The 43,218-nt window shown below is 44.8% G+C and carries 28 protein-coding genes; 18 read left to right on the top strand and 10 right to left on the bottom strand.

Annotated features, from left to right (window positions below; genetic code table 11):
- From DDR33_RS04270 to lysA, 5 genes are all read left to right on the top strand, one after another.
- Positions 1–534 (top strand): hypothetical protein (locus tag DDR33_RS04270; protein WP_238387658.1); only part of this gene is annotated, 534 nt, incomplete at its 5' end.
- Between the two features lie 29 nt (positions 535–563).
- Positions 564–1,160 (top strand): bifunctional nicotinamidase/pyrazinamidase, encoded by a 597-nt coding sequence (gene pncA, locus DDR33_RS04265; RefSeq protein WP_109414512.1) that lies wholly within the window; start codon positions 564–566, stop codon positions 1,158–1,160.
- 58 nt (positions 1,161–1,218) lie between these two features.
- Positions 1,219–1,485: a hypothetical protein gene (locus DDR33_RS04260; RefSeq protein WP_109414511.1), complete on the top strand. Its 267-nt coding sequence runs from the start codon at positions 1,219–1,221 to the stop codon at positions 1,483–1,485.
- A gap of 276 nt (positions 1,486–1,761) precedes the next feature.
- On the top strand, positions 1,762–3,072 hold the full coding sequence (locus DDR33_RS04255; protein ID WP_109414510.1) for an aspartate kinase: 1,311 nt from the start codon (positions 1,762–1,764) through the stop codon (positions 3,070–3,072).
- 37 nt (positions 3,073–3,109) lie between these two features.
- Positions 3,110–4,264, top strand: a complete 1,155-nt coding sequence (lysA, locus tag DDR33_RS04250; protein ID WP_109414509.1) for a diaminopimelate decarboxylase — start codon at positions 3,110–3,112, stop codon at positions 4,262–4,264.
- On the opposite strand, the gene DDR33_RS04245 is transcribed toward lysA, so the two are convergent.
- Genes DDR33_RS04245 through DDR33_RS04225 form a run of 5 tightly spaced genes read right to left on the bottom strand, consistent with a single transcriptional unit; the run spans position 4,252 to position 11,196 of the window.
- A complete protein-coding gene (locus DDR33_RS04245) occupies positions 4,252–4,860 on the bottom strand; it encodes a chemotaxis protein CheB (protein WP_109414508.1) in 609 nt (202 codons plus the stop codon). The genes lysA and DDR33_RS04245 overlap by 13 nt on opposite strands.
- A complete protein-coding gene (locus tag DDR33_RS04240) occupies positions 4,842–5,663 on the bottom strand; it encodes a CheR family methyltransferase (protein WP_109414507.1) in 822 nt (273 codons plus the stop codon). The genes DDR33_RS04245 and DDR33_RS04240 overlap by 19 nt, the downstream gene beginning before the upstream one ends.
- Positions 5,664–6,044: a response regulator gene (locus DDR33_RS04235; RefSeq protein ID WP_109414569.1), complete on the bottom strand. Its 381-nt coding sequence runs from the start codon at positions 6,042–6,044 to the stop codon at positions 5,664–5,666.
- A gap of 7 nt (positions 6,045–6,051) precedes the next feature.
- Positions 6,052–9,672, bottom strand: a complete 3,621-nt coding sequence (locus tag DDR33_RS04230) for a response regulator (RefSeq protein WP_109414506.1) — start codon at positions 9,670–9,672, stop codon at positions 6,052–6,054.
- 45 nt (positions 9,673–9,717) lie between these two features.
- Positions 9,718–11,196: an ATP-binding response regulator gene (locus tag DDR33_RS04225; RefSeq protein ID WP_109414505.1), complete on the bottom strand. Its 1,479-nt coding sequence runs from the start codon at positions 11,194–11,196 to the stop codon at positions 9,718–9,720.
- A gap of 788 nt (positions 11,197–11,984) precedes the next feature.
- On the opposite strand from DDR33_RS04225, the gene DDR33_RS04220 reads away from it, so the two are divergent.
- Positions 11,985–12,641 (top strand): hypothetical protein, encoded by a 657-nt coding sequence (locus DDR33_RS04220; protein WP_146198697.1) that lies wholly within the window; start codon positions 11,985–11,987, stop codon positions 12,639–12,641.
- 72 nt (positions 12,642–12,713) lie between these two features.
- On the opposite strand, the gene DDR33_RS04215 is transcribed toward DDR33_RS04220, so the two are convergent.
- Positions 12,714–16,319: a BamA/TamA family outer membrane protein gene (locus DDR33_RS04215; RefSeq protein WP_109414503.1), complete on the bottom strand. Its 3,606-nt coding sequence runs from the start codon at positions 16,317–16,319 to the stop codon at positions 12,714–12,716.
- A 150-nt stretch (positions 16,320–16,469) separates the two neighbouring features.
- Here DDR33_RS04215 and ppk1 point away from each other — a divergent pair, with 150 nt between their 5' ends.
- Entirely contained in the window at positions 16,470–18,515 is a 2,046-nt protein-coding gene (gene ppk1, locus DDR33_RS04210) for a polyphosphate kinase 1 (protein ID WP_109414502.1), read from the top strand.
- An 86-nt stretch (positions 18,516–18,601) separates the two neighbouring features.
- Positions 18,602–18,979, top strand: a complete 378-nt coding sequence (locus tag DDR33_RS04205; protein WP_109414501.1) for a helix-turn-helix domain-containing protein — start codon at positions 18,602–18,604, stop codon at positions 18,977–18,979.
- A 41-nt stretch (positions 18,980–19,020) separates the two neighbouring features.
- Here the strand turns inward: DDR33_RS04205 and DDR33_RS04200 are convergent, their stop codons facing one another.
- From DDR33_RS04200 to DDR33_RS04190, 3 genes are all read right to left on the bottom strand, one after another.
- Positions 19,021–20,598, bottom strand: a complete 1,578-nt coding sequence (locus tag DDR33_RS04200; protein ID WP_109414500.1) for a Na+/H+ antiporter — start codon at positions 20,596–20,598, stop codon at positions 19,021–19,023.
- 38 nt (positions 20,599–20,636) lie between these two features.
- Positions 20,637–21,212, bottom strand: a complete 576-nt coding sequence (locus DDR33_RS04195) for a DUF3267 domain-containing protein (protein WP_109414499.1) — start codon at positions 21,210–21,212, stop codon at positions 20,637–20,639.
- A gap of 186 nt (positions 21,213–21,398) precedes the next feature.
- Positions 21,399–22,556 (bottom strand): MFS transporter, encoded by a 1,158-nt coding sequence (locus DDR33_RS04190; RefSeq protein WP_109414498.1) that lies wholly within the window; start codon positions 22,554–22,556, stop codon positions 21,399–21,401.
- Between the two features lie 457 nt (positions 22,557–23,013).
- On the opposite strand from DDR33_RS04190, the gene DDR33_RS04185 reads away from it, so the two are divergent.
- A complete protein-coding gene (locus DDR33_RS04185) occupies positions 23,014–23,232 on the top strand; it encodes a hypothetical protein (protein ID WP_109414497.1) in 219 nt (72 codons plus the stop codon).
- Positions 23,233–23,286: 54 nt separating this feature from the next.
- Here DDR33_RS04185 and cmk read toward each other — a convergent pair whose 3' ends face one another.
- Complete coding sequence (gene cmk, locus DDR33_RS04180) at positions 23,287–23,970, bottom strand: (d)CMP kinase (protein WP_109414496.1); 684 nt, start codon at positions 23,968–23,970, stop codon at positions 23,287–23,289.
- Positions 23,971–24,091: 121 nt separating this feature from the next.
- Between cmk and arfB the strand changes: the two genes are divergently transcribed.
- From arfB to DDR33_RS04135, 9 genes are all read left to right on the top strand, one after another.
- On the top strand, positions 24,092–24,505 hold the full coding sequence (gene arfB, locus DDR33_RS04175) for an alternative ribosome rescue aminoacyl-tRNA hydrolase ArfB (RefSeq protein WP_109414495.1): 414 nt from the start codon (positions 24,092–24,094) through the stop codon (positions 24,503–24,505).
- Between the two features lie 67 nt (positions 24,506–24,572).
- Positions 24,573–28,754, top strand: coding sequence for a hybrid sensor histidine kinase/response regulator transcription factor (locus DDR33_RS04170; protein ID WP_109414494.1), 4,182 nt, complete (start codon positions 24,573–24,575; stop codon positions 28,752–28,754).
- A gap of 267 nt (positions 28,755–29,021) precedes the next feature.
- Positions 29,022–32,174: a SusC/RagA family TonB-linked outer membrane protein gene (locus tag DDR33_RS04165; RefSeq protein WP_158280630.1), complete on the top strand. Its 3,153-nt coding sequence runs from the start codon at positions 29,022–29,024 to the stop codon at positions 32,172–32,174.
- A 4-nt stretch (positions 32,175–32,178) separates the two neighbouring features.
- Positions 32,179–33,906 carry a RagB/SusD family nutrient uptake outer membrane protein gene (locus DDR33_RS04160; protein ID WP_109414492.1) on the top strand — a complete coding sequence of 576 codons (1,728 nt, stop codon included), beginning with the start codon at positions 32,179–32,181 and terminating at the stop codon, positions 33,904–33,906.
- A 26-nt stretch (positions 33,907–33,932) separates the two neighbouring features.
- Entirely contained in the window at positions 33,933–36,989 is a 3,057-nt protein-coding gene (locus DDR33_RS04155; RefSeq protein ID WP_158280629.1) for a SusC/RagA family TonB-linked outer membrane protein, read from the top strand.
- Between the two features lie 10 nt (positions 36,990–36,999).
- Complete coding sequence (locus tag DDR33_RS04150; protein WP_109414568.1) at positions 37,000–38,700, top strand: RagB/SusD family nutrient uptake outer membrane protein; 1,701 nt, start codon at positions 37,000–37,002, stop codon at positions 38,698–38,700.
- Positions 38,701–38,793: 93 nt separating this feature from the next.
- Positions 38,794–40,641: a glycoside hydrolase family 2 protein gene (locus DDR33_RS04145; RefSeq protein WP_109414490.1), complete on the top strand. Its 1,848-nt coding sequence runs from the start codon at positions 38,794–38,796 to the stop codon at positions 40,639–40,641.
- The gene (locus tag DDR33_RS04140) at positions 40,589–42,049 is read left to right on the top strand and encodes a hypothetical protein (protein ID WP_202913646.1); all 1,461 of its coding nucleotides are present in this window, start codon (positions 40,589–40,591) and stop codon (positions 42,047–42,049) included. The genes DDR33_RS04145 and DDR33_RS04140 overlap by 53 nt, the downstream gene beginning before the upstream one ends.
- Positions 42,046–43,125, top strand: a complete 1,080-nt coding sequence (locus tag DDR33_RS04135; protein ID WP_109414489.1) for an endo-1,4-beta-xylanase — start codon at positions 42,046–42,048, stop codon at positions 43,123–43,125. The genes DDR33_RS04140 and DDR33_RS04135 overlap by 4 nt, the downstream gene beginning before the upstream one ends.
- Positions 43,126–43,218: the final 93 nt, after the last annotated feature.

Below are 43,218 nucleotides of genomic sequence, written 5' to 3'. Positions count from 1 at the left end.
AAGTGGTGCTTGTTATTGTACTTTTGTAAAATGAGTGAAAAAGGAAAAAAGATATTTCTGGCATTAAGTATTGCGGTGCCTTTTTTGATATACTGTGTCTATTACTATGGCATGATGGTGAAGAATGCACCTTATAAGTTTGCTGAGTTTGAATCGCTGACACTTAAATACGGAACCGGAGACAGCCTTATTAATCAGTATGACTCCAAAACCATGAATTACCAGTATCTCAATGACCGGGATTCACTGGTGAAGAAGCAGGTGAAATTAACCAAGGATGATCTTTTATATCTCCACAGGAAAGCTGTAGAATATGGATTCTGGGATTTTCCGTCTGACATGCGTGCCTCTGAAAAAGGAACTCCGGGTTCACCGCGTTATTACCTGGAATATAAATACCAGCGAAAGACGAAGAGCGTGGTGTTTGACGTGAATTATAACGGCAATCCTAAGCTAAAAGATGCAGTCAGGGGATTGATTGAGACGGTAAATAAGTCCATCAATACCGCAGAGGGCCGAATAGCTGCGAACTAAGATGAAGCATTGTAAAGCAGGATCAGAATATGAAGGCACTTCTTCTTATTGATATTCAAAACGATTTTCTCGAAGGCGGAGCCCTGGCTGTTCCGGGCGGAGATGCTATAATAGATATTGTAAATAGTTTCCAGGAGCAATTCGAGCTGGTAGTCGCCACGCAGGACTGGCATCCGGAGGGGCATCGCAGTTTTGCTTCTGCACACGCGGGAAAAGAGCTTTTTGAAAAGACCATGCTGAACGGGCTCGAACAGGTGTTGTGGCCTGATCATTGTGTTCAGGGAACGCCGGGAGCCGAATTTTCATCCCGCCTTCATCAGAACCGTATTGAAGCAATCTTCCGAAAGGGCACAGATCCTGAAATTGACAGCTATAGTGGTTTCTATGATAATGGCAAACGGAAATCAACTGCGCTGGCTGAGTATTTAAAGGGAAAAGGAGTTGCTGAATTATATGTGGCCGGACTAGCAGCGGATTTTTGTGTCTATTATTCGGTGAAGGATGCGCTGAATGAAGGATTTAATACCTGTCTGATCGAAAATGCCACGAGGCCTATTGATAACAATGCCTTTTCTTTTGTGAAAGAGGATATTATCTCACGGGGAGGAAAGATCGTAAGCATTTGATCTGGTAAAACGTACAAAGGGCTCAACAATAGCAAGCCTTTCTTGTTGTTCCATTGCTATGGAAGACGAATATCTTTTTGAGAAAGAACAGAAAATTCCGGAAGACCCTTTTTATATAGAGGCTGACGTATTTGACACAGGCGATTACAGCCGGTTGCTTGTTGTTCCCTGCGGCACAAAGTATATTTTAGTTTTAAATGACGAGCATTTGTGCACACTTGAACTTACCTGTGATGAGCCTGTATGCTGGGAGCAGGAAGAGGGGAATCTGGATGATGAAATCGTTGAAAGGCTCGGAAAAGCTATAAATGGCTATTCTGTCTAAAGATGTCTCCACCTGTTCACTCAAAAGAATAGAAAAGGCAAAAAAATGTAAAATCCCCTCAATAATATCCTCCTTTTAATTATTTTTAGCGCCTAAATCCGGAAACTGGAGTTTCTGGTATAACAAGCCGTAAAATAAAGATGAACCAATTTATGCATGCTGGGAAATTCAACACGGAAGCAGGAAATCTCAGACCTGTGAATTCGTTGAATTGCCGGATCCGGTTCAGTTAAAGCATGAGAGGTTCGAATCTAACTTAAGAACAAATAATTGTAAATGAAGATTTTAAAATTTGGCGGAACATCAGTAGGCAATCCGGAGCGGATGAAAAAGCTGCTTGACATTATCCGTCCTGAAGAAAAGCAAATTGTAGTATTGTCTGCGGTAGCGGGTACCACAAACAACCTGGTTGAAATTTCTCAAGCTTATCTGGACGGCGATAAGCGTAAGGCAAAACAACTTACGGACGCTCTTTATGAAAAGTACAAGACATTTGTTCATGAATTATTTACCACGGAAGAAGGACGCAATAACGGAAAAGAGCTGATTGATTATCATTTTACTCTGATCGGATCTTTTTCTACTGACCTTTTTACGCCGGTTGAAGAAAAAATAATCCTGGCACAGGGAGAACTATTATCCACCACCTTATATCATTTTTACCTCACTGAGATTGGTGTGAGATCGGTGCTGCTGCCAGCACTTGATTTCATGAAGATCGATGAAGACAATGAACCTGTGATAGAATATATCGGATCGCGCTTACAGCCACTTCTGGACAGCCGTGCAGATCAAACACTCTTTATCACACAAGGATATATCTGCCGGAACTCCTTCGGCGAAATAGATAACCTGCGCAGGGGAGGAAGTGATTATACGGCATCCCTTATCGGAGCGGCAATCAGGGCTGACGAGGTACAAATCTGGACGGATATCGATGGGATGCACAATAACGATCCGCGGATCGTTAAGGGAACAAAACCTATTGCACAGCTGTCTTTTGACGAAGCAGCAGAGCTTGCGTATTTCGGTGCGAAGATCCTGCATCCGCAAAGCGTATTTCCGGCTCAGAAGTATAAAATTCCTGTGCGTCTTCTTAATACCATGGATCCTGATGCTGCCGGCACCCTGATCACCAATGAAAGCGAGAAGGGGAAAATTAAGTCTATTGCGGCGAAGGACGGAATTGTTGCTATCAAGATCCATTCGAGCAGAATGCTTTTGGCTTACGGGTTCCTCAGGAAAGTTTTTGAGATATTTGAAAGGTATAAAACACCTATCGATATGATCACCACATCTGAAGTTGCGGTATCTGTTACGATTGATGATCTGAAATATCTGGATGATATCCTGAAAGACCTCAATGATTTCGGTTCTGTTGAGGTGGAAACCAATCAGACGATTGTTTGTGTAGTGGGAGACTTTTCTTTTGAATCACATGGCTTCGCAGCGCGTGTTTTTGATTCTCTGAAGCATATCTCCATTAAGATGATCTCTTATGGCGCCAGCAACTGCAATATTTCACTCCTTGTAGATAATGCTGATAAAACTGAAGCACTAAGGAGTCTGCACGACCGTTTATTTTAATTAAATCCGGACCTTCCGGAGAAGGATAATTCAAAGAATGTTTTCTAAAGATATATCAGGCCGTTTTGAGTCTGAACAGACTCCGTTTTATCATTATGATCTGCCATTATTGAAGCAGACATTAAGTGAGTGCGCAGAGGCGGCTGCATCTTACGGCTTTCATGTGCACTATGCCATGAAAGCTAATTTTAATTCCCGCATCCTCCAGTTAGTAAAGGATGCAGGCTTTGGCGCTGATTGTGTAAGTGGCAACGAGGTGAATAAGGCTATTGAGATCGGGTTTTCTCCTGAAAAGGTTGTGTTTGCAGGGGTGGGTAAGTCTGACCGCGAAATAACTGAGGCCCTGAATCACAATATTTTTTGCTTTAACGTCGAATCTGTCCAGGAACTGGAAGTGATCAATGATCTGGCATTGAAAGCAGGGAAGAAGGCGCGGGTAGCCCTTAGAATCAATCCTAATGTGGATGCTCATACCCATCACAATATTACAACCGGCCTGGCCGAGAATAAATTTGGCATTAATCAGTGGGAGCTCCCCGCGTGTGCCGAGGTTCTCACTCATGCAAAGGCGCTGTGGCTTGAGGGGATCCATTTTCATATCGGATCGCAGATCACCGATCTTAATGTATTTAAGAGTTTATGCGTTAAGGTGAATGAGATCAAGGTCTGGTTTGAAGAAAGAGGATTCAATATCCGGGTGCTGAACGTGGGAGGTGGGCTTGGTATTGATTACTATCAACCTGATGTCCATTCAATTGCGGATTTCAAAGGATATTTCGGAATATTTAACCAGTTCCTTGAACGAAAGCACGGACAGGAAGTTCATTTTGAACTCGGAAGAGCTCTGGTTGCTGCCTGCGGCTCGCTGATAAGCCGGGTGCTGTATGTAAAAAAGGGCATTAAGAAGAATTTCCTGGTTCTCGATGCAGGAATGACAGAGTTAATGCGTCCTGCGCTGTATCAGGCTTACCATAAGATAGAGAATATTTCGAAGGCGGAGAACGAAGGTCTGGTCAGGTATGATGTGGTAGGGCCGATCTGCGAATCTACAGACTGCTTTGGGAAAGAGGTGGAATTGCCTGAGTCGGAGCGGGGAGATCTGGTTGCCATACGAACTGCCGGTGCTTATGGAGAAGTGATGGCGTCACGGTATAATCTCAGGGATGAAATAAGGTTCCTTTATTCCGAGTGAAATTTTGTTTTACTATCAGATAGCTTATTGACAAAGTAAGCTATCTCATCAATATTGAGGATATAGTCGACAACACTTAAGGCCAGGGCCTGGTTGGGCATATAAGGCATTTCTGCCGAACCGGGGTTCTGAGCAGCTGTTATGCCTCCGGCTGAATGGATCGTTTTCAGTCCCAGCGCTCCGTCTGCGTTAGCACCTGAGAGGAGTATTCCGGCCAGATTACCTTCCAGCGCATCTGCTGCGGTTTGAAAGGTTACGTCAATAGAAGGCCTTGAATAGTTTACTTTTTCTGAGTAGTCCAGGGAAAGAGTCAGATTCTTTTCTACGAGCAAATGATAATCTGCGGGAGCCAGGTAGATGACGCCCGGCCTCAAATATTCTTTTTCTTCAGCTTCTTTTACAGTAAGAGAGGTTCTTGTCGCGAAAAGATCGCTGAGGCTCGAATCAAAAGTGCTCTTCCTGTGGAGAACGATGATCACAGGAAAGCGAAGGTCGTGACTGAGCGGTGGAAGCATGCGAAGGATCACGTCAAGACTGCCGGCAGAACCCCCGATTACCACAAGATCAACTGGTGAGGCTAAGCTATTTTTCGCCATATCTTTTCTTTGTCTGTCTGCTTGAACCGCGCTGCTATATTAGAAAACCGGAGTGTTTCTTTTGAACCCAAAGCCAGGAAGCCAAGATTTTCAAGGCTCTCCTCAAATAAATCAAATACCCGTGTTTGAAGGTCCTTGTCAAAATAGATTAGTACATTCCGGCATAAAATAAGCTGAAATACGTTGAAAGAGCGGTCTGAAACCAGATTGTGAGTAGAAAAGATCATTTTTTTCCGGAATCTGTCGTCAAATATCACTTTGTCGTAATTCGCCGTGTAATACTGGGAGAATTCCTTTTTTCCGCCTGAAGAAATATAATTTTCTGAATATTGCTTCATGTGAGCTAAAGAGAAGATCCCTTTCCTTGCTTTGTCAAGAACCTCGGGGTTTATGTCTGTTGCATAGAGTAAAGATTTGTGAAGAAGATTTGCTTCTTCGAGAAGAACAGCCATCGAATAGACTTCTTCGCCTGAGGAACACCCTGCATGCCAGATCCTGATGAACGGATACGTTCCTAGTGTCGGCAGTACGTTTTCCCGCAAAGACTTGTAGAATGGCGGATCACGAAACATCTCGGTTACTGTTACCGTGATCTGCTCCACAAACCGTTTCAGATAATCCGGGTCTGCCTTGATCCTGTATCTGAACTCTGCAAAGCTTAAAAATCGGTCTAATATATATAAGCGGTTTACTCTCCTTTTGATTGATGCTTTTGAATACTCTGTAAAATCATACCCGTACAGTTCCAGTAAGTCATTCAGTAATGTTTCTACATCAGTGTCCTTTAATGCATTTTGCTCCATTTAGTTATCGTAAATTCTTAAAAATCTTTTCAACAGGTCTTCAAGCGCATCTACGTCTATCGGTTTCGATATATAGGCATTAGCGCCGGCGTTCAGGCATTTTTCGCGATCGCCTACCATTGCCTGCGCTGTTACAGCGATGATGGGTACATCGGCGAGAGATTTTTCATTTCTGATCCAGCTCATAGCTTCGTAGCCATCCATATCAGGCATCATCATATCCATAAGAATTATGCCAATATCCTCCCTCGTCTGCAAAATCTTCAAACCTTCTGCGGCGCCATTTGCAGTCAGACACCTGTACCCCTTTGATTTAAGGACAGCCACCAGTGCAAAAATATTGCGTGGCTCATCATCGATAATTAAAATATAGCGTTGCATAACAGATTTACATTGATTTATCATAAAGCCATACCCGTAGAAGAGAAATTAACTGATCTATATCGACAGGTTTCGAGATATAGTCAGAGGCACCGGCTTTTATGCATTTTTCCCTATCGCCAACCATCGCTTTTGCCGTAACCGCCAGTATCGGAATATTCCTGAACTTGGGGTTTCTCCGGATCAGAGCAGTACTTTCATAGCCATCCATTTCGGGCATCATCATGTCCATCAGCACAACATCGGTTTGCGGGTTCTCTTCAAGAACGCGAAGAGCTTCCTTTCCGTCGGTGGCGGATATGACTTTCATTTTCAGCTGTTCCAGGGCTTTACTAAGGGAGAAGATGTTCCTGACGTCGTCATCGGCAATCAGTACGGTCTTGTCTTTCAGTACTTCATTTAACACGACCAGGTTCTTCTTTTTCGAATCAGTTTTTTCAGGTACCTGTTTTTCTGCAACAAGATGAAGGAACAATGCCACTTCATCAAGAATTCTTTGATAAGAGTGTGCAGTTTTCATGACAATACTGTCTGCATATTGCTTTATCCTGCTTTCCTCTGCTTTGGATAAATTCTTACCCGTAAAAATGATGATTGGAAGGTTTTCAAGGCCCGGCGTCTTCTTCACGGTTTCAAGGGTCTCGTAGGCCGACATATCGGGAATGCCCATATCCAGGATAACACAATTGATGCTGTCTTTCATCAGTGCCTCGACACCTTCCGTTACCGACCCCTTAATTTCTGGTGTAACGTTTGACGATTCCAGGAAGTAAGCCAGCGCTTTTGCATGCTTCGGGTTCTCTTCAATGATCAGGACCTTTTTAGGATGCCTGTTCAGAGCGTCCTCGATCCGGGTGAAGATCCTTTTCATTTCATCAATAGCGAGAGGTTTATTAATGAAGTCTATCGCTCCTTTAACAAGACTTTCTTTTTTTGCTTCCATAGACGACATCATGTGTACTGGAATATGCCTGGTCTGCGGATCGCCTTTCAGCTCTTCCATCACTTCCCATCCGTCTTTTACAGGCAGCTGGATATCGAGCAGGATGGCCTGGGGCTTGTAAGCTCTTGCCATATCAATTCCTTCATCGCCCCTCACTGCGATAATCCCCTTATAGTTATTGCGGTGGGTGTATTCCAGTAGTGCTCTGGCAAACCCCGTGTCGTCTTCAACGATCAGTATTATTTTGTCATTTTCCGTAATATTGTCCCTGTCGTCGGGCACAGTACTTGGGATAAAGGGTACTACAAACTTCTTTTTTTCTGCAGCTCCGCTTTCGGACTCCTGATGTGGTTTTTGAGGAAATGCTTCAGCTATCAGTTCGGGTAAAGATAACTGTGGTGCCTCGTTTTCAATCACTTCGGGTGATACCGGCACTATTACGGTGAATTCACTTCCCCTGTCCGGTTCGCTGGTCAGCCTGATCTCTCCGCCTAATAATTTCGCCAGCTCCCTGCTGATCGATAAGCCCAGGCCAGTGCCTCCGTATTTTCTCCTTGTCGACCCGTCTGCCTGTTGAAATGCCTCGAAAATATGGTCCTGCTTTTCTGCCGGGATCCCAATTCCGGTATCTTTTACAGAAATATTGACGTAATTCTTCTTAGCTGGAGAAACCGATAAAGTAACAGAGCCCCTGGAAGTGAACTTCAGCGCGTTAGAAAGCAAATTCTTCAGGATCTGCTCCAGTCTCATCTTATCGATCCTGATTTTTTCAGGAAGATCTTCTTTGATTTCCGTAATGAATTCAAGGTTCTTTTCCCGTGCTATCGGAGAGAACAAGGATTTCATGTCGGAGAGTATGTCTGATAACGCAACATCCGCAAACTCGAGATCCATCTTTCCTGCTTCTATTTTTGATAAGTCGAGGATCTCATCAATGAGGGCAAGCAATCCGTTTCCGGAGGTGTTGATGACTTTGGCGTACTCAATTTGTTCGTCATTCAGGTTGGTGTCGTTATTTTCAGACAGCAGCCTTGAAAGAAGGAGGATTGAATTAAGCGGAGTACGCAGCTCGTGCGACATATTAGCCAGGAATTCCGATTTGTATTTTGTACTTACTTCAAGCTCCTCAGCCTTTTTCTGTATATCAAGGTTCCTTTCAACGATCAGCTGGTTTTTCTCTTCAAGCGCTTTGCTTCGCTCTTCGAGTTCCTGGTTTGCCTGCAGCAGTTCCTCCTGCTGTACTTTAAGTTCTTCTTCAGATGCCTGTAACTTTTGAGTCTGAGCTTCCAGCTCGGTATTCAGGTTCTCAAGTTCACTATGCTGGGCCTGCAGCTCTTCAGACTGTGCCTGGGTCTCTTCGAGCAGCTCCTGCAGTTTTTGACGGCTTTGAGCCGTGTTAATGGCTATTCCGATGTTATGTGCAGCTGTGTTAAGGTATTCAAGTTCCAGGACGCTGTATTCCATAATGGAGCCCAGTTCAATCACCCCCATGATCTTATTTTCAAACATCACCGGGAATACAATGATTGTCGCGGGGGTGATATCGGCACTTGCGGTACTTATTCTTAACGTATCTTCGGGAATGTCTGTGATGATTATTTGTTTTTTGTCCTTCAGGCATTGTCCGACGACACCCTGGTCCTTTTTAATATTTATTTTTTTTGCGCTGTTATCTAAAGAATAGGCCCCTGTCAGCTGAAGAGTATCTTCGTTCTCCAGCAAATAAAAGGCACCTACCTGGCTGCCGGTATACTCTGCAATAAAGCGAATGATATTTTGTGCGAGCGGCTCTACATCTACCACACTGATCATTTTATCGTTCAGGGAAGCGATGCCTGTCTGGAGCCATTCCTTGTCGGATACAATCCTGAAGGAATACTCAAGTGACTCAGCCATTTTATTCAACGAAGCTGCAAGGCTTCCCAGGTTGTCCTTTTCGTTCTCGTTCACGATTCGTGTTTTATAATCTCCTTTAGATATTTTTTCTGCAACGTCTTCAATAATTTCAATCCTGGTAGTGAGTTCATGCTCTTTTTTCTGAAGGGCATTATATAACTCTGCCCTTTGATCGAAATCTTTGGAAGCTCTTAAGTAAGAAACAATGGTGATGATGACCGAAAGAATTGCAGCGAGAATAATAAGAACCGGAGTATAGGCGGCGAAGCGGTTCAACGTCTCGGAGCGTGAGGTTAGTAACTCTGTTTCCATATCCTGCATCCGCTTAACCAGGCGCCTGGCGGCGTCCATACTGGTTTTGCCATCGAGCATGTCGTTCGCTGTGATTGCCCGGTTTTCCCTTTTCATCACCAATATATCGTCGAGCCGCTTAAGCCGTTCCGTGATAATCGATTCCAGTTCATCGCAGTTCTTTTGCTGAACGGGATTATCACTGGTCATTTTCCGTATTATCCTGACGGAAGATTCAGCCCTCTCGAATGCACCGTTGTATGGTTCAAGGAACTGATCAATACCTGTTAACAGGTATCCGCGCTGGCCTGTCTCTGCATCCTTCAAAATGGAAATCGTATTCTCCAGCTCAAGTATAAGCTGGCTGGTGTGGTTTACCATTTTTGAACTATTCAGGAGGTTCGCGATGCAAACATAAGAGGCTATTGAACTGACAATCAATAAAAAGAGAGAAAGTCCATAGCCAATCCGCAGATTTCGTGTAATAGTTGCTTTCATATGAAATATAAAATCTTTTGCGTATCCGGTAGTCTGTCTTAAATGTTATTCATTTGGTATAACTGGTATGCTGAAGTAAAAAACGGATCCTTCACCCGGGGTGCTTTCAACCCCATATGTCCCATTGTGACGTTTTATGATTTCAGAACAAATATATAATCCAATACCTAATCCCTGAAATCTGTGTGAAGTTTCTTCTACCCGGTAGAACTTTTTAAAGACGTTTGCTTTTTTATCACCGGAAATCCCGACGCCAAAGTCGCGTACGTGAACGAACAGATGATGATCCTGAGTGATATGACTTTCAATGTGTACCTCGGTGCTGTCAGGAGAATATTTTATAGCGTTGGTCAGGTAATTAAGAAGTACCTGTTCGAGCCTTATCTCGTCGCCATACACCTGCACATTGGCGCTGCCTTTTCTGATGATGGAGATATCTTTGTTAGTCTGTCTTATAATATCGATACTGTTTTCCAGCAAAGGTTCGAATTCGAACAGCTTTTTGTTGAATTTTAATTTGCCACTTTCAATCTTTGATACGTCGAGCAGATCGGCTATAAGGCTATGTAATTTCTCAATCTGCAATTGTGTCCTCTCCAGATACTTGCCCGTTTCTCCGGTGCGTGCAGCGTTATCCTCAAACGAACGTTCAAGTAACTGCATGTATGCTTTGATACTGGTTAATGGTGTTTTTAATTCGTGACTGGCAATACTTAAAAACTCATCTTTCCTTTTTTCTGCTTGTTTCTGCTCTTCAATATCCGTGAAAGTCCCTACCCATTTTACAATTTCGTTTGACTCCTTTACAGGACTTACTCTCAAAAGGTGACATCTGTACCTGTCTTCATTCAGCTTCTTTATCCGGACTTCCAGCTGAAGCGATCCTCCGCTTCTTAATGTTTTCTTCCATTCTTTTTCTACAGATGGATCATCAGGATGGGAGGCTGGAAATTCATTTTCAGAAGAAGAGTAGTCAAACCAATGCTGATTTACGAATTCTATTATTCCGTCACTCTTGGCTGTAAAGGCAATTTGCGGGATACTTTCGAGAATTGTACGAAGCTCCTGAACCCTTTCACGAAGTTCGGCCTGAGCTTGTTTACGGAATTCTATTTCAGCCCTGAGTGCGAGTTGTGCTTCATTAAGTTCCCTGGTTTGCTCATACAAACGGTGTAAGGTTTTTACTTTTAGGATGAAAATATCGGGATCAACAGGCTTGGTGACGTAATCTATCCCGCCTGAAGCATATCCCTTCGTGATAAACCTTTTTTCCGTATTTACTGCGGAAAGGAAAATGATCGGGATATCTTTTGATTTGCTGTAGCCGCTAATGGTCTCAGCGACTTCGAACCCGTCCATTCCCGGCATCTGTACATCAAGGATGATGAGTGAATATGTATTTTTTAGTATTTTTTTTAAGGCATCTTCGCCTGACAGAGCTGAATCTACCTTGAAATTATGGATCTCCAGTGTTTTTTTTAAGGAAAAGATGTTTTCCGGTTTGTCGTCAACTATTAAAATCATTATACGCAGTAAGTCCGTTCGGTCAAATATAGTGTATCGGAGCTCTATTCAAAGAGACGGAATGACATTATAAAAGCCTTTTAGCTCATCATTAAAAATAAGTAACACAACTTAACAAGCAGGAAGGTGGGAATGTTTGTAAAAAAGAAAGCTTTGCGTAGATATACCTGGCAAGGATGCGCTTAAGACAAGTTTTTTCTCACATTTGATTGAATATGAGAAAAATAATGGTCAAAAATGGAGAAAGAGAATATTGTATTAGCAGGGTTTTTATTTAAATTTGTTATTCGTAAAACTACTTATCTAAATTAATGTTTTGGGGCTTCAGTTTACTGAAGCCTTTTTTGTATACTTTTTATTACATAAGTCTGAATAACTATCCACCCGGATAAATGAAATTTTAATCAGTTATCCGTAATCCGGTTGTTTAGGGCTTTTAAAAGCGCGGCATACCTTTTGTACCTCTTCCGGTAACCCAATCTTTAATACTATGAAAATATTTGCAATCAGAAGGACTCATTTTTTTAGGTTATATGTATCTATTAAAAAAGAGATAAAGTCGACATACACTCCTCCTCAAATGAGAATAATAAAAGGAGGGCAGCATCCTCTCCAGGTAGCATGAAAATAGGGGCTGTAATAAATTTTGAAAAATAGTAAACTTTTTGAATCGTGACTTTGTTTCAGAACAGAGAAAGGTAAATATTTGATTGTTAGTTTTTTATTAAGTCTGATAAGCAGCGAAAGGGGAAGAAAAAAATCGTGTGTGTGACTTAAAAAAGTAAAAAATGGCAAGGTTTAAATTATTTGTCCTGATGATGGTGATAGCCGCCGGCATGACTGCGGTACAAGCGCAAAGCAAAAAGGAAATCATCGAAATGCTCACTCAAAAGGTCGACAGTCTGCAAAAGAAGCTGAATGCAAAGAATGAGAGCGTCCATGCACTTGAAATAAAGCTGGCGAAATTTGAGGGCGCCTCGGAAGCACACAACGAAATAATAAAACGCCTTGAAAACAGACAGGATAGTTTAAAAGATTCTCTTTCTGCGAAGACAACTCTTATTGGAGCACTCACATCTGAGAGGACTAAGCTGGTAGCAGATTTGCAGTCTTACCAGGTGAGAGATCAGGCATGGGTGGCCCTGCATGATTCATTACAATCCGAAATTCAATTATTAAGATCGAATACTGCTTCTTTGTCCGCTCCTCCAAAAGCGATGGCTAAAACCCCTGTTCATCAATCAGTAACGAGAACGACTCCTCCTGTTGCAGTTCCTGCTAATACGCCGCCTGCAGCTGCACAAAACGCTGCCCGTAAAGTACCTGCATCTGCAGTAGAAAGTGCCAAACTTCTTGAGAAGCCCGCACCGGCGGCTTCAGAAGATGCAGGGACGGATGTAAATCAGGCTCCCACTGAATCAACGGTTGAAAAGGTTGAAAATTAGTTTTCTGTTATTAGAAATACACAGAGTTGTATGAATTCATGCGACGGTGGAAGAATCGTACAACTCTGTGACTTAAAACCTGTAATTCATAGCTACAGAAGGGTACCATCCTTCTTTCGAATATGTTGCCAGGAATCTGAAAAGAGCCATTTGTGCAGGTGCAAAATACAGGCCTGCGCCTGCTCCATGGTGCCAGACAGACGAATTTTCTCCTTTTTCCCAAACTCTGCCCGTATCGTAAAGCCCCATGATACCCAGCTGCCCGGGCAGTATATAACTCATAACGTCAGTAATCTTAGCCCGGATTTCGATATTATTATAAAAAAGGTGCTGGCCTGCGAACCTGAATTGCCTGAATCCAAGCAGATTGTCCTGTCCGCCGAGGAAGAGCGACTGATAGAAAGTTGTTTTCCCCGCAGTTATACCACCTCCGGCACGTTCGGCCAGGACTATAGTAGATTTTCTGTTCAGCGATTTATAAAAAGATACCTGGGGCAAAACCTGGATGAACGACTCCGAATAATTATTCAACCCCTTATAAGCCTGGATCCTGACATTAATTAAACTGCCCCAGGATGGAAGTACAGGGTTGTTTCTTTTATCTGCTGTTAACTGAACTGCAAGGCCGCCATGCAATTTTCTTTTACCGATAGTAAGGCTATCGTACGAATTAATCATAGATGTATTATTGATGAACCTACCCTCATTATCAGAACGGTCACATGAATAATATTGCAGTGAAGGGCCCACGCTGAGGCTTGTACCTTTCTCATTTTTCCATCTGAGAGCAGGCTCTACGGTGTAGGTGTCAAACCGTGTCCGGTAATATTTCTTAAAATCTCCGCTCTTATCGAACTCAGTTTCATTACCTCTTCCGAAAAAGTTCATCGTGTTATCCGGCGCGTTAACAGTGGCATTTAATGTGAAATCGGCTTTTCCAACAGCATGGATCCAGATTCCATTATAGATAATCCTGAACGCTTTCGTTGAAAAAGAATGCGTCAGAAGAACGCTTTGGCTGTTCGCAAAGGGGACGGTTCTGAACCCTTCCTGCTGAGTATGCCTGAAGCCTATGCCCATCAGGAATCCGTCATCCAGATTAATGCCGACGGAAGCCAGGGGCATCGTAACATTGTATAGATTTACCGGAACGAAAGCGGTATTGAGGCTGTCACCTGACAAGTGTTTACGAATCTTACTGCCTTCAAAATCAGCTGTGGAAAGATCATCTTTTCCATAGATATCCACAGTTTTGGCAGCTTCTATGATGTTGTATTTTTTAGTACCCTTGTTTCCGATGATCCTGAATTTAACCGGGGAATGCCCGGCGTTTATAATTGTACTGTCGTTACCGTCTCCGGTGTAAATTCTTATTTCTTTTGTGATGACAGGGTCGTAGCTTTTTGACATGATTGTGCCCGCAAGCTCTCCGTCTTTATTAACTTTATTCACGCTTAGCTGAATCCAGTTACCTGGGTCTTCAGTGATCGTGACTTTTTCATTTTTGTCGCTCAGGCGAATGTCCTGTATCTTATTAATGAACCTGTAATATTCAGCCATAGCTCCCGGGATATTCGCCCGTCTTTCCTTCAGCTTTCCCAGTAACTCGTCATGCCTCAAATGGTAAGAAGAGGCTGGCAATTGTTTAAGTGCAGTTTCGAGTACCGAATCGGTGACGGCCGCAACAAAATCTTCAGTGATCTTCATCCATCTTTCATAGCTGAGCTGAGAAGCAGGGAGAGCGTTTACAAATCTTGTTTTGAACAGGGAGTACCTGACATCATCGATTTTCCCATTAAAGCCCTGGAGGGTGGGAGCTATCCAGCGACGTTTGGCCAGGCGCGGAAAAATGCCATCTGAGACCCTGAATACCTGATCTCTGTCGCGGGGTACGCCCTGGTAATATTCTTCATTTCCTTCTTTCAGATCCACCCATCGCCACTGATCTTCATGCCTGTCCCAGTCGCCCGTCAGCAAGTCGATCAGACGCGCTTTTAAGAATGTTTCGCTGTCATAGGAGTTGTCATTGTCCTTCTTCAGCTTTTCGAGCATTTTGAAAGAATTATCTGAATCTCCTGCTGGCTCCCTTTCTTCCAGCAAACACACTTTGTTCACAAAATCCTGCTCGTAGATGCCCAGACTTTTGTCGGGGGCGATAACTCCTATTATTGGATTGGAGTGAGGAACACCCACAGCATCAGCAATCGGAGGGATCACCAGCGCAGAATAAGGATGCTGTGCGCTGACGGCATCATCGAGCCAGTCCCTGGCGAATGTTTCCCGTAACTGCGGAGGAAGCAGGAGGTCGGGGCTTTTTTCAACACTTCGTATCACCCATTCCTTTCCTGTTTTGTCGCGAAGGCGTAATGATACCGACTGCATTCCGCCCCCTCTTTTCACAGGAGTAAGTCCTCCTTTTATTTCCGAGATCCTGATAAGCGGCAGACGGGTATCAGCCGCCCATTCTTTTCTGTAATTTTCGCCAAACAGTTTCCTGTGGATCTTGCTTACCCGGTCGTAACTCTCATGGGCGGCAACTGTTATGCTATCTCCTGTAAACTGCTTGTATAAAACACTTTCTTCGGCACTGGCAGGCACATAGGGTTTTCTATATTCAAACGCAGGTATCACCGTTTCGTCTTTAAGAATATAGTAAGTCAGTTTTATACTCCGGTCTGTTAGTATATCGGCTGTCACATATCCCTGAGTAGCTTCGGCAAACAGCGAGTGCTTTCCTTTTGCGGCAAAACTTCTCTTTGCCCCTGAACCGCTCACTACCTGAAGTTTATTATTGCGGATCAGCTGCAATCCGTGCTCATGCCCTGCGACATGAATAATATTCGGGAAATCGCCGGAAACTCTGTTTACATTTTTAATCATATCCTGGTACAGGGGATGCCTCAGATCTTCGGGGTTGGTAAACGTATTTCTTAAGAGAGGGTAGAAAGAACCAACCAGGGGAAGAGGAAGATACAGATTCTTGTTGACTGCCGTGAGGGGGAACAAATGATCCTTTAATGAAAAATGCCCTCCGTGGGTTCCGTAGCTTTGAAAAGGATGATGGGATGCCAGCAGGATCACTTTATTTCTATTTTGATATAAAAGTTCCTTCATCCGTGCGATCACTTCTTCTTTTGTTCTGCAATCGCAGTCTGCATCCCGGTTCTCTTTTGGATACGTATAAAGCCACCATTCGGAATCAAACGCGATCATAGTCAGGTTTTCAGAAAAGTTAATGGCCACCGGATCAGGACAGCCGTCCGGGGGGAGCATCCTGAGAAGAGAGTCGTTCTGCTCATTGAGGAACGCCCATTGTCTTTTTACTTTTTCCAGCCCCAGGGGGCCGCTACGGTCCCAGTCATGGTTCCCGGGAATAAAAAATACAGGTATCCCGGCATTTCTGAGCGGAAGATATTGAGATTTTAATATTGCTTTGGTTGTCTCTTCGTCTTTACTACCGGGAAGGCCTATTCCGCTGGGGTAAATATTGTCGCCGAGATAGACTGCAGCGGATCTTCCGGCCAGGGCCCGTTTTGCGGCATCAGTTATAATGTTTTTCTGCTGTGGATCCATTTCTCCGGCATCGCCGATAAGGATAACTCTATATAAGACAGAATCTTGTGCCAGTGCTTTCAGTGAAACTATTAAAAGAAAAACAGCAATTGATAATTTCTTCATTTTGGAGGAATTTCATTGTTCCGATGAGAATCTAAAGTAACAAAATAACTGTCACTGATAATTGCAGATATTTAGTTTTTCTAATGTGTGACGACTTTTTTGGTCATAATGCACTATAATTGCTTATTATCCCGTAATTACTTTACCTGCATGGAGAAAATAGCAAGAGAAGAAGGAGAGGGGGACTCTCTTTTTTTTAACAGAGATATAAGCTGGCTTTCTTTTAATGAGAGAATCCTGGAAGAAGCTGCAGACGATGAAGTTCCCTTACTGGAACGATTGAAGTTCCTTGCAATATATTCGTCAAACCTGGATGAGTTTTACCGGGTGAGAATGCCCGTTCTGCAGGCATTACAGAAGATCAGTAAGGACGGCAGTCCCGGGCTTTCTAATTCTGCAGCCCGGATAATTGCAAAGCAACAGGATAAATTCGGCAGGATATTAACGGGCTCAGTTGTTCCTGGTTTAAAAGATAAACGCATACATTTTCTATACAACGAATCTTTTCCCGATTTTTTAAATAAACCGGCAGTTGAATATTTTCTCACCAGGGTACTTGCATTTTTACACCCGGTGGAACTAAAAAAAGACATGACGGACTTCTTCCCGGAGAATAATAAACTTTATTTATTGGTCCTTATTGAAAAGGAGGGAACAGAGAAGCAATACATCCTGAATATTCCGTCTGATCATCTGCCCCGCTTTTACAGCATTAAGGGAGAGGACGGAGTTTTAATAGCTTTCCTGGATGATATTGTGAGACGAAATCTTCACTGGTTGTTTAAGAACAGCATTGTTAGGGGGTGTTTTAGTTTTAAAATAACACGGGATGCAGAGCTGGATATCGCAGATGAATATGAAGGAGACCAACTTGAATTAATCAGCAGGCTGATACAAAAGAGAGACAAAGGACTTGCTACCCGTTTTCTCTATCAACCGGGAATCCCTGAGGCCTTGCTTGAATTGATCAGGAAAGCTTTCAATCTGAAGGAGATTGCCATGATGGCCGGAGGCGTATATCATAATCTGAAGGACCTGATGGGTTTTCCGGCCTCTGACCCCCTGCTCTCTGACGAAAAATGGCCGGCCATAAACTATAATCCCTTTGGTTATGAAAGAACTGTTTTTGATTTCATAGCTGACAGAGATGTTGTCTTTCATCCGCCTTACCATTCATATACAGGGATTCTGAGGTTTTTTAATGAGGCATCCACCAACCGTCAGGTAAAAGAAATATACATCACCCTGTACCGGATTGCAAGTGATTCACTGCTGGCCAGTGCCCTGATCAATGCTGCAAGGAACGGAAAGAAAGTGAAAGTTGTACTTGAACTCAAAGCTCGTTTTGATGAAGCAAATAATATCAAATGGGGCAAGAAGATGAAAGAAGCAGGAGTAGAGCTGATATACAGTCCCGCCTCGCTTAAAGTGCATGCTAAAATTGCCCTGGTAAAAAGAGAAGTGAATGGACGTACTCAATACTCCGGATTACTGGCAACCGGTAATTTTAATGAAAATACAGCAGCGATCTACACCGACCATGTGTTGATGACATCTCATCCTGGCATCCTCAGGGAGATAGAGCTGCTGTTCATCTTTCTTTCGAGGAAAGAGGCACCTCCGGCGACTGCGCTTATCAATTTTCATTACCTGCTCGTTGCACAATTTAACCTGCGAAACCGTTTTACTGAACTGATCGACCGGGAAATTGCTTTTGCCAGGGCCGGCAAGGATGCCTCTATTATCATCAAGATGAACAACCTGGAAGAGAAGTCGCTGATCGGCAAATTGTACGAAGCTTCACAGGCTGGAGTAATGGTTCAGCTTATTATCAGGAGTATCTGCCGTCTTATTCCGGGTGTCGGGGGGATGAGTGAGAATATTACAGTAAGACGTATTGTGGGCCGGTATCTGGAGCATGGAAGAGTGTTCATTTTTAATAACGGGGGTGAAACCGAAGTTTATATGGGATCAGCCGATTGGATGAACCGGAATATTTACAGGAGGATAGAAGTATGTTTTCCTGTTCTGGATAGCAAGATTAAGCAGGAAATGATTGAAATTGTCAGGTTACAGCTCCTGGATAATGTTAAGGCTGTTGAGATCAGTGAAGGTCTGGAAAATGTGAGGGTGAAGCGAAGCGTGCCTGAAATCCGGTCGCAGCAAGCTATTTATACGCTTCTTAATCACGAGTAAACTATCGTTTATCAAAGATCGGTTGAGAGCATTGATGCTAACAAAATCAGTGAACGAAACCCCAATACCAGCGCATTTATCAGGTCATGAAAGTACCCCGGAAATATATCAGCAGACAGGCTGAAATCAGTACTGCTTACATTGAAGCAGTAAATCAACATATGGATGAGTTTATGTCGGGCAAAGTGGAAGAGATTCTGCACATTAAAGATATTGCGGGCATCCTGTGTCTTCATCCCGTCCACCTGAGCAATACCGTTAAGATATATACCGGGCACCATCCCTGTTATTTCTTTGAGAAAAGGATAATCGCGGAAGCGAAAAAGCTTTTAAATGATCCCACGATGTCAATTGCCGCTGTTGCAATGAAACTAAGTTATGATTCTTCCAATTTTACGAAGTTCTTTAAGGCCTATGAGGGAATGACACCATCGGAATACAGAAAAAACTGTTTTCCGCGGTGAAGGTTGGCTGAGCAGAGAAGAGGTCTCACCTGCATGTTTCCTCAGGCTAGTCCCAGCTTTTCCTCTTCCAGATCCAGTAGCTGCAATTGCTTCCGGACGATCTCTTCACTGAGTTTCTCTTCTTCCCTGTTCTTGTTAAGAAGCCATTGCCTTTGCATACTGATAACATCCCTGTAAACAGTTTTGCATTCATTATTAATAAATATACCTTCTTCAGCCAGGGATCTGTTATCAGACCATTTGGCGGCCATTTGACGGAGAACGGGGTAGGTGTTGATCTCCCTGGCGTACCTGCTGTTTACGTAGTTCAGTGAATGCTCTGCCATTTGCCTGCGAAGCAGTCCTTCCTCTTCTTCTTCGGACAATTCATGATCCAGATCCTCCAGGTCGAGCTTTTTTAACAACCAGGGTAAAGTTAATCCCTGCAGAAGGAGTGTTAGAAGGATCACGGTAAATGTAATGAACAGGATCAGGTTCCGCTGCGGAAACAGGGTTCCGTTATCCTGGTAAACTGGTATAGAGAGTGCAGCGGCCAGTGAGACCACTCCCCGCATCCCTGTCCATCCAAGGGCAACAGGTGTTTTGTAACCCGGGTGACGCGCATCTGCCACTGTTATGAAATTCCGGGCGATCAGTGTAACCACAACTGCACCGTAAGCGGAAATCAGCCGGCCGATTACCAGTACTCCTGTTACTAATATCCCATAACCTATTGCAGTGGTCACGCTTACCCCCTCAAGACCGGAGGTGATTTCGGGAAGGTCGAGCCCGATAAGCAGGAATACCAGACCGTTAAGAACAAACACCAGGCTTTCCCATACATTAACACCCCTGAGGCGTGAGCTGGTGCTAAGAAATGAATGCCGTTTGTTAGAGAGCCAGAGTCCTCCGCAGACCACGGCCAGCACCCCTGAGCTGTGCAGTTCTTCAGCGGCTATGTACATGACATAGGGAGTGACAATAGTCAACACGATATCTGCATTAGCGTCTGTAGGGAGAAATTTATGAGCCTTCATGAAAATAAAACCAATCAAGAGTCCTATCCCGGTACCTCCGATAACCATCCAGACGAAAGTCAGCGCCGCTTCATGCAATGCAAACTGGCCTGTGGTGACAGCTATCGCTGCAAACTGGAAGATAATAAGCGAAGAGGCGTCATTAAGCAGACTTTCGCCTTCGAGGATTGATTTCAGCCTTTTTGGTACTTTTACAAATTTCAATATGGTACCTGCACTGACAGCATCCGGTGGTGAAACTATACCACCAAGGAGGAAACCCAGAGCAAGGGAAAAGCCCGGTATAAAGTGGTTGGCTACCCAGGCAACCGACATGGCAGAAAAGAAAACGACCACAAAGGCAAAGCTCCCTATAATCCTTCGCCAGCGCCAGAGCTCTTTCCACGATATCACCCATGCTGCTTCATAGAGCAAAGGCGGGAGAAAAACAACGAATATAAGCTCAGGATCGAGGTGGACTCTTGGGATTCCGGGAACAAAACTAAGCAACAGGCCTGCCAGTACAAGCAAAACCGGATACGCCACTTTTATTTTGTTCGCCAGCATGATGAGCAGTAATATTGCTATGATCAGGCTGAGATAGAAAGAGAAGGATTCGAGCATTATAGTATTGCGTTAATAAGCAGGTATAAACTTACGTGTTATACCTGACTTTTGTAAATGCAGCATCCTATTTTCTCTGGATGATCCTGCACGCCCGCTTCTGAAGGTTGTTTTACCAAAAGGGATATGATTAACATATCTCCGCCGGCAGCGAACGTGAAGAATAATCCAAAAGAAAACCAGGCGATATTGCCGGCTGCTATTGCAACGATCAGGGGAATGATGCCAATCACCACGCCGGGCATTATCGCTCCTGTTATATATTCTCTCACCTTGAGCGGTTCCTGGCAATGGCAATATGGTACCAAAGATTTCAGGCTGAAGCCGAAGCGTATTGATCCCAGCCCTTTGCCGGTAAACAAAGACCATGTAAGGCCGTGTATCAGTTCATGGATAGCGGTACCGGCTATCATAACGACCAGCACGACAACAACTCCCTCAATACCGGAGGGCATCTCCGCTTTATACCTGCCTGCAATATCCGTACCCCATACAGAACACCAGGCAAGAATAGAAACAAGTGCAAATGGAAGGAACAATAGAAATGAATACAAATGAGCTTTTCCTGAGCTGATGGTTAATTCATGCGGATGTTGTGATACTAGCTGTGTCATAATTGCTTTTTTTGATCAGTTAGTATCTGTTTTGCCGGTTCGTTACAGAAATTTTCAAAAAATTATGATTGAAACAAAAATCGAAGTTCTTCAAGTCCTTCAGATAATGGCCGTAAAGGTTACTAACCCTGTATTTACCATTCACGGGATTCACCAGGTAATCAAAGGCTGCGTTTACAGGGGGGCCTAAACTGATCTCTTTAACTTCTGTGTCCTGATTAATTGCCAGGTAAAACCCACCCCAGCCATAGCCATAACAACTCCTACAAGAAGAGGGGAAGCAAGGCCGAGACCTGCGGCTATAGGAAGCCCACCCAGAAACGCACCCAATGCATTTCCAATATTAAACGCCGCCTGTGAAACTGAAGCGCCAAGCATTTCAGCTCCCTGAGCGGTCTTGATCATCAGGATCTGTATGGGGGTGCCTAATGTAAAAGTGATTGCGCCTGTAACAAATACCATTAAAAGCGTCAGCGACTGGCTTGAGGCTACCATGTAATCAACGATGAGGCATGCGACGATGGCAAATAAGCTGATAATACATGCTCTGGCCGGAGGATAGGAGTCTGCAAGCTTTCCCCCGATGAAGTTGCCCGTAAACATTCCAAACCCAGCCAGAATAAGAATATAAGGTACCTTATCTGCAGGGAAACCGGTAACACTGATCATCATAGGGGCGATGTAGCTGATCCAGGCAAATAAGCCGCCCGTTCCGATCGAGGTGATGGCAACCAATAGCCATGCTTCTTTCTTTCTGAAGAAGCCAAGTTCTTTGCGTACACTTCCGCTGCGGCTGCTTTCCAGTGCCGGCATCCAGAAAAGGATGGAAAGTATCGTGATAAACCCGATGACTCCAATCATTGCAAATGTATATCTCCACGTAAAATGATGACCGATGTAGGTGCCCAGGGGAACCATCAGCAGGTTGGCAATAGTGAGCCCGGCGAACATAACGGCAATAGCCTGAGCTTCTTTACCTCTGTCAGCTAAACGGGTAGCCATTACCGAACCTACGCCGAAAAAAGCTCCGTGAGGCAGACCGGAAAGTAACCTGGTTAGCAGAAGGGCCGTACTTCCTGTGGCGAAAGCCGATGCCAGGTTGAATACTGTAAACATTGCCATCAGCGTAATAAGGATCTTTTTGGGTGGAAAGCTGCCGCCGAGAGCGACCAGCAGCGGTGCGCCGATCACGACGCCCAAGGCATAGGCCGATATAAAATGGCCTGCTTCAGGGATCGTAATATTAAAGTCGCGGGCCACATCGGGCAGAAGTCCCATCATGACAAATTCAGTGGTGCCGATACTCAGTCCGCCCAGCGATAAGCTAACAAGGGATTTTTTCATCTTCACAAATTCGCGGCAAACTTATGCAGCTCCTTTTTATTTACTGCATGTTATCGGTTATTTGACGTTTCATTTACTTTCCAGGCCTGTAGCGTTCCTTTGATGACCTCCTTTATGTCAAAAAACGAATAATTATGAAGCTAAACGGATTTCTTATGATGCTGGCCTTATCGGGTGCAATGGTATTCAGTTCATCGGGATGATTGCTTTGTAGGATCTCTATCATAAAACGTTATTGCATTAAGCTTGCTTTGTAATTTCTTTTAAGTTATGATTACAAATAAGGTACTTTTGGGTAAACGTGTTTAAAAAACATTAAGACAAAGAGTCCTCTGCAAGCTCTGGATTGTATATGATTTTCCGGACGGCAACACCGGTGACAACGAAAGGGCTGAAGTTTTTTCAAAACACTTGTATATACCCCTTGTTGTTCTCATACATTTAAATATGAAAACTTATGAAAGACCCTGAAGAAAAAAATCAATCAATAAAAAAAGGAGAAGACGAGATCAGCGCAGCTCAAGCCGACGTGAATGCAACAGAAAAGCGTACTGACGAAGGATTTAAAACCGGAGGAGGTGGCGAAAAGCTGGAATGGAAGGTGCCTCAGGACGAACAAATGTTCGACAATACAAGCCCTGAGGCAGAAAATGACAGCACAGAAGCACCTGAATAGGTGGTGATGATAATCAAAGGCAGGGAATTATTTCCTGCCTTTGTATCAGATCTCTTAAATTTTATCTCTCAGAAACGGGGTGATCTTTTCCAGTGCAAAGCTTAACTGTTCTTCTTCCGTTAGCTCTGTATTATCAAGAATGATTGCATCATGGGCTCTCGTCAAAGGGCTTTCCTTTCTCGTGGTATCGAGATAATCACGGTGTGCTATATTTTCGAATACTTCTTCGAGAGTAATGTTCTCACCCTTAGCAGCCAGTTCTTTAAAGCGTCTTTCTGCCCGGATCTTTGGATCAGCAGTCATAAATATCTTTACCTGTGCGTCTGGAAATACAGTTGTTCCGATGTCGCGTCCATCCATGACAATGTTCTTCGATTTGCCCATCCGCTGCTGCTGACTAACCATTTCAGTGCGGACTGCTTTTATCGCACTGACCTCGCTTACCTGCTGGGATACCTCCATTTGGCGGATCTCATCTGATACATCCTCGTCATTCAGGAGAATATGGCTTTGATAATTTTGGAAGTGAAAGTTGAGGTGAATATTCTTAAGAGCTTCTTTCACCATGACTTCGCTCGTCAGATCTACACGGTTACGCAGGAAGTAAAGAGTTACTGCCCTGTACATTGCGCCGGTATCAATATAGATAAAGTGGAGTTTCCGGGCTAAGGCCTTTGCCAGGGTACTCTTTCCGCAGGAAGAATAACCGTCGATAGCTACTACCAGATTTTTGTTCATTCTGGCGGCAAAGTTATCGTTTAAGGCGGTTTTTAAATAATCATTCCTGAGATTGTTTAAAAATACTGATCACTCCGTCCTAAATGAACTGGTAATCACTCTTTTTACGTAGGTTTGCGCGATGAACTTTTCAAGGGAAGACTTGCTGCCATATATTACCTTTAAAGCATCGAGAAGCGGGGGCAAAGGAGGGCAGAATGTAAATAAGGTTTCAAGTAAAGTGGAGCTGAACTTTGATCTTCAGCAGGCTGACATATTTTCTGAAGAGCAAAAACGTCGTATAGGGGAAAAGCTTGTTAATCGTCTTACGGCTTCCGGAATGATACAGGTAGTCAGCGAGGAAGAAAGGAGCCAACTGCTGAACAAAGAGAGAAGTCTGGATAAATTGAACCATCTCCTGGTGATGGCTCTTCACGTTCCCAAAAGAAGGAAGGCTACAAAGCCTTCAAAAGCATCAGTTGAACGGCGTCTCAAAGATAAACAGCAAAAGGCTTTCAAAAAATTGAGCCGGCAGAAAAAAGGATTTGAAGGATAAACTCTTTTGTACTTCCTGATTAACGAAAAACCAATTAATTTTAACTTGATCCATAATAAGTATACGAATGATTGCAGGGAAGAGGTGCATATGGCTGACAGGTATTATTCTTTTATTGTTCCCGCCATTGTTCATCCTGGCACAACAGCAGCAAGTTCGGTTCAGGTCTATCTCTTTCCGTGAAGGTTTGGCGCAAAGTCCGATTTCCTGCATTTTTCAGGATAAACAGGGATTTATATGGATAGGTAACTGGAAAGGACTGACCCGCTATGATGGTATTGGATTCAGAAACTTCAAACATACCGACAACGATTCTTCCAGCATTAGTAATAACAGGGTAAACAGCATTTTGCAGGACGACCGTCTTAATCTTTGGATCGGAACGGCCAATGGCATTAATATTTTTAACCCCAGGACGGAAATTTTCAGATCGATTACAGTGCCCGGCATAAAAGGCGGCAAGAACTACGGTGCTGCCCTTGCCCGTGATAAGCAAAAAGGAATATGGGCCTCTACCTTTGGCGGGATTAAACTTGTAAGGGATTATACGCTGATGGATATCCCGGAGTTCAGCCGGCAGGGCAGTTCTGTCCTCTATAGCGGAGTGACTTTCACCATCTTCAACGACAGCAGAAACCTGATGTGGGTAGGAACCAAACAGGGGCCTCTATGCTTCAATCCCGTATCCAGGAAGATAGTCGCTCTTCCTTTGTCCCTAAAAGATAACGAAGCTCTTATGAAGGCAAAGGTGCTGGTGGTCAGAGAAGACAAGAATGGAAATATCTGGATGGGAACTGAAAGTTCAGGAGTGTTCAGGTTTGACAGGCGATCAGGTCTATGCGAACGTTTTACTCATCAGGAAGGTGATGAAGGAAGCCTGTGTTCCGACTGGGTAAAAGATATTCTTATCGGGGGCGATGGAAAGGTTTGGATAGGTACCAGGGGAGGGCTAAGCCGGTGGCAAAACGGCAACAGATTTAATAATTTCCGGCATGATTCAACCGATCCGGGATCTATAACAGACAGCTCGGTATGGAGCCTTTTGCAGGATGATTCAGGGAACATCTGGCTTGGCACTTTTGCCGGAGGGATTAACCTGCTTCAGCATGGTGGAAACAATTTCGCCAATATCGGAGAACGGACCGGAAGGAAGATGGGCCTCAATCATCCTGTGGTCAATGCAGTGGTGGAGGATCCTGACGGTAGTTTATGGATTGGTACATACGGAGGCGGAATTAACCATATTAATCTGAAAACGGGTGCATACAACTATTACTCTGTTCGACACAGTAACCAGGACAGGCCTACAAACGGTGTAAAGTCCCTGAGCCAGGATGATAAGGGTAATTTATGGATCGGAACGCTGGACGGGCTTTTTTGCTTCAACAAGCAGACACATGTTATTCGCGATTTCAGCTTTCCTGTTACCGACGGTAAATTGAGCGAAAACCTGATAAATGCTATCCTGGTGGATGAAGAAGGGGTTTGGGCGGGTACAAATGGCGGTGGGCTGCGCTTTATAAGTAATCAGGGACAGGTCACTACCCTCAGGCATGACGGCGGGGATCCAGCCTCTCTCAGCGATAATTTTGTTACCTCTCTGCTGAAAGATAAGAAAGGAAATCTTTGGGTGGCGACGCAAAATGGATTAAATTATTACGATGCCCGCAGCGGGAAGTTCATAAGCAGATACAGGAGGACGAAGCGGTTTCCTTTAAGTCATAATACTATCCTTTGCTTGTTCATTGACTCGAAAGACCGGCTTTGGATTGGGACGGAAGGGGGAGGTCTCGATTACTTTGACCATAAAAATGGCCGGATTTATCCTTTGAATGCCTCTTTGCAATTTCCCGATGATGTCATCCATGCAATCACCGAAGATAAAAAAGGGAATTTATGGGTGAGTACGGATAATGGGATCGTCAGGATTGTAATCCGGGGAATCCAAGGTGAATTTGATGCTTCTAAATTAAATGTAACACAATATAACGCCGATAATGGGTTGGCCAGCAACCAGTTTTCGACCAATGCGGGTTGTTGTGCCCGGTCGGGGATGGTGCTCTTTGGGGGGGTGAATGGATTAACCTTGTTTCAACCTGAAGCCATCCTGAAGAACCGGTTTATTCCGAAAGTTGTACTCACCGGGTTTTCTATTCGGAATAACCCGGTACAGGCCGGAGAAGAAGGCTCCCCGCTGAAAGAGGCGATCAACTATAGCCGTGGGATTACCCTGGATTATGACCAGCGCTTTATCAGCATCAAATTCGCTGCTCTTAATTTCATTAATCCGGCGAATAATCAGTATGCCTACAAACTGGAAGGACTAACGAATAAAGAAGACTGGCATTTCGCAGGAAATGAGTCGTCAGCTACTTATACCAACCTCGGTCCCGGAAAATATACCTTTATGGTAAAAGCAGCCAATAATGATGGTGTGTGGAATGAAAGGCCGGTAACTCTGAGTATCCGGGTACTTCCTCCCTGGTGGATGACCTGGTGGGCTTATGTGCTGTATACTTTTATAGTAGCTTCTGTTATAATAGCGGTGTTCAGATTTCTGTATATCAGGGCGAAGCTCAAAAGGGATCTTTTCTACGAACAACTTCAGAACGAGCGTCAGCAGGAGCTCTATCAGATGAAGCTTAACTTTTTTACGAATGTATCTCATGAGATCAGGACGCCGCTGACGCTGATTGTCGGGCCTCTTGAGAAGGTGATGAACATGGTTCTGGACAATAACAGCGTCCGCAGGCAATTGCTGACAGTGAGGAACAATGCAGACAGGCTTATGCGTCTGGTTACGGAATTGCTGGATTTCCGGAAGGTGGAGACAGGAAATATGAAATTGCATTTCAGTGAGTGCAACATCATTAAATTCGCTGGTGAGATCTTTCTTTCCTTTCAGGGCATTGCCCAAAGCCGGGATATTGACTACCGTTTTAGGTCTGATCTGAGCGAACTTCCGGTATGCTTTGATAAAGACCAGATGGAAAAGGTATTTTTTAATCTTCTGTCAAACGCCTTTAAGTTTACACCGGACGGGGGCCGGATCCGGTTGAGGATAAATATAGCCGTTCGGGATGAGGAAGAATGGGTGGATGTCAGGATTGAGGATAATGGCAGGGGAATCCCTCCTGAGAGCCAGGAGCAGTTGTTTAATGTTTTTTTTCAGGCAGACCAGTCAAAATCGCATTTGGGAACTGGTATCGGCCTGGCTTTATCAAAAAGTATTGTGGAGCTTCATAAGGGAGAGTTAAAAGTAAACAGTGTTCCCTCCATAGATAATCATTCGGGTGAGACAGCGTTTATAGTATCTCTGAAGACTGGCAGAGATCATCTTGCCGGAGTTGATATTCTTCCAGAATATTTAAACAGTGAAAACCCTGTTCATTACAGGATACAGTCGGAAGCCGCAATTCCGGACGACTTTAGTTCCGATATTGCAGGCGAAAGAAAATATACCGTTCAGATCATTGAAGATAACCAGGAAGTCAGGAACTTTATCGCTGAATCTCTCGGTTCCCAGTATTTTATTCATGAAAGTGCTGATGGAATAAAAGGACTGGAAGACGCTTTTGGCCTGATCCCGGATCTGATTATAAGCGACGTAATGATGCCCGGAATGGACGGACTGGAAGTATGCCGCAGTATCAAGACCGACGAAAGGACGAATCATATTCCGGTGGTGCTGCTTACAGCTAGGGCTGCGTTCATACACCAGGTAAACGGCCTTGAAAATGGTGCCGACGCCTATATTACTAAACCCTTCAGTATCCATATACTGGCGCTGCAGATCCGCAATATCCTGGATGCGAAAGAAGCAATCAGGAAAAAGTTCAGCAGGGAGGTAATCCTTCAGCCTAAGAATATCGCTATCACTTCTCCGGAAGAAAAGTTCCTGCATAAGCTCATGGATATTGTAGAGAGAAATATGGAGAATGACCAGTTTGGTGTGTCTGAAATGGTTGATGAGATTGGAATGAGCAAGTCTGTGCTTTATAAAAAAGTACAGGCATTGACCGGTATGCCGGTGGCCGACTATATCAAATCTGCAAGGCTGCAAAGAGCGGCCCAGCTTTTCAGTCAGAATAAGCTGAGCATTGCCGAAGTGGCGTTTGCGGTAGGTTTTAACGACCGGAAATATTTCAGTAAAGAATTCAGGAAGCAATACGGTATGTCGCCAACGGAATACATTAGCAGAAACTGTCCGGAGGCAATCTCTGAAAGCGGCTTCCGTGGCGGAGAGTAAAACCTGCTTTCTGTGATTTTTACTCTGTATCTGCTGAAAAAGCAATTTTACCCCTATTAAAGGAAATTTTCACCCCCTCTTATTGCTCAAACCGGAACATATTTGCCCCTATCAATTATACAGATAAATGAAAGGAAAAGATAAGCAGGTTTGCACAGCGGGCCTTCGTAAACTCACCATTGTACAGTAAGAAAGCACGGGGGAGCCACCCTCTTGTAAGGGATTAATCAATAAAACCATGAGAATTAAATGAATAATTTTTACAAAATGAAGTATTTAAAACCGGGGCAGCTTATATGGCAATTTAAGCGGTTTAACCTTTGTTTGTTATTGCTTTTAGCCACCGGAAGCATCTCAGCCCTGGCACAGTCAAAGATTGTCACAGGTGTTGTAAAAGATCCGAAAGGAGAAACCCTGCCAGGGGTAAGCGTATTAGTAAGAGGCACGACAACAGGCTCGTTGACTGATCTGAACGGAAAGTACCGGGTAAATGTACCCGGCCCCCAATCAGTACTGGTATTCAGTTTTATAGGTTTCGGGACGCAGGAACTTACTGTCGGGGAGAAGACCTCGATGGATGTCACTTTACGTGATGATGCAAAAAGCCTTGAAGAGGTGGTTGTTGTGGGATACGGAGTTCAGAAAAGAGCAACGCTGACGGGGGCTATCAACACAGTAAGCAGCAAGGAAATTTTACAGTCGCCCACGTCGAATGTTACCAACAGCCTGGCTGGTCGTCTGCCCGGAGTTTCGGTTATTCAGCAAAGCGGGCAGCCCGGTCTGAACTCTTCTACTATTAAGATACGGGGAGTTGCTACCTATAATACCGGTAATCAGGGAGCCATTGTCATTGTCGACGGGGTGGAAAGAAGCAGTTTCGGTGATATAGACCCCAATGAAATTGAGTCGATTTCGGTATTGAAGGACGCATCGTCTACTGCAATATTCGGTATCCGCGGTGCGAACGGTGTAATCATCGTCACGACCAAAGGCGGCAAAGAAGGAAGCCCGCGGATCAGCTATACCGGGAATGCCAGTATTCAAACATACACAGGGATTCCAAAGGCCGTGAATGCCTATGACAATACGCGGTTAATGAATGAAGCAAGGGTGAATGATGATCTTGCGCCTCTCTGGTCGGACACACAACTTCAGAAGTTTAAAGACGGCTCCGACCCCCTCGGATATCCGGATGTGAACTGGTTCGAATATGTTACCAGAAAATACTATCCCCAGACGCAGCATAACCTCAACGTAAGCGGCGGCACGAAGATGGTTAAGTACTATGCTTCTGTTGGTTATCTTTTTGAAGACGGTATCTTCAAAAAATTTGACTCCCCGTATGGCATCCGCACGACTCCTTCCTATAACAGGTATAATTTCCGTTCGAATGTGGATTTCAATTTCACCAAAGACCTGCAGGTAAGTGTAAGGCTTGGTGGACGGCTTGGAAAACGTTATATGCCATCAGGTCCATCTGGGTCAAGCTTCGCTTACGACAATATGAACGGCATGATCTCCAGGATTCTCCAGACACCCTCATTTGCCTATCCTGTAACCCTGCCCGACGGGAAGATCACGGGAAACCAGGAGGTGGGCACCAATGTCTGGAATCCTTATGCCGTGCTGACACGCTGGGGGACCCGGAACGATGATAATAATTCCATTGAAAGCACTTTTGATGTGAATTATAAGCTGGATAAGGTGGTGAAGGGGCTCTCCTTTAAGGGATTGTTTGGATATGACTCTTACTATAACAGCACAGCAAGAAGGGCAGCCTGGTGGGCTTCGTACCTTTATGACCGCGAGACGGGAGAAATTAAGTTAGCCGGTGACAGCCGTGACCGGGATGAACCTTTGGGCGATATCAGCACCTCCTATGATGGAAGTATCAAGATGAACGTTCAGCTTGGCTTTAACTATGCCCGAAGCTTTGGACCGCATAATCTTTCGGCTGTATTACTTGCTACACGGCAACTGAATCAGTTCGAAGGTGATGGTAAAAATGCAGCTCCTGAAGCAGTGCAGGGGGTAGTGAACCGTACCACTTATAACTACGCGGAGAAATATTTCGCTGAAATAAATATGGCTTACAATGGTTCTGAGCAGTTTGCCCCTTATACCATCAGCAAGGGCAAACAGTACGGTTTTTTTCCTGCTGCATCCCTGGGGTGGACTGTAACCAGAGAGAAGTTCATGGAAAACCTGAAATGGCTTAATTACCTTAAAATAAGGGGCTCGTATGGTAAGGTGGGTAACGACCGTCTCTACAAGGGGGATGATAAGTTAAGATTTCTCTATCTCACCGAGTATTCGCGGGTGAGCAATGGGGTGACTTTCGGTATTCCCGGCCAACAGACGGGACGGCCTATAGTCGATATCCTGTCAAGAGGAAATGAAGAGATCACCTGGGAAACCGGGGTTAAAAGAAACATCGGGTTTGAAAGCCGGTTCCTGAGGGAAAGGCTTACCTTCAACGTGGATCTTTTTGATGAAACGCGGTCGGACATCCTGGCGGAAAGAACGGTTAGCAAAGGTGCAGGCCTCCTGACTTTTGGTGACAACTATCCTTACCTGAATGTAGGGAAGGTTTATAACAAGGGATATGAGATCGAGTTAAATTTCAGGGACAAGGCAGGCGAGTTCGGATATGGAATTAATACGCAGTTCTCCTTCAACAGGAATAAGATCCTGAACGCTGATGAACCGCTTTATGCTCCTGAGTATCAAAAAACAGAAGGAAAGCGTGTCGGTCAGTTCTTTGGATATATGACCGATGGCTTCTTTACATCCCGGGAAGATATTGCCGAATACAGCAGCCGGATCACTCCAATCGGAAATGTTATTCCCGGCGATCTCAAATATGTCGACTATAATAAAGACGGCAGGATCAATTCAGACGACAGGGTGCCAATCGGTTACTCCAGAAATCCGGAATATCTTTTCAGCGTATCGCCTAACTTTTCGTGGAAGGGAGTTTCTCTTTCTGCCCTGATACAGGGTGTGGCAAATGTAAGTTCGGATGTTGTGCTTACTGAACAAAATAACGGCTTCCAGATCTACGAACATCAGCTCAACAGGTGGACACCTGAAACTGCAGCCACTGCTACCTGGCCGGCTCTTCACTGGAAAGGAAACAGTTATTTCAATTATCAGTTGAATGACTTCATATTGCAGGATGCTTCCTATGTAAAGCTGAGGAACGTAGAAGTTGCCTATAGCTTTCCGAAAAAGTGGCTTCAGTCTTTGAAGGTTTCTTCCCTGCGAGTCTTCTTCAGCGGGCAGAATCTGCACACCTGGACGAAATTCAAAATGTACCTGGATCCAGAAGCTCTTAACGATTTCAATACCGATTTCTCCAAGCAGTCAATTTATCCTACTTCGAGAATCTATAATCTGGGTGTGAACATTCAACTATAAAGAGATGAAACGAATAATAATATATATAAACATATTTTTAGCTCTCACGATTCTTTCATCCTGTGTGAAGGACTATCTGAACCGGGCACCGGAGATTGCGCTGACTGATGAAGCGGTATTTGCTGATCCGGCCCTTGCATCTCAGTTTGCCGATAATGCTTATAATTTCCTGATCAACGATTATGCCCGTTTGAACGGACACCGGGGGATAACCGGACAATTCTCGGATGAAGCGGTGTCTGCCAATAATGACGTTTCTATCCGTACGATCAATTCTGGAAATTACCACGACCACTACGAAAGAGGCGGAGAGAGCATTAATGACATTAAAGACGTTTACTGGAGGTGCTACCAGGGGATCAGAATTACCAACGTCGTACTGTCAAAACTGAATACTATTCCCTGGGCAGCAGACGGGGTACTGAAAAACCGTGTAGAAGGAGAGATGCATTTTCTGCGGGCCTTCTTTTATTTCGAGCTGACTAAAAGGTTCGGGGATGTGGTGATCATGAAGGACGTCTTTGATCAGTTCGATGATATCGATTTTCCAAGGAACAGTTATGATGAGTGTGTGAACTTTATGCTGGAAGATCTCCAGGTTGCAGAAGACAGGCTTGATTTTGATTACGCTGCCGGAGATTACGGAAGGGCAACAAAAGGTGCTGCAATGGCTTTGAGAGCGAGGATCCTGCTGTATGCTGCCAGTCCCTTGCATAATCCGGGCAATGATCTTTCAAAATGGACTGCCGCCGCTGAAGCTTCAAAAAAGATTATAGACCTAGGTAAATACACCCTGGCAGGAACCAGTTATGATCAGATACTTAACATGGCCCAGTCTGATGAATATATCATGATAAAACCCCGCGGGCCAAGAGCTAACAGTGACGGTATTATCGTAGACTTCGCACAGTCTCCCGGTTCAGGCGGCTCTCAGGGAACACTGAATCCTACTCAGAACCATGTAGACCTTTATGAGGTCGTACAGCGGGCGGTCCCCTCCAATCCCAATAGTCCCATCGTCAGCAGTTCTCCTTTAGTGAATGGTACTGCTCCAGGTTACAATGACCAGAAACCATACGAAAACCGGGACCCGAGATTTTATGCCAACATTATCTACAATGATATGCCCTGGCAGGGAAGAAGGATCGATATGTACAGCCAGAAATCAGGTCTTGGTTACGATTTTATAGACGGGAATACCAACTATACCGTTACCTGCTACTATTCTAAGAAGATGTGGCCTGAGGTTTACCGGAGGAACGTTGCCGGGACTACTCTGATCAATTTCATTTTCTTCCGTTATGGAGAGGTCCTTCTTAATTATGCCGAAGCGATGAATGAGGCTTACGGGCCGGATGATGTACCTGCAGGTTACACAATGAGCTCACGCCAGGCTATTCAAACCGTGAGGGACAGAGTGGGTATGCCCGCTTTACCTGCCGGATTAAATAAGGATGAAATGCGCGGCCGTATCAGGAATGAAAGAGCGGTAGAGCTGGCTTTTGAAGATTTCCGCTGGTATGATATTCTTCGCTGGAGAGCAAAAGAACTCGTCACCCAGCCTATGTACGGTATAAGGGTAGTGAAGAATGCGAACGGCTCGTTTACCTATACACGCACGAAGCTGACCAGTTCCTATCAGAAGGTTCACGAGCCTTATATGGACCTGTATCCGATTCCAAGAAGTGAAATTTATAAAAGCAGGAACCTCACTCAGAATCCGGGATGGTAATAAGGAAGCATTTAATCTATTTTCAAATGAAATCAGGAATTTTAGTATATATATTACTCTTCGGGTCTCTGTTTCTGACAAAGGACGCTACTGCACAGGATCCGGATAATTCAGTCACGGCAAGCGGAGTCTTAAAAGAAAAAAACGGGAGCCCTGTAGAAGGAGTTTCTATTCTGGTCCAGGAAACAACAACCGAGAATAAAAGCTCGTCTGATGGAAGGTTTTCTGTGAAAGCCACGAGGAAAGATGTCATTATTTTCAAAAAGCAGGGATACAACACCGTAATTAAGCCGGCGACAGCCCTTGACAATGCGGTAGTAACAATGATCCCCTCTCTCATTGAAGCAGGCGATGACGATGACGTCGCTATTCCTTTTGGTGTCCGTAAAAAGAGATACATCTCGGCCTCTGTCAGTACCATTACGGGGGCTGATCTTCCGAGGCTGCCTCTTTCATCTCTGCCCAACACACTTGCAGGCAGACTACCGGGCTTGTATGTGCAGCAGATGGGATCGAGGCCCGGCACAGACGATGCTTCATTCCTCGTACGGGGAAGATCTTCGTACAACAGCAATCAGGCTCCGCTGATACTGGTGGACGGGGTTGAAAGAGACTTCGTTAACATGGATGTCAACGAAGTGGAAACGATCAGTGTGCTTAAAGATGCGGCATCGATTTCGTGGTATGGTATGCGCGGTGCTAACGGCGTTATTTTAGTGACAACAAAACGCGGGAGCGCTACTTCAACAAAACTAACTTTTGACGTGCAGGGAGGTGTTCAGATGCCTGTTTATAAAACCCGCTCTCTTAATTCCTTTACCTATGCGACTTTGTTTAATCAGGCCAGGGCCAATGACGGGGCATCGCCTCAGTATCCGGAGGCTGATCTGGCAGCCTACCAATCGGGTTCAGATCCCTACAAATACCCTGATAATAATTACGTTGACCGCTTTCTGGGTGATGCCGCCCCAATTCAACGGTATGTTGCCACCGTTAGCGGCGGAAATTCATTTGCGAGGTATTTTACCCTGCTGAATGTATATAACCAGGCAGGTCTGCTAAAAGGGGATGACAATCCGAAATATAAAACCAATGCCAATTACAGGAAATATAATTTCAGGACAAACCTTGATCTGCGGGTTACGAAGACTCTGGATGCTACAATCGATTTTGGTGGAAGGGTGGAGGAGATCAGGTATCCAAGTGCCGGAATCCAGACCTTTATGAGTACTATTAACAGCACTCCTCCGAATGCTTTTCCTCTCCTGAATCCCGACGGATCATACGGAGGATCGACACTCTTCAGTGCCAATCCACTGGCGATGCTGAATAGTAACGGGAATATCAATGATCTGGCCCGAACTCTTTTGGCAACGATAAGTGTCAGGCAGCAACTGAATTTCCTGAAAGGACTTTCTGCAAATGCGCTTTACAGCTATGATATCCAGGGGATGTACCAGTACGGATACACGCAGAATTATGCAAGGTTCGGTTATGACCCCAGCGGCGAACTGGTTCAGATCGGCTCGGATGAAAACACTCCTTTAAATTATAAAAGCAGTGCGTTCACAGGGAACGTAAGAAGCAATGATTTTTGGATCGGGCTGGATTATGATAAGGCTGCGGGTGAACATACTTTTAATTTCTCTACACGCTTTCAAAGAAGAGTGCTGGCGGTTCCCAATGCTCTTGATCAAAAGCGGGAGGGAATTTCCAATCGCCTGTCATACAGCTTTAAATCGAGATATTTTGCAGACGTTGTAGCCACTTATTCTGGTTCCCAGGAGTTTGCACCGGGCAGGCGCTTTGGCTGGTTCCCTGCTGTGTCGGCTGGCTGGATCGCATCTGATGAAGGTTTCTTTAAACCACTTACTCCGGTAATTGATTATTTTAAGTTACGCGGTTCTTATGGTGTGGTAGGGAGCGATGATGTCAGTGTCAGGGCCTCCGCTTTTTACAATTATTATAACAGGAGCAGCGACGGCTATAACTTCGGAACAAGTTATACTGCTGCCAACGGCAGTTCTGAAGGATCACTGGCAAATCCGTACCTGACCTGGGAGAAAGCCAAAAAGGCCAGCATTGGCTTCGATGCGAAGCTTTTCAAACAGTCTCTTGATCTCTCCTTCGACTATTTTGATGAGCACAGGGATGACCTTCTGACGTCGGATGTCCTGCCGCGAACGATCGGGCAAAGCCGTGTCCAGGTAAATCAGGGGAAGGCTAAATACTCCGGATATGAAACAGCAATGAGTTTCAGAAAATCATTTAACCGGTTCACACTGGGTATTAACGGAAACTTTACCTGGGTTGCAAGCAAGGTTCTGGCTCTGAATGAGGCGGCTAATCTTCCTGCCTTTCAAAGCGAAGTTGGCGGAAATGTTGGCCGGGTAGCAATCTTTAACCGGGAAGGAGACATCACTTACCAACGGCTTTTCCTGGTCTCCGAAGGATTGTTCCAGTCACAGGAGGAAATTGATGCTGCACCGAAACAACTTTTCTCTACGTTAACCCGTCCCGGCGACATCCGCTACAGGGATATGAATGAGGATGGCATCATTAATAACCAGGATATGGCAGCGACAAATTATTCAGATGTTCCAAAAACTTACTATGGATTCGGGCTGTCTCTTAAGTATGGTGCTTTCGATCTTTCGGCGCAGTTCCAGGGAGTTTACGGAAGAACGGTATCCATTATCAACGTGATCAATTCAGGTTCTTCCGCAAATGGATATCTCAATCAGTTCAGCACTCAAAGCTGGACACCGGAAACAGCTTCTTCTGCTGTTTATCCGCGGATGTCTTTAACCAACCGGGGCAATAATACCCAGCAGTCTGATTTCTGGCTCCGTTCGGGCGATTATACCAGGTTGAAAGTGGCGGAGCTGGGATATAGTTTTTCTGCCGGCGGTCTCCGTTCTGTTCATATCAATTCAATGCGTATTTACCTTACAGGTTTTAATCTGCTTACGTTCAGTAAACTGAATAAGCTGGATATTGATCCGGAAATCCCTTCGTCGGGATATAACAGCTCGTATCCTTATGTAAGGACATTCGCGTTGGGGGTAAATGTTAAGTTTTAAAGCTCATAAGATGAAAAGATTCCATTTTAGATCCATCATATTCCTGATCCCGGTATTACTTCTGGGATGCGAAAAAAGCAGTTATCTGACCGACGGCAAGGACACCGGGGGCAGCAATGTCAACGAGCAGCAATTCTGGCAGCATAAAGACTGGGTGAGAAACTTCCTGAATAATATCTATACCCACGTTCCCGATGAGTATAATATGGACGGAGACGGGGCGATGCTGGCTTCCGCTTCTGATGAGGCGGTTAACTCAAACCCTAATTCTTCTGTTACGTATCCCAATAATGGCACATGGGGGCCTGCCAGAACTTTTGATGACGCTTATGGCGACATGTATACCGGGATCAGGAAGACCAACCTGTTCCTTGATCACATTGAAACAAGCGGCATTCAGCCGGTGGATGAAGAAGTTGAGGCTGGAACAAACAATCTTCCCCGTCAGATCCAGCGGTCGAAAGGCCAGGCCTATTTTCTGCGGGCGCTTTTTCATTTCGAACTCGTTAAAAGATATGGAGCAATTCCCCTCGTTACTAAGGTACTGGACGAATCGGATGATACGAATCTTCCGCGCAATAGCTATGAAGAATGTGTGACACAGATTGTAAGAGATTGCGATTCTGCAATAGCGCTACTGCCTTTATGGACAGGATCCTGGAATTCTTCCAACCGCGGCCGGGCAACTCAAACTGCTGCAATGGCTTTGAAGTCGAGATTACTTCTTTATGCTGCCAGCCCGTTGAATAATGAGGGAGGAGATCCTGAGAAATGGAGACTGGCTGCTGAAGCTGCCAATCAATTGATTGCCGTGAACAAGCATAAACTGCATTCTTCCTACAGCCAGATATTTTTATTTGGACAGGCGGCATATAACGATGAAGTGATTTTTGCCTCAAGGGCCAATAACCGGAACGATATCGAGTCGAATAACGCGCCCGTCAGTTATTCTGGTGCTAAAGGAAGGCTAAACCCCACTCAGGAGATGATTGACGCATTCGAGACTAAAAACGGAACTGCACCATCTGAAACAAATCCGGGTTTAAACCGTGATCCGCGCTTCGATTTAGTGATCGTCTACAACGGACGGACGTTCAAAAACGTGGCAGTACAAACCTACGTTGGGGGAAAGGACGGGCTGGATGTGGCTGTCAACGCTACCCGCACCGGCTATTACATGAAGAAGTTTATGAATGAAGGTGCGGTGACATGGAATGTTCCTACGCCCACCAATTCCCGCCGTCCATGGGTGATCTTCAGATATGCTGAAATACTCCTCAATTATGCTGAAGCGGTGAACGAACTGGTAGGCCCAGACGCGTTACCGGCTGCCACTGCAGGCAAACCGGCGTTCACCCTGACTGCACGTCAGGCTGTGAATTTGGTCCGTGACCGCGCAGGAATAAAAATGCCTCTGCTTGCGGCCGGTTTGAGTAAAGATGAAATGCGCACCAGGATTAAGAGGGAACGGAGAATTGAATTGTGCTTCGAGGGACACCGGTTTTATGATGTGAGAAGGTGGAAGGAAGGAGAGCTTTATTTTAATAAGCCGGTCACCGGGATGCGGATAACAAGGAATGATGATAATACGCTTTCATATCAGCGGTTTACAGTGGAAAACCGGGTTTTTGAAAGTAAGAATTACCGGTTCCCATTTTCGATAAATGATATTAACAGGCAACCCGCGCTGACTCAAAATCCGGGATATTAACTGGCCTGATTTAATAAAGGTTTATCTGTCACTCAGCAGGAGTGGCGGATAAACCTGATGAGGAAGAGATCGAAGGGATATTTTTATTTGTTTATGAAAAGAGCAAGCTATATAATCGTTTTACTACTATTATCAATGCCGGGGTTCGCCCAGACATTTATTCAAAACATCAGTTCCAGAAGCGTTTTAAGTCTGAACGGCCGCTGGAATTATATTATCGATCCATATGAAAATGGCTATTATGACTACCGGAGAGAAGCATTTGATCAGTCGAAGAGCGGCAAAGGAGGGTATTATGATGATAAAAAACAGGATGATAAGTCAGAACTGATCGAATACGACTTTGATCACTCGCCGACGCTGAACGTACCCGGTGACTGGAGTTCACAGGTTGAAAAGCTGGAGCTTTATGAAGGGACTGTCTGGTACCGTAATAAGTTTACTTTCGAGCCTAAAGCGGGCAAGCGGTATTTCCTTTACTTCGGAGCTGTAAATTATGAATCTCATGTGTACCTGAACGGTAAAAAGCTGGGAATGCATAAGGGAGGCTTCACTCCGTTTCAGTTTGATGTAACCTCTGAGTTAAAGAAAGGAGAAAACTCGGTAGTAGTTAAAGCTGATAATACCCGTAAAAAGGAGGAGGTGCCAACTATTAACACCGACTGGTGGAATTACGGAGGGATCACCCGGGATGTCTTTATCGCGGAAACTCCTGAATCTTTTATTTCTGACTACAAAATACAGCTGGCAAAAGGCAGCTTAACACAAATAGACGGATTTGTTCAATTGTCGGCACCGGGTGCAGGGCAGACAGTGAAGGTCTCCATCCCTGAAGCGGGTATAGAAAAAACAGTAAAGACGGATGCTTCGGGCCGGGCACAATTAAATGTGAGCCTTCCTGCTGGTAAAATAATTTTCTGGTCTCCTGAAACCCCTAAGCTTTATACTGTCTCCGTTCAGGCAGCGACTGATAAAATTACAGACCGGATCGGCTTCAGGAGCGTTATTACGCGCGGAAAGGATATTCTTCTGAACGGAAAGTCTGTATTTCTTAGAGGGATTTCCATTCATGATGAGAATCCTTTGATACCAGGACGAGCAAGGTCGGAGGGTGATCTTAAAATGCTCCTGAGCTGGGCAAAAGAACTGAACTGCAACTTTGTGCGCCTGGCGCATTATCCTCATAATGAGAAAATGCTAAAGCTTGCGGATGAGATGGGACTTCTTGTATGGGCGGAAGTACCTGTATACTGGACAATTGAATGGGATAATCCGGATACTTACCGGAATGCAGAAAGTCAGTTGAACACACTTATCACAAGGGACAAAAACCGTGCAAGTGTGATCATCTGGTCAGTCGGCAACGAGACTCCGCTAAGCGATTCGAGATATAAATTTATGAGCAGCCTGATTTCCCATGTCCGGGCTACGGATAATACCAGGTTAGTAGGCGCTGCCCTGGAAGTACACCGGGTAGGTACAGAAGTGGTAGTAGACGACTCACTCGGGGAGAAACTGGATGTTACGAGCTTTAATGAGTATGGTGCGTGGTACTGGGGAGGCACACCTAAAGAACTGAGCAAATATCATTTTAATATTAAGTACGATAAGCCGGTGATTATAACCGAGTTTGGAGGAGATGCTTTAGCGGGATTCCACGGAGATGAAGACACCCGCTGGACGGAAGAATACCAGGAAGCGCTTTATAAGGCGCAATTGCGTATGCTGAGCACTGTCGATGGCCTCAGAGGAATGACCCCCTGGATCCTTGCCGATTTTAAATCGCCAAGAAGGCCGCATCCTGTATACCAGAATTTCTTTAACAGGAAGGGGCTTTACTCCGATACCGGTGTAAAGAAAAAGGCATTCTACGTCCTGAAAAAGTTCTATGATGAGAAGGAAAATCAATACAAGGGAAGCCATGTTAACACGGGGAAGTAAATACCTTTTAGCACTTTGCCTGGTATCTGTTCAGGCTTTTGCACAGGACACTACAGAATATACTCTCCGGGTTGCTGCGAGAAAAGGAATTAATCATAAGGACGGATCAAATGCTTTTACGGAATATAAGGAGTATCCAACCCGCACGGTTGCGCAATTGAAGGGATTTCTCCCTTCAACCGTCAGGCTAAGCAAGTATGGCGGCAGGACGGATAAGAAAACGAAAGCAACCGGGTTCTTTTATATTAAAAAGATTGACGGCCGCTGGTGGGCAGTGGACCCTGAAGGTTACTACTTCCTGCATAATGCACTCAATGCCGTCAGTATGGGTGCCTCCGACAGGAACAAACAGGCGCTGAAGGGTAAGTTTGGAGATGAGAACAATTGGATCAGGAGGACTCAGGAGATACTTACTTCTAATGGTTTTAACGGGGCAGGAGCGTGGTCAAATGTTTCGTTGATCAGAAAGTCGGCCTTGCAGAATAAAAAGCCTCTGGCTTATACGATTAATCTCGACTGGATGAGCGGCTATGGTAAGGAACGCGGAGGTACCTTCCAGGTTCCCGGGCACAGGGGATATCCCAATAATGTGATTTTCCTCTTTGATCCTGCCTTTGAGACTTATTGTGAAAAGCAGGCAAAGACACTCTTGCAATATAAGGATGACAAGAACTTATTTGGTTACTTTTCGGACAACGAGATGCCCCTGGGCCTGAAAAACCTTGACGGATACCTGACCCTGAAGGACCAGAATGATCCCGGATATAAGGCTGCCAAGAAATGGATAGATGACAAGGGAATCAGCGCTGATCAGATTACGGATGAGCACCGGGCGCAGTTTCTCGAATATTCTTCTGAAAGGTATTTTTCAATTGTAGCAAAGGCGATCAGGAAGTACGACCCTAATCACCTGTATCTGGGATGCCGCTTTTACGGCAGTCAGCGAAATTATCCGGAGTTGTTCAGGGCTGCAGGAAAATACGCTGATGTTATCTCGATCAATTACTACAACAACTGGACTCCTCAGAAGGACTTCATGCGAAAATGGGAAGAGTGGTCGGGAAAGCCTTTTATCGTGACTGAATGGTATGTAAAGGCGGATGATTCAGGGCTTGGAAACACTGCCGGTGCAGGCTGGATTGTGAAAACGCAGGCCGACAGAGGACTGTTCTATCAGAACTTCGTCCTGGGACTTATTGAATCAGGCAACTGTGTTGGGTGGCACTGGTTTAAGTACATGGATAACGACCCCACTCAAAAAGGGGCAGAGCCTTCGAATACAAACGCCAATAAAGGTATTGTCGATAATAATTATAATCTCTACCAGCCGCTGGTAGAGAAAATGAAGGAGCTGAATTTCCAGATGTACAATCTGGCCGATTTCTTTAGTAACCGGAAACAAAGATGAGAAGATTAAGAATTATCCTGGCAGTGGTGACTCTGCTGACAGGTTTAAATTGCTCTAAAAGTGATGAGGCGAAGAAAGCTGAACCTCCTGTTCCTGATCCTCCTGCAACGGAAGAGACCTCCCTCCGGAAGGCACTGCCATTTCCTTTCGGTGCTGCTGTGAACATCAATCTGCTAAAAACCCGGGTCGCTTACCGGGATTTGGTTGTGAGGGAATATAACAGTCTGACTCCAGAGAATGCAATGAAGGCATCGGTTATTCATCCTCAGCAAAATACCTATAACTGGGCGGATGCTGATTATCTGGTGGATTTTGCGAAGCAAAATAACAAAAGGGTACACGGACATACGCTGATCTGGTACAAGTCGCTCCCTTCGTGGATCACAGAGTTTCAAGGGGATGCAGCTGCCTGGGATAATCTTTTCAAAACCCATATTCAAACAATTGTTACCCATTTCAAAGGAAAAGTTGCTTCCTGGGACGTAGTCAATGAAGCAATTGCCGACGACGGGACATTGCGTCCCTGCATCTGGCTTGAAAAGATAGGACCTGATTACATTGCCAAAGCTTTTCAGTATGCTCACGAAGCGGACCCGGATGCTCTTTTATTCTATAACGATTATGGACATGAATATGGCCCTACAAAAAGAGGCGCAATACTTGATCTGATCAACGATCTTAAGAACCGCCATATTCCTGTTCATGGCATAGGTCTGCAGATGCATACCAGATATAACATGGCAGATAATAACCTGGCCAATGCCATTAATACCGTTGCGCAAACGGGCTTGAAGATTCATATTGCCGAACTGGATATTGCGATAAACCCTGACAATCTTCAGGCTTTGACATTTTCGCCTGCACTGGCAGAACAACAGTCTCAGAAATATAAGTTTATCGTGAAAACGTATAATGCTCTCCCTGCAAACCAGAAGTTCGGTATTACTACCTGGAATGTCGGGGATGCAGACAGCTGGATCCCGGGTACATACAATCGTCCTGACTGGCCTCTGCCTTTCGACGGTGACTATAAGAAGAAGCCGGCTTACCAGGGGATTTTGGATGGGGTAAAATAGGATATCAAAAAAAAGTTAGTGCGACCAATGCCGCGCATGAAATTACCACTGTCGCTTTTGTATCTGCAAAAGCGGCTTTTTCATAGTATAGGG

Source organism: Pararcticibacter amylolyticus (assembly GCF_003130405.1).
GTDB classification, from domain to species: Bacteria; Bacteroidota; Bacteroidia; order Sphingobacteriales; family Sphingobacteriaceae; genus Arcticibacter; species Arcticibacter amylolyticus.
This window is presented reverse-complemented; position numbering and strand designations above follow the sequence as displayed.

Bases quoted from the DNA above. Each gene is read 5' to 3' on its own strand.
- cmk (WP_109414496.1), bottom strand. From the start codon at position 23,970: ATGAACAAAAATCTGGTAGTAGCTATCGACGGTTATTCTTCCTGCGGA.
- DDR33_RS04220 (WP_146198697.1), top strand. From the start codon at position 11,985: ATGGCAAGGTTTAAATTATTTGTCCTGATGATGGTGATAGCCGCCGGC.
- DDR33_RS04155 (WP_158280629.1), top strand. From the start codon at position 33,933: ATGAAATCAGGAATTTTAGTATATATATTACTCTTCGGGTCTCTGTTT.
- DDR33_RS04165 (WP_158280630.1), top strand. From the start codon at position 29,022: ATGAAGTATTTAAAACCGGGGCAGCTTATATGGCAATTTAAGCGGTTT.
- DDR33_RS04230 (WP_109414506.1), bottom strand. From the start codon at position 9,672: ATGAAAGCAACTATTACACGAAATCTGCGGATTGGCTATGGACTTTCT.
- DDR33_RS04145 (WP_109414490.1), top strand. From the start codon at position 38,794: ATGAAAAGAGCAAGCTATATAATCGTTTTACTACTATTATCAATGCCG.
- DDR33_RS04195 (WP_109414499.1), bottom strand. From the start codon at position 21,212: ATGACACAGCTAGTATCACAACATCCGCATGAATTAACCATCAGCTCA.
- DDR33_RS04245 (WP_109414508.1), bottom strand. From the start codon at position 4,860: ATGGCGAAAAATAGCTTAGCCTCACCAGTTGATCTTGTGGTAATCGGG.
- DDR33_RS04215 (WP_109414503.1), bottom strand. From the start codon at position 16,319: ATGAAGAAATTATCAATTGCTGTTTTTCTTTTAATAGTTTCACTGAAA.
- DDR33_RS04205 (WP_109414501.1), top strand. From the start codon at position 18,602: ATGAAAGTACCCCGGAAATATATCAGCAGACAGGCTGAAATCAGTACT.
- DDR33_RS04185 (WP_109414497.1), top strand. From the start codon at position 23,014: ATGAAAGACCCTGAAGAAAAAAATCAATCAATAAAAAAAGGAGAAGAC.
- arfB (WP_109414495.1), top strand. From the start codon at position 24,092: ATGAACTTTTCAAGGGAAGACTTGCTGCCATATATTACCTTTAAAGCA.
- DDR33_RS04160 (WP_109414492.1), top strand. From the start codon at position 32,179: ATGAAACGAATAATAATATATATAAACATATTTTTAGCTCTCACGATT.
- DDR33_RS04200 (WP_109414500.1), bottom strand. From the start codon at position 20,598: ATGCTCGAATCCTTCTCTTTCTATCTCAGCCTGATCATAGCAATATTA.
- DDR33_RS04135 (WP_109414489.1), top strand. From the start codon at position 42,046: ATGAGAAGATTAAGAATTATCCTGGCAGTGGTGACTCTGCTGACAGGT.
- DDR33_RS04225 (WP_109414505.1), bottom strand. From the start codon at position 11,196: ATGATTTTAATAGTTGACGACAAACCGGAAAACATCTTTTCCTTAAAA.
- DDR33_RS04150 (WP_109414568.1), top strand. From the start codon at position 37,000: ATGAAAAGATTCCATTTTAGATCCATCATATTCCTGATCCCGGTATTA.
- lysA (WP_109414509.1), top strand. From the start codon at position 3,110: ATGTTTTCTAAAGATATATCAGGCCGTTTTGAGTCTGAACAGACTCCG.
- pncA (WP_109414512.1), top strand. From the start codon at position 564: ATGAAGGCACTTCTTCTTATTGATATTCAAAACGATTTTCTCGAAGGC.
- DDR33_RS04255 (WP_109414510.1), top strand. From the start codon at position 1,762: ATGAAGATTTTAAAATTTGGCGGAACATCAGTAGGCAATCCGGAGCGG.
- ppk1 (WP_109414502.1), top strand. From the start codon at position 16,470: ATGGAGAAAATAGCAAGAGAAGAAGGAGAGGGGGACTCTCTTTTTTTT.
- DDR33_RS04190 (WP_109414498.1), bottom strand. From the start codon at position 22,556: ATGAAAAAATCCCTTGTTAGCTTATCGCTGGGCGGACTGAGTATCGGC.
- DDR33_RS04140 (WP_202913646.1), top strand. From the start codon at position 40,589: ATGATGAGAAGGAAAATCAATACAAGGGAAGCCATGTTAACACGGGGA.
- DDR33_RS04235 (WP_109414569.1), bottom strand. From the start codon at position 6,044: ATGCAACGCTATATTTTAATTATCGATGATGAGCCACGCAATATTTTT.
- DDR33_RS04260 (WP_109414511.1), top strand. From the start codon at position 1,219: ATGGAAGACGAATATCTTTTTGAGAAAGAACAGAAAATTCCGGAAGAC.
- DDR33_RS04170 (WP_109414494.1), top strand. From the start codon at position 24,573: ATGATTGCAGGGAAGAGGTGCATATGGCTGACAGGTATTATTCTTTTA.
- DDR33_RS04240 (WP_109414507.1), bottom strand. From the start codon at position 5,663: ATGGAGCAAAATGCATTAAAGGACACTGATGTAGAAACATTACTGAAT.